General features: G+C 36.8%; 62 protein-coding genes and 1 other RNA gene (2 of these 63 only partly in view). 25 read left to right on the top strand and 38 right to left on the bottom strand.

All coding sequences use genetic code 11. The features are described 5' to 3' along the window. Positions 1 to 340, bottom strand: partial view of an RsmB/NOP family class I SAM-dependent RNA methyltransferase gene (locus APB85_RS16400; RefSeq protein WP_057480761.1) — the 5' end (the start) only. The gene continues 878 nt to the left of window position 1, outside the view; the window shows 340 of its 1218 coding nt (coding positions 1-340); its start codon is at positions 338 to 340; its stop codon lies off the left edge, out of view. Positions 341 to 521: 181 nt separating this feature from the next. On the opposite strand from APB85_RS16400, the gene APB85_RS16395 reads away from it, so the two are divergent. Next, positions 522 to 1586: a WD40/YVTN/BNR-like repeat-containing protein gene (locus APB85_RS16395; protein ID WP_057480762.1), complete on the top strand. Its 1065-nt coding sequence runs from the start codon at positions 522 to 524 to the stop codon at positions 1584 to 1586. 109 nt (positions 1587 to 1695) lie between these two features. Here APB85_RS16395 and APB85_RS16390 read toward each other — a convergent pair whose 3' ends face one another. The 3 genes from APB85_RS16390 to APB85_RS16380 are packed head-to-tail and all read right to left on the bottom strand — an operon-like array spanning position 1696 to position 3243. Then, positions 1696 to 2142: a hypothetical protein gene (locus tag APB85_RS16390; RefSeq protein WP_057480867.1), complete on the bottom strand. Its 447-nt coding sequence runs from the start codon at positions 2140 to 2142 to the stop codon at positions 1696 to 1698. A gap of 1 nt (position 2143) precedes the next feature. Beyond that, on the bottom strand, positions 2144 to 2665 hold the full coding sequence (locus APB85_RS16385) for a hypothetical protein (RefSeq protein ID WP_057480763.1): 522 nt from the start codon (positions 2663 to 2665) through the stop codon (positions 2144 to 2146). 32 nt (positions 2666 to 2697) lie between these two features. Beyond that, positions 2698 to 3243: an RNA polymerase sigma factor gene (locus tag APB85_RS16380; RefSeq protein WP_057480764.1), complete on the bottom strand. Its 546-nt coding sequence runs from the start codon at positions 3241 to 3243 to the stop codon at positions 2698 to 2700. A gap of 427 nt (positions 3244 to 3670) precedes the next feature. On the opposite strand from APB85_RS16380, the gene APB85_RS16375 reads away from it, so the two are divergent. Continuing rightward, complete coding sequence (locus APB85_RS16375) at positions 3671 to 4024, top strand: hypothetical protein (RefSeq protein WP_063870569.1); 354 nt, start codon at positions 3671 to 3673, stop codon at positions 4022 to 4024. A 68-nt stretch (positions 4025 to 4092) separates the two neighbouring features. Here the strand turns inward: APB85_RS16375 and APB85_RS16370 are convergent, their stop codons facing one another. Genes APB85_RS16370 through APB85_RS16355 form a run of 4 tightly spaced genes read right to left on the bottom strand, consistent with a single transcriptional unit; the run spans position 4093 to position 9208 of the window. After that, positions 4093 to 5922 carry an ABC transporter ATP-binding protein gene (locus tag APB85_RS16370; protein ID WP_057480766.1) on the bottom strand — a complete coding sequence of 610 codons (1830 nt, stop codon included), beginning with the start codon at positions 5920 to 5922 and terminating at the stop codon, positions 4093 to 4095. A 12-nt stretch (positions 5923 to 5934) separates the two neighbouring features. Next, on the bottom strand, positions 5935 to 7665 hold the full coding sequence (locus tag APB85_RS16365) for a phospho-sugar mutase (protein WP_057480767.1): 1731 nt from the start codon (positions 7663 to 7665) through the stop codon (positions 5935 to 5937). Between the two features lie 48 nt (positions 7666 to 7713). Next, positions 7714 to 8673, bottom strand: a complete 960-nt coding sequence (locus APB85_RS16360; RefSeq protein WP_057480768.1) for a glycosyltransferase family 2 protein — start codon at positions 8671 to 8673, stop codon at positions 7714 to 7716. A 4-nt stretch (positions 8674 to 8677) separates the two neighbouring features. After that, a complete protein-coding gene (locus tag APB85_RS16355; RefSeq protein ID WP_057480769.1) occupies positions 8678 to 9208 on the bottom strand; it encodes a DUF4199 domain-containing protein in 531 nt (176 codons plus the stop codon). Positions 9209 to 9356: 148 nt separating this feature from the next. Between APB85_RS16355 and APB85_RS16350 the strand changes: the two genes are divergently transcribed. Together APB85_RS16350 and APB85_RS16345 are read left to right on the top strand one after the other, a co-directional pair. Then, complete coding sequence (locus APB85_RS16350; RefSeq protein WP_037314972.1) at positions 9357 to 9608, top strand: type B 50S ribosomal protein L31; 252 nt, start codon at positions 9357 to 9359, stop codon at positions 9606 to 9608. 145 nt (positions 9609 to 9753) lie between these two features. Further along, positions 9754 to 10926 carry a GlmU family protein gene (locus APB85_RS16345; RefSeq protein WP_057480770.1) on the top strand — a complete coding sequence of 391 codons (1173 nt, stop codon included), beginning with the start codon at positions 9754 to 9756 and terminating at the stop codon, positions 10924 to 10926. 198 nt (positions 10927 to 11124) lie between these two features. Here APB85_RS16345 and APB85_RS16340 read toward each other — a convergent pair whose 3' ends face one another. Then, the gene (locus APB85_RS16340) at positions 11125 to 12819 is read right to left on the bottom strand and encodes a M23 family metallopeptidase (RefSeq protein ID WP_057480771.1); all 1695 of its coding nucleotides are present in this window, start codon (positions 12817 to 12819) and stop codon (positions 11125 to 11127) included. Between the two features lie 182 nt (positions 12820 to 13001). On the opposite strand from APB85_RS16340, the gene APB85_RS16335 reads away from it, so the two are divergent. The 4 genes from APB85_RS16335 (at position 13002) to rny (ending at position 15364) form a co-directional block, all read left to right on the top strand. Then, positions 13002 to 13292 carry a DUF4164 family protein gene (locus APB85_RS16335; RefSeq protein ID WP_057480772.1) on the top strand — a complete coding sequence of 97 codons (291 nt, stop codon included), beginning with the start codon at positions 13002 to 13004 and terminating at the stop codon, positions 13290 to 13292. Between the two features lie 5 nt (positions 13293 to 13297). Next, complete coding sequence (locus APB85_RS16330) at positions 13298 to 13591, top strand: cell division protein ZapA (protein WP_057480773.1); 294 nt, start codon at positions 13298 to 13300, stop codon at positions 13589 to 13591. A gap of 52 nt (positions 13592 to 13643) precedes the next feature. After that, positions 13644 to 13751, top strand: a non-coding RNA gene (gene ssrS / locus APB85_RS16325) — 6S RNA. 50 nt (positions 13752 to 13801) lie between these two features. Next, positions 13802 to 15364 (top strand): ribonuclease Y, encoded by a 1563-nt coding sequence (rny, locus tag APB85_RS16320; protein WP_057480774.1) that lies wholly within the window; start codon positions 13802 to 13804, stop codon positions 15362 to 15364. 135 nt (positions 15365 to 15499) lie between these two features. Here rny and APB85_RS16315 read toward each other — a convergent pair whose 3' ends face one another. Both APB85_RS16315 and xerD read right to left on the bottom strand, forming a co-directional pair. Next, on the bottom strand, positions 15500 to 16462 hold the full coding sequence (locus APB85_RS16315) for an aldo/keto reductase (protein ID WP_057480775.1): 963 nt from the start codon (positions 16460 to 16462) through the stop codon (positions 15500 to 15502). Positions 16463 to 16586: 124 nt separating this feature from the next. Next, positions 16587 to 17483 (bottom strand): site-specific tyrosine recombinase XerD, encoded by an 897-nt coding sequence (gene xerD / locus APB85_RS16310; protein WP_057480776.1) that lies wholly within the window; start codon positions 17481 to 17483, stop codon positions 16587 to 16589. A 116-nt stretch (positions 17484 to 17599) separates the two neighbouring features. Between xerD and APB85_RS16305 the strand changes: the two genes are divergently transcribed. From APB85_RS16305 to APB85_RS16290, 4 genes are all read left to right on the top strand, one after another. Then, positions 17600 to 18199, top strand: a complete 600-nt coding sequence (locus APB85_RS16305; RefSeq protein ID WP_057480777.1) for a porin family protein — start codon at positions 17600 to 17602, stop codon at positions 18197 to 18199. Positions 18200 to 18349: 150 nt separating this feature from the next. Further along, positions 18350 to 18844, top strand: coding sequence for a hypothetical protein (locus tag APB85_RS16300; RefSeq protein WP_057480778.1), 495 nt, complete (start codon positions 18350 to 18352; stop codon positions 18842 to 18844). A 138-nt stretch (positions 18845 to 18982) separates the two neighbouring features. Next, positions 18983 to 19405, top strand: coding sequence for a type II 3-dehydroquinate dehydratase (gene aroQ / locus APB85_RS16295; protein ID WP_057480779.1), 423 nt, complete (start codon positions 18983 to 18985; stop codon positions 19403 to 19405). Positions 19406 to 19485: 80 nt separating this feature from the next. Beyond that, positions 19486 to 20211: a Dph6-related ATP pyrophosphatase gene (locus APB85_RS16290; protein ID WP_057480780.1), complete on the top strand. Its 726-nt coding sequence runs from the start codon at positions 19486 to 19488 to the stop codon at positions 20209 to 20211. 188 nt (positions 20212 to 20399) lie between these two features. On the opposite strand, the gene lpdA is transcribed toward APB85_RS16290, so the two are convergent. The 5 genes from lpdA to APB85_RS16265 form a co-directional block, all read right to left on the bottom strand. After that, complete coding sequence (lpdA, locus tag APB85_RS16285) at positions 20400 to 21791, bottom strand: dihydrolipoyl dehydrogenase (RefSeq protein ID WP_057480781.1); 1392 nt, start codon at positions 21789 to 21791, stop codon at positions 20400 to 20402. 240 nt (positions 21792 to 22031) lie between these two features. Beyond that, positions 22032 to 22598 carry a hypothetical protein gene (locus APB85_RS16280; RefSeq protein ID WP_057480782.1) on the bottom strand — a complete coding sequence of 189 codons (567 nt, stop codon included), beginning with the start codon at positions 22596 to 22598 and terminating at the stop codon, positions 22032 to 22034. A 19-nt stretch (positions 22599 to 22617) separates the two neighbouring features. After that, positions 22618 to 23010 carry a peptide-methionine (R)-S-oxide reductase MsrB gene (msrB, locus tag APB85_RS16275; RefSeq protein ID WP_057480868.1) on the bottom strand — a complete coding sequence of 131 codons (393 nt, stop codon included), beginning with the start codon at positions 23008 to 23010 and terminating at the stop codon, positions 22618 to 22620. Positions 23011 to 23069: 59 nt separating this feature from the next. Continuing rightward, a complete protein-coding gene (gene msrB, locus APB85_RS16270; protein WP_057480783.1) occupies positions 23070 to 23564 on the bottom strand; it encodes a peptide-methionine (R)-S-oxide reductase MsrB in 495 nt (164 codons plus the stop codon). Between the two features lie 98 nt (positions 23565 to 23662). Further along, positions 23663 to 24532 carry an alpha/beta fold hydrolase gene (locus APB85_RS16265; RefSeq protein ID WP_057480784.1) on the bottom strand — a complete coding sequence of 290 codons (870 nt, stop codon included), beginning with the start codon at positions 24530 to 24532 and terminating at the stop codon, positions 23663 to 23665. 187 nt (positions 24533 to 24719) lie between these two features. Between APB85_RS16265 and APB85_RS16260 the strand changes: the two genes are divergently transcribed. Together APB85_RS16260 and APB85_RS16255 are read left to right on the top strand one after the other, a co-directional pair. Then, entirely contained in the window at positions 24720 to 25541 is an 822-nt protein-coding gene (locus tag APB85_RS16260; RefSeq protein ID WP_057480785.1) for a M48 family metallopeptidase, read from the top strand. 83 nt (positions 25542 to 25624) lie between these two features. Then, a complete protein-coding gene (locus APB85_RS16255) occupies positions 25625 to 26962 on the top strand; it encodes an MFS transporter (RefSeq protein WP_057480786.1) in 1338 nt (445 codons plus the stop codon). Positions 26963 to 27000: 38 nt separating this feature from the next. Here the strand turns inward: APB85_RS16255 and APB85_RS16250 are convergent, their stop codons facing one another. The 4 genes from APB85_RS16250 to APB85_RS16235 all read right to left on the bottom strand — a co-directional run bounded on the left by APB85_RS16250 (position 27001) and on the right by APB85_RS16235 (position 30047). Then, complete coding sequence (locus APB85_RS16250; protein WP_057480787.1) at positions 27001 to 27735, bottom strand: head GIN domain-containing protein; 735 nt, start codon at positions 27733 to 27735, stop codon at positions 27001 to 27003. A gap of 29 nt (positions 27736 to 27764) precedes the next feature. Next, positions 27765 to 28850 (bottom strand): hypothetical protein, encoded by a 1086-nt coding sequence (locus APB85_RS16245; protein ID WP_057480788.1) that lies wholly within the window; start codon positions 28848 to 28850, stop codon positions 27765 to 27767. Next, complete coding sequence (locus APB85_RS16240; protein WP_057480789.1) at positions 28834 to 29400, bottom strand: hypothetical protein; 567 nt, start codon at positions 29398 to 29400, stop codon at positions 28834 to 28836. Before APB85_RS16240 ends, APB85_RS16245 begins: the two co-directional genes overlap by 17 nt. Positions 29401 to 29483: 83 nt before the next feature. After that, positions 29484 to 30047, bottom strand: a complete 564-nt coding sequence (locus APB85_RS16235) for an RNA polymerase sigma factor (protein ID WP_057480790.1) — start codon at positions 30045 to 30047, stop codon at positions 29484 to 29486. A gap of 217 nt (positions 30048 to 30264) precedes the next feature. Here APB85_RS16235 and lon point away from each other — a divergent pair, with 217 nt between their 5' ends. From lon to hemG, 4 genes are all read left to right on the top strand, one after another. Then, positions 30265 to 32715 carry an endopeptidase La gene (lon, locus tag APB85_RS16230; protein WP_057480791.1) on the top strand — a complete coding sequence of 817 codons (2451 nt, stop codon included), beginning with the start codon at positions 30265 to 30267 and terminating at the stop codon, positions 32713 to 32715. Between the two features lie 224 nt (positions 32716 to 32939). Then, positions 32940 to 33632, top strand: coding sequence for a (d)CMP kinase (cmk, locus tag APB85_RS16225; protein WP_057480792.1), 693 nt, complete (start codon positions 32940 to 32942; stop codon positions 33630 to 33632). Between the two features lie 178 nt (positions 33633 to 33810). After that, on the top strand, positions 33811 to 35664 hold the full coding sequence (rpsA, locus tag APB85_RS16220) for a 30S ribosomal protein S1 (RefSeq protein WP_083482169.1): 1854 nt from the start codon (positions 33811 to 33813) through the stop codon (positions 35662 to 35664). A 103-nt stretch (positions 35665 to 35767) separates the two neighbouring features. Then, complete coding sequence (gene hemG / locus APB85_RS16215) at positions 35768 to 36343, top strand: menaquinone-dependent protoporphyrinogen IX dehydrogenase (protein WP_057480870.1); 576 nt, start codon at positions 35768 to 35770, stop codon at positions 36341 to 36343. 7 nt (positions 36344 to 36350) lie between these two features. Here hemG and APB85_RS16210 read toward each other — a convergent pair whose 3' ends face one another. The 8 genes from APB85_RS16210 to APB85_RS16180 form a co-directional block, all read right to left on the bottom strand. Then, on the bottom strand, positions 36351 to 37205 hold the full coding sequence (locus tag APB85_RS16210; RefSeq protein ID WP_057480793.1) for a pirin family protein: 855 nt from the start codon (positions 37203 to 37205) through the stop codon (positions 36351 to 36353). A gap of 15 nt (positions 37206 to 37220) precedes the next feature. Further along, positions 37221 to 37838: an alpha/beta hydrolase gene (locus APB85_RS16205; RefSeq protein ID WP_057480794.1), complete on the bottom strand. Its 618-nt coding sequence runs from the start codon at positions 37836 to 37838 to the stop codon at positions 37221 to 37223. Between the two features lie 82 nt (positions 37839 to 37920). Continuing rightward, positions 37921 to 38157, bottom strand: a complete 237-nt coding sequence (locus tag APB85_RS16200) for a hypothetical protein (protein WP_057480795.1) — start codon at positions 38155 to 38157, stop codon at positions 37921 to 37923. Between the two features lie 45 nt (positions 38158 to 38202). Beyond that, complete coding sequence (locus APB85_RS16195; RefSeq protein ID WP_057480796.1) at positions 38203 to 39021, bottom strand: GIN domain-containing protein; 819 nt, start codon at positions 39019 to 39021, stop codon at positions 38203 to 38205. A gap of 62 nt (positions 39022 to 39083) precedes the next feature. Further along, complete coding sequence (locus tag APB85_RS17385) at positions 39084 to 39227, bottom strand: hypothetical protein (RefSeq protein ID WP_160319230.1); 144 nt, start codon at positions 39225 to 39227, stop codon at positions 39084 to 39086. Further along, positions 39224 to 40960 (bottom strand): PspC domain-containing protein, encoded by a 1737-nt coding sequence (locus tag APB85_RS16190; RefSeq protein ID WP_057480797.1) that lies wholly within the window; start codon positions 40958 to 40960, stop codon positions 39224 to 39226. The genes APB85_RS17385 and APB85_RS16190 overlap by 4 nt, the downstream gene beginning before the upstream one ends. Further along, complete coding sequence (locus APB85_RS16185) at positions 40953 to 41297, bottom strand: PadR family transcriptional regulator (protein ID WP_057480798.1); 345 nt, start codon at positions 41295 to 41297, stop codon at positions 40953 to 40955. The genes APB85_RS16190 and APB85_RS16185 overlap by 8 nt, the downstream gene beginning before the upstream one ends. Then, positions 41294 to 41833 carry a DUF4870 domain-containing protein gene (locus APB85_RS16180; RefSeq protein ID WP_057480799.1) on the bottom strand — a complete coding sequence of 180 codons (540 nt, stop codon included), beginning with the start codon at positions 41831 to 41833 and terminating at the stop codon, positions 41294 to 41296. Before APB85_RS16180 ends, APB85_RS16185 begins: the two co-directional genes overlap by 4 nt. 145 nt (positions 41834 to 41978) lie before the next feature. Here APB85_RS16180 and APB85_RS16175 point away from each other — a divergent pair, with 145 nt between their 5' ends. The 3 genes from APB85_RS16175 (at position 41979) to APB85_RS16165 (ending at position 43567) form a co-directional block, all read left to right on the top strand. Continuing rightward, positions 41979 to 42431: a DUF4442 domain-containing protein gene (locus APB85_RS16175; protein ID WP_057480800.1), complete on the top strand. Its 453-nt coding sequence runs from the start codon at positions 41979 to 41981 to the stop codon at positions 42429 to 42431. 1 nt (position 42432) lies between these two features. Beyond that, a complete protein-coding gene (locus APB85_RS16170) occupies positions 42433 to 43233 on the top strand; it encodes a TIGR00266 family protein (RefSeq protein ID WP_057480801.1) in 801 nt (266 codons plus the stop codon). A 136-nt stretch (positions 43234 to 43369) separates the two neighbouring features. Beyond that, entirely contained in the window at positions 43370 to 43567 is a 198-nt protein-coding gene (locus tag APB85_RS16165; RefSeq protein ID WP_057480802.1) for a hypothetical protein, read from the top strand. A 63-nt stretch (positions 43568 to 43630) separates the two neighbouring features. On the opposite strand, the gene APB85_RS16160 is transcribed toward APB85_RS16165, so the two are convergent. The 8 genes from APB85_RS16160 to APB85_RS16125 all read right to left on the bottom strand — a co-directional run bounded on the left by APB85_RS16160 (position 43631) and on the right by APB85_RS16125 (position 51434). Beyond that, positions 43631 to 44587, bottom strand: coding sequence for a LysR family transcriptional regulator (locus tag APB85_RS16160; protein WP_057480803.1), 957 nt, complete (start codon positions 44585 to 44587; stop codon positions 43631 to 43633). 104 nt (positions 44588 to 44691) lie between these two features. Continuing rightward, positions 44692 to 45111 carry a DUF2141 domain-containing protein gene (locus tag APB85_RS16155; protein WP_057480804.1) on the bottom strand — a complete coding sequence of 140 codons (420 nt, stop codon included), beginning with the start codon at positions 45109 to 45111 and terminating at the stop codon, positions 44692 to 44694. Between the two features lie 229 nt (positions 45112 to 45340). Continuing rightward, the gene (locus APB85_RS16150; protein ID WP_057480805.1) at positions 45341 to 46672 is read right to left on the bottom strand and encodes a DUF58 domain-containing protein; all 1332 of its coding nucleotides are present in this window, start codon (positions 46670 to 46672) and stop codon (positions 45341 to 45343) included. Further along, a complete protein-coding gene (locus APB85_RS16145; protein WP_057480806.1) occupies positions 46672 to 47673 on the bottom strand; it encodes an AAA family ATPase in 1002 nt (333 codons plus the stop codon). The genes APB85_RS16150 and APB85_RS16145 overlap by 1 nt, the downstream gene beginning before the upstream one ends. After that, positions 47654 to 48868 carry a DUF4350 domain-containing protein gene (locus tag APB85_RS16140; RefSeq protein WP_057480807.1) on the bottom strand — a complete coding sequence of 405 codons (1215 nt, stop codon included), beginning with the start codon at positions 48866 to 48868 and terminating at the stop codon, positions 47654 to 47656. Before APB85_RS16140 ends, APB85_RS16145 begins: the two co-directional genes overlap by 20 nt. Beyond that, positions 48861 to 49619, bottom strand: coding sequence for a DUF4129 domain-containing protein (locus tag APB85_RS16135; RefSeq protein ID WP_057480808.1), 759 nt, complete (start codon positions 49617 to 49619; stop codon positions 48861 to 48863). The genes APB85_RS16140 and APB85_RS16135 overlap by 8 nt, the downstream gene beginning before the upstream one ends. Beyond that, on the bottom strand, positions 49619 to 50476 hold the full coding sequence (locus APB85_RS16130) for a hypothetical protein (protein WP_057480809.1): 858 nt from the start codon (positions 50474 to 50476) through the stop codon (positions 49619 to 49621). The genes APB85_RS16135 and APB85_RS16130 overlap by 1 nt, the downstream gene beginning before the upstream one ends. Further along, positions 50457 to 51434: a stage II sporulation protein M gene (locus tag APB85_RS16125; protein ID WP_057480810.1), complete on the bottom strand. Its 978-nt coding sequence runs from the start codon at positions 51432 to 51434 to the stop codon at positions 50457 to 50459. The genes APB85_RS16130 and APB85_RS16125 overlap by 20 nt, the downstream gene beginning before the upstream one ends. Before the next feature lie 34 nt (positions 51435 to 51468). Here APB85_RS16125 and APB85_RS16120 point away from each other — a divergent pair, with 34 nt between their 5' ends. Continuing rightward, entirely contained in the window at positions 51469 to 52185 is a 717-nt protein-coding gene (locus APB85_RS16120; protein WP_057480811.1) for an RDD family protein, read from the top strand. Here the strand turns inward: APB85_RS16120 and APB85_RS16115 are convergent, their stop codons facing one another. Further along, entirely contained in the window at positions 52186 to 52944 is a 759-nt protein-coding gene (locus tag APB85_RS16115; protein WP_057480812.1) for a peptidylprolyl isomerase, read from the bottom strand. On the opposite strand from APB85_RS16115, the gene APB85_RS16110 reads away from it, so the two are divergent. The 3 genes from APB85_RS16110 to APB85_RS16100 all read left to right on the top strand — a co-directional run bounded on the left by APB85_RS16110 (position 52943) and on the right by APB85_RS16100 (position 55373). Next, entirely contained in the window at positions 52943 to 53584 is a 642-nt protein-coding gene (locus APB85_RS16110; RefSeq protein WP_057480813.1) for an NUDIX hydrolase, read from the top strand. The two genes, APB85_RS16115 and APB85_RS16110, sit on opposite strands and share 2 nt — an antisense overlap. Positions 53585 to 53754: 170 nt before the next feature. Beyond that, positions 53755 to 54552 (top strand): lysophospholipid acyltransferase family protein, encoded by a 798-nt coding sequence (locus tag APB85_RS16105; protein WP_057480814.1) that lies wholly within the window; start codon positions 53755 to 53757, stop codon positions 54550 to 54552. A gap of 29 nt (positions 54553 to 54581) precedes the next feature. Further along, entirely contained in the window at positions 54582 to 55373 is a 792-nt protein-coding gene (locus APB85_RS16100; RefSeq protein ID WP_057480815.1) for a tRNA pseudouridine synthase A, read from the top strand. Here APB85_RS16100 and recQ read toward each other — a convergent pair. Next, positions 55370 to 56161: the 3' end of a DNA helicase RecQ gene (gene recQ / locus APB85_RS16095; RefSeq protein ID WP_057480816.1), read on the bottom strand. It continues 1326 nt past the right edge of the window; only the last 792 of its 2118 coding nucleotides appear in the window; its start codon lies off the right edge, out of view; the stop codon is at positions 55370 to 55372. The two genes, APB85_RS16100 and recQ, sit on opposite strands and share 4 nt — an antisense overlap.

Genomic DNA, 56161 nt, shown 5'->3' with positions numbered 1-56161 from the left:
TACTTAAACTATCAAATTTCCCTTTAATTCTTCGGGTAGGAGTGCCTTCAAATTGTGGCCAGTCTGGTAAGGTAATTCCTCGCAAGGTAGCCCATACCGTAAATAGTCGAAATAAATTTTCGCGATCAAACGGCTCTTTTACTTCAGCAATTTCGGCATAAAGTCTTTTCCAGCGAACAATATCGTAAACGGTTTCGGCAATAAAACTACGATCTCTCGAGCCCCAACGCTTATCACGTTTTAGGGTTTGCTCAATGACCTTGTCGGCATATTTACCATTATTAAAAATTTCATTTAAGGCATCCATGGTTGCGAAAACCAAATTCCTGTGTAACCGCATAATTAAATTTTGAATTTGCAAAGGTATGTTTTTTAGTCGATAATTGACATTTAAATGCTTCCAGGCTTAACTCGAATTTAAAATGACGTTTCTATGAGTACTTGGGAGATTACTATGCGTTGATTTACTTCGGAAAAATTTATCTTTGAATGGATTTTACAAAACGATTTAAACCCGACCTATGAATAGACTTGTTGTTTTTTGCCTGATTTTGATATTTAGTAGTTGTAAAAATGAAAAAGACGCTGAAAATAAAATGCAACAGAAAGGGACAAAGGATTTTTCTTCAGTAGAAATCCAAACTATTCTAGAAGAAGATTCATTAAGTATTAGGGCTATTGAAATAATAGGGAATAACCTTGCTTTTGCCGCCAATAAAGGAACTTTTGGGATGTATAGTTTTGGCGATAACACCTGGCGCACCAATACCCAGAAATATGACAGCCTGGTTCCTGAATACAGGGCTGTGGCTGCTACCGACGATGACTTTTTTATGCTGAGCGTTGGAAGTCCTGCATTGCTTTATAAAACTGGAGATTCTGGCGCTATGGAATTAGTTTATAAAGAAGAAAATGAAAAAGCCTTTTATGATGCGATGACTTTTTGGAATAATAAAGAGGGAATTGCAATAGGCGATCCTACCAATAATTGTATATCCATAATCATTACTCGTGATGGAGGTAGAACCTGGAAAAAATTAAGTTGTGATCTTTTACCTGAAGTTATCGAAGGTGAAGCAGCCTTTGCAGCGAGTAATTCTAATATTGCTATTAAGGGCGATAAAACCTGGATTTTATCGGGAGGGATGACTTCGCGTGTATATTTTTCACCTGATAAAGGAGCGACCTGGGAGGTTTTTGATACTCCATTGCTGGATGGAAAAGCAACCACCGGAGGATATACCATGGATTTTTATGATGAAAACTTTGGGATAATTTTAGGAGGTGATTATACCAATCCTGAAGGGAATACCGGGAATAAAGCTATTACCACAGATGGCGGTAAAACCTGGGAATTAATTGCAGAAGGCGAGGAGCCGGGTTACAAAAGTAGTGTGCGATTTATACCAAATACTGGAGGCGAAAAAATCATTGCTACCGGTTTTAGTGGAATTTCAATTTCTAAAGATTCAGGAGAAACATGGGAAGAACTTTCTAATGAAGGTTTTTATACGCTGAGGTTTAAAAACGATTCGGTTGCTTATGCTGCTGGAAAAGGACGAATTGCAAAACTCACTTTTAGGTAAAAAGAATCCCGGCAGACCTAAATCCACCGGGATACTAACTACTAACTAACCAAAAAACTAAACTTTACTCGATAATCGAGGTTTAAATGTTCGGATTCATTAAGGCATCCTATTCTTCCTGCTTTTCGCGCTCTTTACGGGCGCGGTATTCTTTAATTAATTTTTTATGGAATTCATCTTCCAGCTTATGAAGCTTAATGATTTCCTGGGCGGTCATTATTTCTTTTAGATCATTAAAAAGCTTTTGTTTTAGAATATAATCCTGTTTTTCTATCGCGACATATTCATCTAACATATTTTCAGCATCATCTTCGGTAATACATTCCAGGTTAGGAATATCTCTATGCTCTCGCTTTCTTAATTTGTGCAACTCAGATTCATATTCGTTATAAATTGGCCAGAACTGCTGTGCTTTTTTCTTGTCAAGATTTAATTCCTGAGTGAAAAATGCGGTTTTTAACTCTTTAATTTTCTCGCGATGTGAATCGTCTTTTTCCTGTGACTGCATTTGCCACAATCCAGAAAACATGAGTAATATTATAAGTAGGTTTTTCATATTAATCTTCATCTAATATATAAAGAGGTTCTTCTAAATTTTCATCAAGATAATTCATCATAGCTTCAGAGTCTACCTTATCTAAATCGGTATCATCTACGATATAACCTTGTTGAAAAATATAATTTGAAATTTCACCGGTAGAGAGATCTATGTTATTATTGTCTATATAACTCTCCATCACAGAAAGTTCTACGTTTTCCCAGCTTGTTTGGTTTTCGGGATTAATATAGAATGTACTGGCAAAAGCAATAACCATTGCTGCAATGCTCGCTGCATAAAGGAAAACCTCTTTGGTAACCAATTTGCGTACTTTAGGTTCAGTTTTAGTTACTTTTTCAAGCAACTCATCTTCCAGCCCATCAAAATATCCTTCTGGTGCCTTGAAACCTGTAGATTTTTTATCTCCCAGGCTTTCAGAAAGCTCCATTTTTTCCAGCAATTCCTGCTCAAAACCCTCAAAATAACCTGGTGGGGTTTTGAAACCTGACTTGGGATTATATGATATTTTTTCTTTCTTCATTTGTTTATTTGACTATAAAAAGTACAAAAGGTTTAATTCGTTTTTAAGTATTCCTCTATTTTTTTAGCAGCGTGGTGGTAAGAAGCTTTTAGCGCTCCTTCACTGGTTTCTAAAATTTCTGACATTTCCCGGTATTTTAACTCCTGAAAGTATTTCATATTAAAAACCTGTTGTTGTTTCGCCGGAAGACTGGCAATTGCTTTTTGTAATTTGAGCTGAATTTCATCACCTTCAAAATAAACATCACTTTCTAAATTAGCAATAAGCTGTTGTTGCAGATCTTCTGAAGAGATCTGATTGCGTTTAGCTCTTTTATTTAAAAAGCTAATCGCCTCGTTAGTAGCGATGCGATACATCCAGGAAAACAACTTACTTTCTCCTTTAAAATTATGAATATTTTTAAATACCTTAATAAAGGTATTTTGAAGAACATCATGAGAATCCTCATGGTCTTTGACCATGTTACGTATATGCCAGTATAGACGCTCTTTGTATAAAGATACCAGTTCTTTAAAAGCTTCTGAAGAAGTCTTTTTTTCCTGTAAGCGTTTAATAAGTAGATCTTCGGACGTTTTCAAAGGGATGCTAGTCTTAATAAATTTTGTGGAATCCCGTGTAACGGAAGCCAAAGGTAGTTAAAACTTTATTCTTCTTAAAGTCAGCTTATAAAAGTATTGAACTAAGAAATCCTTCTTTGCAGGAATGTACTTCATCGATAAAATGCATAAAAAGCGGATAAAGTGCATTTTTTATTTGGTAAATAGGTTTTTCTAATCTACATTTACAATATCAAAATGATTTAGTCTTTTTTTGCCCCAAACGAAAACGAATTAAATCTTTTATTCTTATTTGCCCCAAAATGAGAATAATTATAAAAAAGGATGGAGTATACTCTGTCCTTTTTTTATGCTTAAATGTTAAGCTGTGAAAATTTTCCTAAAAACCTTTTAAAATTGCATTTTGGTAAATTTCTATGTATATTTTTGTAAAATAAAAATTATGGTTATGAGAAATATACTGTTAATTCCGATTATGCTAATATTCGCCTTTCAAGTTGAGGCACAAAACCAAACCGAGTCGGTGAAGGTTGGAGATATTTTAGTAATAAATAAGGCTGAAAATCAAAATTTTAAATCCTTAGATTTACCAAGGGCTAATTTTATTATTAAAAAAGGTGGAATCGCAAACTACAAGAGTCTTGTAGGAAATAGGGTAGAAGTAGCTGAAATTAATACAAACGATGCCGGGGAAACGACCGTAATTTTAAAAAGAGAAGATGGAAGAAAATTCTTTCGAACTCACACTACTATTAGTGCTAATATAGATGAAGCACTTAAAAATGGAGAGCTGATTCTGTAGAAATAAGAATCTTTGAAATAATAAAAGCTGTCTGGGAAATTCTCAGACAGCTTTTTTTATTTTATCATCTAATCAAAAGATTGCATCTCTACCAGTTTTTGATAAGTGCCTTTCTGGGCAAGTAGTTCTAAGTGTTTTCCCTGTTCTACGATCTCGCCGCGATGTAAAACAATAATCTTATCGGCATTTTGAATTGTTGAAAGCCTATGCGCGATTACGATAGAAGTTCTATTTTTCATCATATTCTCCAGGGCTTTCTGTACCAGTTTCTCGCTTTCTGTATCCAGAGCAGAGGTTGCTTCATCGAGAATCATAATTGGTGGATTCTTAAGTACCGCACGGGCAATAGAAAGACGTTGTTTTTGCCCACCACTTAATTTATTACCACTGTCTCCAATATTAGTTTCAAGACCTTCAGGAAGCTCTTTAACGAAATCCCAGGCATTGGCTACTTTTAGAGCCTCAATAATTTCTTCTTTCGTGGCATTGTCTTTACCTAAAGCGATATTATTTTTTACCGTATCGTTAAAAAGTATAGAATCCTGGGTGACAAGTCCCATTAAATTTCGAAGCGATTTTTTGGTAATCCCTTTAATATTATGCCCGTCAAGCTTAATCACACCTTCGTTAACATCATAAAAACGGGTTATGAGGTTGGCTATGGTAGATTTTCCACTTCCAGACTGGCCAACAAGGGCAATCATCTTTCCTTTTTCAACCTGCATGGAGAAATTCTTCAGTACATTCTCTTTCTCATACCTAAAGTTGATATTTTCCACTTCAATATTCTCATCAAAACTTTCTTTCTTCACCGCATTTCTATCATCCTGTATGGTCGATTCGGTTTCCAGGATTTCCAGGATTCGCTCTGCACTGGCATTTCCTTTTTGGATAGAATATGTTGCTTTAGAGATGGCTTTTGCCGGGGTTAGAATATTGTAGGTTAATACAAGAAAGCCTATAAAGGTAGAGGCATCCATAGTATTATCAATAAGTACCATTCTTCCACCAAACCATAAAATTATAGTAATTACCACCACCCCTAAAAATTCACTCATAGGCGAAGCGAGGTTCTGGCGATGCAAAAGCGTATTTAAAATTTGATTTAAGCGGCCTGTACTGCTATAAAATTTTCTTTTGAATTTATCTTCAGCATTAAAGCCTTTAATAATTTTTAAACTTGAAAGTGATTCTTCAACTATAGTTAGAAAATTAGCGTTTTCCTGTTGCGCCTGGGTAGATTGTGATTTCAGTTTCTTCCCTATTGTGGAGATTAATAAACCTGCCAGGGGAAGAAAAACCAGTACAAAAAGCGTTAGTTTAGGACTAATCCCAATCATAAAAACTAACGTAAATATCAGCGTAAGCGGTTCCTTTACAAAAAGCTCTAACATGCTTAAAAATGAAGTCTGGATTTCCTGAACATCACTGGTGATCCTGGAAATAAAATCTCCTTTCCTTTTTTCAGAAAAGAAAGAAACCGGTAGTTCCACAATTTTGTCGTAGATACGGTTTCTTATATCTTTAAGCATCCCATTTCTAAGGTTGGCAATAAAATAAAGCGCCAGATAATTGAAGAGGTTTTTCAGAAAAAACAAGACAATTACCGTTATACAAATACTTACCAGCGCGGCAATCTCTCCATATTGTTCAACCTGTTGATTTAAAAAGTAATTAGAATAATCATTAGCAAAATCTTTAATATTCCCAAATTCTCCATTCCAAACCGGTTTGGTGCTAATAGGCTTTTCTTCCTGAAAAAGCACCCGAAGCATTGGAATAAAAGAAATAAACGCCAGGGTGCTAAATAGCGCATAAAAAACGTTACTAATAATATTAAGTATTGCAAAACGCTTATAAGGCTTTGCAAACTGAAGAATCTTCTTTAAATACGTCATAAATACGAGCGATTAGCCCAGTTGTAATTCATTTTTAATTCGCTGGATCTTATCGGCTAGTTTCGCATTTTCAGTATCAAAATCTTCAACTTTATCCAGTTGTGAATTCACGCTAAAATAGAATTTGATCTTTGGCTCTGTACCGCTAGGTCTCGCAGCGATCTTTGTTCCGTTCTCAGTATAGTAAATAAGCACGTTAGATTTTGGAATATTGATCTCTTCTTCAATGCGTTCCTGAAGGTTTTTTGCTTTGGAAGTGTGATAATCTTCAATTAGTACCACTTTCTCTCCATCTATCTCTTTCCATGGGTTTTCCCTAAGATCTACTAACATTTGCTTTATTTCTGCCTCACCTTCAATTCCTTTTTTCACTAAAGAAGTAAGTTCTTCGCGGTAAAGTCCGTGTTCGGTATAAAGTTGCAATAGTTGTTCGTAGAAAGAACTTACATTTGCTTTCATTTGTGCAGCTATTTCGCAGGCGAGTAGGGTAGCGGTTGCAGCGTCTTTATCGCGTACAAAATCACCAACCATATAGCCGAAGCTTTCTTCACCACCACCAACAAAATCGAGCTCAGGATTATCTTTAATCAATTTCGCGATCCATTTAAAGCCGGTTAAGACTTCGTGATATTGTGCGCCATAGCTTTCGGTAATATTTTTGAGCATTGGCGTAGAAACAATGGTGGAAGCCACAAAAGAGTTTTTAGAAAGTTTGTTTTGCTCTTTGTGTTTTTCCAGTAAAAACCACGTCATGATAAGCATAGTTTGGTTTCCATTAAGCAAAATCATTTTTCCATTTAAATCACGCACAGCAACTCCTAAACGATCACCGTCGGGATCAGTACCAATAACAATGTCGGCATTCTTTTCTTCCGCCAAGTCCAATGCTATTTTCAAGGCTTCTGGTTCTTCCGGGTTTGGAGATTTTACCGTTGGGAAGTTTCCGTTAGGTTCTTTTTGCTCCTCTACCAGAAAAACATTTTTATAACCTGCTTTTTCTAAAATTTGCGGATTGGTCTTACAAGCCGTCCCGTGCAGAGAGGTAAAAACTATTTTTAGATCGTCTTTAGCCGAAGCCGAAGTATTAAAACTTCCGTTTTCTACTGAAGCTTCTTGGAATGCTTTATCTACTTCACTATCTATCTTATGAATAAACTCTGGCTTTGCTTTAAAATTAACCTCGTTATACTCCAGCTTATTAATTATATCTACAAGCTTGGTGTCTTGCGGAGGAACCAATTGTCCACCATCTTGCCAATATACTTTGTAGCCGTTATATTCAGGCGGATTATGGCTAGCGGTTAATACGATCCCGGCGTGACAATCCAGGTGTTTAACTGCGAAAGAAAGCTCTGGTGTTGGCCTTAATTCTGAAAATAAATAAACTTCAATCTCGTTTGCCGAAAAAACTTCAGCTACCATTTGCGCCAATTCTTTAGAATTATTTCTACAATCGTAAGCGATGGCTACTTTTAATTTTTCACCTTTAAATTCGGTTTTCAATAAATTTGAAAGTCCCTGGGTGTTTTTTCCTAGAGTATATTTATTGATTCTGTTGGTGCCCACGCCCATAATGCCGCGCATACCACCGGTACCAAAAGCTGCATTTTTATAGAAAGACTCTTCCAGTTCTTTTGGATCGTTTTCTATAAGGTGGTTGATCTTTTTTTGAGTGTTTTCGTCAAATATATCGGTAAGCCAGGCTTTAGCCTTAGCCAGGATTTCTGGTTTATTTTGAGCCATAATTAAAAGTTTAGATAAACAAAAATAAGGATTAATGCCTTAATGGCATTATAAATTTGAAGTGGTTTTATTGATAAGGTAACGTTCTTTTTCCCGCTTAGAGCGTAAAATGAGCTCTCCAAGAAAACCGGCAAGGAATAATTGAGTTCCAATTATCATTACCGCCAGCGCGATATAAAACCAGGGGTTAGAAGTTACCAAAACATTGGGTAAACCGTGATAAAGTTTGTAGAGTTTGGAAATACCGATCCATCCGGCCGAGATAAAACCGAAAATAAACATGAGCACTCCCAGGGCGCCAAAAAGGTGCATAGGCCTTCTGCCAAATTTAGAAAGAAACCAAATGCTGATAAGATCTAAAAAGCCATTAAGAAAACGTTCGGCACCAAATTTTGTTTTTCCGAATTTCCTGGCCTGGTGTTGTACTTCTTTTTCGGTGATCTTTGAATAGCCGGCATTTTTCGCCAGCACCGGAATATAGCGATGCATCTCGCCGTAAACATCAATGTTTTTAATTACTTCTTTTCTATAAGCTTTAAGTCCGCAATTAAAATCATGCAGTTTGACTCCAGAAGTTTTCCTTGCAGCGGCATTAAAGATTTTTGAAGGAATATTTTTTGAAATTACCGAATCGTAGCGTTTCTTTTTCCAGCCAGAAACAAGGTCATAACCATCCTCCTTAATAAGTTTATATAGTTCAGGGATTTCTTCGGGATTATCTTGCAGATCGGCATCCATAGTGATAATCACGTCTCCCTGTGCCCTTAAGAAACCGGCGTGTAATGCCTGTGATTTTCCGTAGTTTCTGTTAAATTTAATTCCTTTAACCGCTTTATCGCTGTCTACAAGAGCTTCAATGGTTCTCCAGGAATCATCTGTACTGCCATCGTCAATAAAAATGATCTCGTGTGAAAAGGAATTGGACCGCATTACTTTTGCGATCCAATTATACAATTCAGTTAGAGATTGTTCTTCGTTTAAAAGAGGAATAACGACGGAAATCTGCATGTATTTATACGTCTTGTGGGTTCTTATATTTCATAATTAAGCCGGCTATAAGGGCTATTATAAAACCAAAAAACAAGTTACCAATAATTGCAAAAGCGGCAACGATCCACGGGGAAGAGAATTTTGCATTCATTTCCATAGCATCGTTAATTTGAGACTCGCTCATATTTGGAAAATTCTCTGTCATTTGAGTGCGCTGCACATCAGCCATTTGGCTCATATAATCAGGTTCAAGAACATTCATTAAAATTAACTGCCAAACTACGCTAATTAAAGCTCCAATTAATGCAATTCCCAAACCTAGTTTAAAAGCTTCTTTTAAAGATAAATAATTGTTGTTTTGAGATTTGTAAGCCTTTATTCCTAACACGATTGCCACAATAATAACTATAAAACCAATTGTGCCATATACCCACCCCGGGTTTAGATAATCATTGGTTACATACATGATTACGCCAAGAACTACAGATAAAATACCGAGTAGTACTCCATAATTAAGAATTACGCCTTTAGAGTTTGCTTTAGAATTTTCCATTATGTTTGATTGTTTAGTTACAACCGGTTAGTAAGCAAATATAATAAAACGTTACATTGCGTAAGAATTAAAAATAATTTTGTCTAACCCTTGTTTTTATAATTGAATTACTTAAATTTGCACCTCGAAAATTAAAAGAACTAAAGCGATGAAGCAGGGAATCCATCCGGAAAATTATAGATTGGTAGCATTTAAAGATATGTCTAACGAAGATGTATTCATTACCAAATCTACCGCAAACACTAAAGAAACTATAGAAGTAGAAGGTACAGAATATCCACTTATCAAGTTGGAGATCTCCAGAACTTCTCACCCATACTACACCGGGCAAACCAAATTGGTTGATAGCGCCGGGCGTATTGACAAGTTTAAAAACAAATACAAGAAATTTAAGAAATAAGTTTTTTGTTATATATAATTCCAAAAAGTCGTCCTTTTTAAGGCGACTTTTTTTATGCGCTAATTTTTGCTAATTCATAACTTATAGTTGCCGAAACTTGTGCCAAGGCAGTTTATTTGTATTTTTGAATCCTAAATTTGTGCGGATGAATTATATACTATTTGACGGTTCTGCCAGGAACCGCTTACTCCCTTTTACCTTTACCCGGCCTGTTGCCGATATTAGGGTAGGAATTCTTACTATTCGAGAAAAATGGGAATTACTTTTAAAATCTACTACTTCTACAATAACTGAAGATTATTTAGCCGAAAAATGGCCGATGGTGGAACTGGAGGAAAATGTGATGATTAATGCTTCCTTTTTACCAAATTCTGAGTTTTTGATGCAAATAAAAAACCTGAAGCCGAATCAGGCGATCTTTCATCAGGAAGATATTGTGGCTTTTCATGCCTACGAAGACCAGGAAGTAGCTTTAGGTGATTATGAACAAATAGAATTAGCCGGAGAGGTAATTCAAATAAATAATTCCTGGGATATTTTTTCGAAAAACGGGGAGGCTATTGAAGCTGATTTTGATCTTTTAACTAAAGACAGGAAATCTCAGCCTATCCACGAATCTAATTACGTTAAAAACCCTGAGCGAATTTTCCTTGAAGAAGGTGCCGAGGTAGAGAACTGTTCGCTTAACGCTTCTACCGGGCCAATTTATGTTGGTAAAAATGCTAAAATACTGGAAGGCAGTCTAATTAAGGGCGCATTAGCGGTGTGCGAAGGTGCATTAGTGAAGATGGGCGCCAAGATCTATGGTCCAACTACTTTAGGTCCCGGATGTCGCGGTGGAGGTGAAATAAATAATGCAGTACTTTTTGCGAATTCCAATAAAGGTCACGATGGGTATTTAGGGAATTCAGTTTTAGGAGAATGGTGTAATCTTGGTGCTGATACCAACAATTCTAATCTAAAGAATAATTACGCCGAAGTGCGCATATGGGATTATGAAACCGAAGGTTTTGCTAAAACCGGGTTACAATTTTGTGGATTAATGATGGCTGATCACAGTAAATGTGGCATCAATACAATGTTCAATACCGGAACGGTAGTAGGCGTTAGCGCGAATATTTTTGGAGCAGGATTTCCACGGAATTTTGTGCCTAGTTTTAGTTGGGGTGGCAGCGCCGGAACGACGGTTTACAAAACCGAAAAAGCTTTTGAAGTTGCTGAAATCGTTATGAAACGCCGAAGCATAGAATTTTCTGAAGAAGATAAAAAGATTTTGGAGCACGTTTTTGAGGAAACGAGTAAGTGGAGGAGAGGCTAGTTTATTAAAACATAACTTTCCAAAAGTTTAATAATAGAGGCTATCTGAAATATCTAATTTACGTCAAGCTGAACTTGTTTCAGCTTCTAACACGTTGCAATTTGCAACAACTTAGATCCTGAAATAAATTCAGGATGACGAATTAAAGATATTTCAAATAGCCTTTTATTTTCTTTCATTAAAAACTTACTTCTGTTTTTAAGAATTCTTCCTAAAAAATGTTGCTTCATAAATATTACTGTTTCCAACATTATCGGTTACAATAATTTTCAACTCATTTTCGGTTTCAGTGACTACGCCATCGCTAAAATCGTGAGTTAATGTATTGTTTTTATATTCATATTCCATCAATATGAATTTACCATTAACTGTAGCTCGATAACTCTTAATTCCCGATAGATCATCGCTTATCTTAACCTGTAGAGTGCTGTTGTTGGAGATCCACTGGCCATCATTAAAATTCGTGGGCCATATTTTTGGCGATGTAACATCTGAAGCCAGGGTGTATTCCCCAAAAGTTCTTGTCCTGGTCGTAAAGCGGTTTACTTTTTTGTAAGTGGAGGAATAATTTGGGCGATCATTATAGCCTAGCCTGGCAATAAACAGTTTTTCTTTTTCTTCAGCAGAATATCCACTTACATCAAAGCCTATGGTAATGTTTGTATGCAGTGGGGTGTGGTCGTTATGAACTTTCACTTTGTCCTCTCCAAATTCGATATCGAGGTAAGTGTCTTTGTAAAGACTTCCTTTTGGGATATAGATATCCATTCCGTTAGCTTCAGCAGCAAACGGCTGATTTGCCTGCGCAAAATAATCTGTTTTTTCTTCCTTTTTAGGCGGGATATCGTTGCGCTGCATTCCCTGGATAGGAACTCTTATTATTCGTTCGTTTCCGGCAAAATCGCTCACTTTTATAGTATAATTATAATTGAGACTATCCTGAATATATAATTCTCCTTTATTGACTACATCTTCATAAAGGCTTAGGGGATTTCCGTTTTCAACAAAAAGTTTCTGAATGCGTTTTTTGTTTTTGCTGTAGTATTCATAATCTATAAGTTGATTTAAATGTCGACTTTCAGCAAAAGAAAAACGTTTAAAGGGTAAAGTGAACACACGATCGCCATTTAACTCGGCTTCAATTTGATAGACTCCGTTTCGGTTAGGTGCTCCATCTTGCTGATCTACCGAAGAGACTCCGAATCCAATATTACCACAGGCATCAATTTCATTAGCAATATAACTACCGTCTTCCAGCGGAATAAGATTTATCTTTTGCCGCTCGCGGGAATTATTTATGTGCGCATCTGCATCTAAAGGATAAGCATATAAGCCATCTATTATCGGGGCGCGATTATCGTTGATTTCTATTCCGAAGAGTTTTGGATTCATGGGGCGTTGGCTACCATCACGAATTTCAAAATGCAAGTGAGGGCCGCCACTGCCACCGGTATTTCCGCTAAAAGCGATAAGCTCATTTGCTTCCACTTGCAATTCGTTCGCTTCAGGGAAAAGTTCTATTTCATAAGTTTCGTTAGCATATTGGCGCTTCTTTACATAAGCTTCAATTTCAGGCGAGAATTTCTTTAAATGGGCATACACTGTAGTGTAGCCGTTAGGATGCTGCACATAAAGCGCTTTTCCGTAGCCATAATGCTGAATATTGATTCGGCTAACGTATCCTTTGGCTGAAGCTACTACATCCAGTCCCTGTCTCTGTTGGGTTTTAATATCTAAACCGCTGTGAAAATGATTAGAGCGTAATTCTCCAAAAGTTCCTGATAAAACCAGGGGTACATCTAATGGGTTTTGAAAGTAATCTTTCGGGACATTTGGCTGTGCCAGGGCTATCGTACTAATTAATAAAAGAAAAACAGCTAAAATAGATTTCATATAAAATTCTTTAGGGGTCTAATGGGGCTGTAAAGTTAATTAAAGTTTAACCAAAAATTAAAGCCTTAGTGCTTAGAAACTTAGCAATAGTCTTGCTTATTTTTAAAAATAGACGAAAAAACAATTGGCATATTAGAGTGCGAATGTTAACTTTGTGGGGATAAGCATTACATTTGGCTTTTATGAGTGAATTGACAGAAATCGTTGATAGCCTTGAAAATAGGATTAGTAAACTGCTTCATAAGTATGAAAATTTAAAGCAGGTTCATAGTTCTTTAGAGGCAGAAATGACCACTGTAAAAGAAGAAAATCAAAGATTAGCCCAAAAATTGGAAGGATCTAATCTCGAAGTTCAAAACCTTAAAGCCGCCAATGCAATGCTGGGCAGTACCGAATTCAAAACAGAGACTAAGCTTAAATTAAACAGCTTAATAAGGGAAATTGATCAATGCATTGTTCAATTATCTGAATAAAATATATGGCCGATAAATTAAAAATAAAACTTTCTATTGCAGATCGTGTATATCCTTTAACTATTAATCCTCAACAGGAAGAAGGTTTACGCAAGGCTGCCAAGAAAATTGAGGCTATGATTAAGCAATTTGAGCAAAGTTATGCCGTAAGGGATAAGCAGGATGTATTGGCAATGTGTGCCTTGCAGTTTGCCGCCCAAACCGAGCAAAAAGATATAGATAGATCTACAGATACGCTTGAAGCAGAAAATAAACTAAAATCGCTTAATGATTTGCTGCAGAAGCATTTAGTATCGTAAACGTTCTTTAAATAAATAAAGGTTACTGCCTGTATTAGTGATATTTTGATAAACTCAACAGAGATTCTTTAAAAAGGGTGAGTCTAAGTTGTAAAAGCGCGCCGCCTTAGAGCGGATTCTTGATCAGCTTGTTAGCCCTAAACTTGTTTTTAAGGAGTTTAATCCAAAAACCTATCTAATACAGGCTTTTTTTATACATAAATTTTAAATATGGACATATTATTAAATATAGTTATTGGAGTAGTTGGTATAGCAATAGGGTTTGCAATAGCCAAACAATTGGAGCGGAAGAGAGCTTCACAAACCATTAAAAATGCTAAGAAAACGGCAGCCAACATTCTAAAAGAAGCAAAATCTGAAGGAGAAAGTATCAAGAAAGATAAAATTCTTCAGGCAAAAGAGAAGTTCATTGAGCTAAAATCGGAACATGAGAAAGTGATCATGAACCGCGATAAGAAGATGAATGATGCTGAAAAACGTATCAGGGATAAAGAATCTCAGGTTTCAGGAGAACTTTCCAAAAACAAAAAACTCAATAAGGAGTTCGATGAGAAGCTGGCAGATTATAATCATCGTATTGAATATCTTGAAAAGAAACAAGAGGAAATAGATAAACTTCACAACAGCCAAATTCAGCAATTAGAAGTGATCTCAGGCCTTTCTGCGGATGAAGCTAAAGCACAGCTTACAGAAGCTTTGAAGGATAGTGCAAGAACAGATGCAATGGCCTTGATTCAGGATACTGTAGAAGAAGCTAAGTTAACTGCACAGCAGGAAGCCAAGAAAATTATTATTACTACCATCCAAAGAATTGGAACTGAAGAAGCTGTAGAAAATTGCGTTTCGGTTTTCAACCTGGAAAGCGACGATGTAAAAGGTAGAATTATTGGCCGGGAAGGTAGAAATATTAGAGCTTTAGAAGCCGCTACCGGCGTTGAAATTATCGTAGATGATACTCCCGAAGCTATTATTCTTTCTTGTTTCGATTCAGTTAGAAGGGAAGTGGCTCGTTTATCGTTGCATAAACTGGTGACCGATGGTAGAATTCACCCGGCGAGAATTGAAGAAGTTGTTAAAAAGACCCGTAAACAAATTGACGAGGAGATTATAGATATTGGTAAGCGTACCGTAATTGATCTAGGAATTCACGGTTTAAACCCTGAATTAATCAAATTAGTAGGACGAATGAAATATCGTTCTTCTTATGGTCAAAACCTACTACAACACTCCAGGGAAGTTGCTAAACTTTGTGGTGTGATGGCATCGGAGCTGGGTATAAATCCTAAACTTGCCAAACGTGCCGGATTACTCCACGATATTGGTAAAGTGCCGGAAACCGAGACTGAGACGCCTCACGCTATTCTTGGAATGCAATGGGCAGAGAAGCACGGTGAAAAGCCAGAAGTTTGTAACGCTATTGGAGCTCACCACGACGAGATCGAGATGAATTCTTTATTGTCTCCTATTGTACAGGTTTGTGATGCGATTAGCGGTGCAAGACCGGGTGCTAGAAGACAGGTGTTAGATTCATATATTCAACGTTTAAAAGATCTTGAGGATATTGCTTTCGGTTTTGGTGGAGTGAAAAAAGCTTATGCTATACAGGCGGGACGTGAGCTACGTGTAATCGTAGAGAGCGAAAAAGTAAACGATGAGAAAGCCAATAATCTTTCTTTTGAAATTTCTCAAAAGATCCAGACCGATATGACTTATCCGGGACAGGTTAAAGTAACTGTAATTCGTGAAACCAGAGCGGTTAATATCGCGAAGTAGGTAATTTAAATTAATTCATAGGGCCTAATTTTATACACCTTATGATTTAATAGGAACTAAAAAAATGCCTTAGAAAATTTTCTAAGGCATTTTTTATTGGTGTTTGTTGAACAAGTCTTCGGTAGGTTTAACTACTTAAGATTTGTAATCGTCGTCGTCATAAATGTTCTCGTAGGAGTTACCTTTGGTAACAAAAAACTCCCCGGTTACATATCTAAAATGCTCATCTAATTCTGCAATTTCTTTTAAATCTGTTTCATCCAGATTAACCCCAGTGCTTTGCAGGTTTTCTCTAATACGACTCTCGTTCGTAGATTTAGGAATTACGGCAGTTCCACGGGTTTCGCTCCATTTGATTAAAACCTGGCCTGCGGTGGCTCCATGTTTCTTAGCGATTTTCTTTATCACAGGATTTTCCAGCAATGAAGGTTCGTCTTTCGCTTTCATGCCATCAGGTCTATCGCCGCTGCCAAGTGGAGAAAATGCAGTCACGTGAATTTTGTTCTTACTACAAAATTCTAATAATTCATTTTGCTGAAGATATGGGTGAAGTTCTACCTGGTTCATTTCAGGGCTTTCGGAGGCTTCTTCCATTAATTCTTCCAATTTCATTGTACTAAAATTAGAAACTCCAACGTGTTTTACCAGGCCTTGCTTTTTGGCCTCCAGCATCATATTCCAGGTTTCAATAAGTGGCGCTTCCTCTAAGGATAAGTAGTCTTCATCATTTTCAGGAAAACTCACATCGGGTTTAAAAGCTACCGGCCAGTGAATAAGATATAGGTCAAGATAATCTAATTGAAGGTCTTGTAAAGTTTTTTTAAGCGCAGGGATTACATCTTCTTTTTTATGTGCGTTATTCCATAATTTTGAAGTGATCCAAACTTCTTCCCGCTTTATTTTTCCTTCATTAAAAACTTCAGAAAAAGCTTCGCCAACGGCGTCTTCGTTCCCATAAGTGGCAGCACAATCTATATGTCTGTAACCATTATTTAAAGCAAATTTCACAGCTTCTTTTACTTCTTCTTTTCCAGATTTCCAGGTTCCTAAACCTATGGCTGGCATTTCATCGCCATTTTTAAATTTTAATGTTTTCATTTTTTAGGTTTTAAAGGAAACAGAGTTTCCACAGTAATTTTTTAAAATTGTTTTGCTTGAAATTACTAATAAATAAAGGCAATAAGAAGATTTAAAAGCGCTTTAACCCAACTTTAATAGCATTTTAGCGTCGTGGGTGAAATTGCTCTACAACTTCCCGAAGATGTTTGCGATCTACGTGCATATAGACTTCGGTAGTAGTGATACTCTCGTGACCTAACATTTGCTGAATTGCTCTTAGATCGGCGCCGTTTTCCAATAAATGGGTAGCAAAAGAATGACGGAAAGTATGCGGACTTATTTTCTTTTTAATTCCGGCTTTTTCGGCTAAGCGCTTAATAATGGTAAAGATCATTGCGCGCGTAAGTTTGCCTCCGCGCCGGTTTAAAAACAAGATATCTGAATCGTCCTTGTTTATTTTCTGATGAATTCTAACTTCATCTTTATAAATGTTGATAAACTTCATGGTATAGTCTGAAGTTGGAACCAGGCGCTGTTTGTTGCCTTTCCCTGTAATTTTGATAAAGCCTTCTTCAAAATAAAGGTCAGAGATCTTTAAATCGGTTAATTCGCTAACACGTAAGCCGCAGCCATATAAAGTCTCTAAAATAGCGCGATTGCGTTCACCTTCGGCTTTGCTTAGGTCTACCGTTTCAATAAGCAGGTCTATTTCTTCAGTAGAAATAGTATCTGGAAGTTTTCGACCTATTTTAGGAGATTCTATTAGGTCCAGGGGGTTATCTTTTCGGTAATCTTCAAAGATCAGGTAATTAAAAAATCCGCGTAAACCAGATATTATGCGTGATTGTGAGCGGGCATTGACTTCTTTAGCGATCTCATAAATAAATTGCTGAACAATTTCTTCGGAAATTTGGGTAGGAGAGACCTTATGTTTTTTAACGTCTAAAAAGTTGATAAGTTTTACAACATCCAGTCTGTAATTGGTAATTGAATTATCTGAAAGTCCGCGTTCTATGCGTAAATAGTTGCAATAGTCCTGTAGTGCTGAAGCCCATTTCATACGTTAAAGATATAAACAATTCGCTGTAATCTTAGTAATACTTTAGGTTTACATAACTTTTTTTTAAGAAGGCGGTTCCTACATTTGCGTCAGTTAAACAAACAAAAATAGAAGTTATGAAAAAGTCGATTTTAATTATCGCAATGGTGTTATTTGGAGCAACCACAGTTTCTGCTCAGGAATACTGGAATTTCGGGGTAAAAGGTGGTGTGAACTTTTCTACTGTAACCGGAGATTATTTTGATAGTCCAGATTCTCGTACTGGTTTTAATATTGGTGTATTAGCCGAAATACCAGTAGCTGATCGTTTTTCTATCCAACCTGAGGTATTATACTCAGCACAAGGATTTACAGAGGCTAGTATAGACCAGGCTAATTTTGCCGATGTAGACGATAATGTAGAATACCAACTAGACTATGTTCAGGTTCCGGTATTAGCTAAAATTTATCTAGTAGAAGGTCTAAGCTTACAGGCAGGACCGTCTTTTAATTTCCTGGTAAACGAAGAATTAGACTACCAACCTCTTGACGATGATGGGGAAGTAGCACTAAACAATGCTCAGGATTTTGAATTTGGTGGAGCCGCTGGACTTGAATATAAGTTCAATAACGGATTCTTTATTCAGGGTCGTTATACTTATGGTTTTACCGATGTTATTGAAGATACAGATATTAACAATTCTGCTATTCAAGCTGGAATTGGGTATTCTTTCTAGAATAACGAGTTAACAATACCTATGAAAATTAAAAGCGGAGGCCTTGGGTTCTCCGCTTTTTTTATACTTGAAATCCTGTATTTGTTTAATATAGTGATTGTTAATTGCTATTTGTAATATCTTTAGGTAAGTAACCAAAAATGTATAATTATGAAACGACTAGTACTTATTTTTTGTTTTACATTATTAGGAATCGCTGCCTCACAAGCTCAAAGCGGATTGCGGGTTGGTGCCAACATTGGTTTACCCGTAGGAGATATCGAAGAAGTTAGCAATTTCCAACTTGGTGCAGATCTAGCCTATATGGTGGGCGTGGCCGATATGCTCTATGTTGGACCTAAAGTGGGTTATACCCGGTTTTTTATAGAGGATATAGATAGTGAGTTTGGCGATTTTGAAATTGATGATCCATCATTTCTGCCAATCGCAGCTTCCGGGCGAGTTTCCTTAGTAAGAGGTTTCTTCTTTGGTGCCGATCTAGGATACGCCGTTGGGCTTAATGATGGTAATGATGGTGGATTCTATTACAAACCGCAAGCAGGATTCAACTTCGGAAAAATTGGTCTCATACTTTCTTATACGGGAATTAGTGTAGACGGCGGTAGCTTCGCTGCTATAAATGCGGGAATTGAATTTGGATTATAGATACAATTAGCCAACCAAAACGACCCTTCAGAGAATTTGAGCTTCCAAAAAGGAATGTTCGTTTTTCTGAAGGTTTTTTTATGCTTTAAGTATATCTTATTTTTACCTTTACAGGGACAACCAGCTAATCGGTATATAATGAAGATAATGATCATCAACGGCCCTAATCTTAATTTATTAGGAACCCGTGAGCCCGAAACCTACGGAAATAAAAGTTTTGAGACTTATTTTTCTGAACTTCAGTTTAAATTCAAAAATACAGAGCTTTCTTATTTTCAAAGTAATATAGAAGGCGAGCTCATTGACGAACTTCACAAAGCCGACCAGGATTTTGATGGAATTGTTTTAAACGCCGCAGCGTATACACACACCTCAATTGGTATGGCAGATGCCGTTAAAGGCATAAAAACTCCGGTAGTAGAAGTACATATTTCCAATACCCATGCCCGGGAAGAGTTTAGGCACAAATCTTATATCGCACCGAATGCTAAAGGAGTAATTCTTGGGTTTGGATTATTGGGATATGATCTTGCAATTCAGAGTTTTTTAAACGAAAAGTAAAGAAACCGCATGATGCTGGAAGCAAAAATTGGAACTTACAGGGAGTTGATTATAAACCTGTGATGCCTTAAATTCAAAACATGAAAAAAGCCTATCTAAATTGGAGTAGTGGTAAAGACGCAGCTATGTCCTTATATAAGCTTCAGCAGGATAGCGAGTATTCGGTAGAAAAAATAGTGACCACCGTTAATACCGTATTTAAGCGAATTTCTATGCACGGAATCAGAACTGAATTACTTATTAAACAAGCTGAAAATATTGGTTTACCGCTTCATCAAATTAGATTGCACGGGGAAGTTTCAATGGAGGAGTATAATAAGGTGATGGAGATGGAAACCAATAAACTTTTAAATGAAGGTTTTACCCATAGTGTTTTTGGTGATATTTTCCTGGAAGATTTGAAGCGTTACCGTGAAAAACACCTGGAGGGAATTGGTTTGAAAGCAGTTTTTCCACTTTGGAAACAAAGTACAGAAAAACTCTTAGAAGAATTTATAAGCGAAGGATTTAAAGCGATTGTGGTATGTGTAAATACCAATAAACTCGATAGATCTTTCTGTGGAAGAATGCTGGATAAAGATTTTTTAAACGATTTACCGGAAGACGTGGATCCTTGCGGCGAAAATGGAGAATTTCATACCTTCGTTTTCGATGGTCCAATCTTTAAAAAGCCCATAGATTTTAAAATAGGAGAGCTGGTAGAGAAATCGTATAAACCTGCTAAAGAATCAGAAGACAATTGTTTTAGTGACGATCAAAAATCATGGGATACCAGTTTTATGTACTGTGATTTGTTGTGGGAATAATTTGTTAAATAGTAAACATACAATTCGTGTCATTGCGAAATGGCGATAGCCCACTTGGCAATCTAAGCATGATCAGTGGATATTTTTTTAGAGATTACTTCACTACGTTCGTAACTAAAGGCTTAACGAATAAAAAATCCCCGAAACAATAATGCTTCGGGGATTTTAATTTTTAAAATATATGCTTCTTAAATATGAATTACTTCATCATATGCAGCAGCAACGGCTTCCATTACCGCTTCACTCATTGTTGGGTGAGGGTGAACCGCTTTTAATACTTCGTGTCCTGTAGTTTCCAACTTACGTCCAAGTACAGCTTCAGCGATCATATCGGTAACTCCGGCACCAATCATATGGCAACCTAACCATTCGCCATATTTGGCATCAAAGATCACTTTTACAAATCCTTCCGACTTTCCTGCGGCCTTTGCTTTACCTGAAGCAGAGAAGGGGAATTTACCTACTTTAATCTCATAACCAGCTTCTTTAGCTTGCTTTTCAGTCATTCCAACAGAAGCGATTTCAGGCGTAGCATAAGTACAACCAGGGATGTTTCCATAATCAAGTGGCTCTACATCCATTCCTTTTATTTTTTCTACACAAAGAATTCCTTCTGCAGAAGCAACGTGAGCAAGGGCTGGGCCGTGAACTACATCTCCAATGGCGTATATTCCGTCTACATTAGTTTTATAAAAATCGTCTACAACAATTTTATCCTTTTCGGTCTTGATCTTTAGATCTTCAAGTCCTATATTTTCAATATTGGTTTTAATTCCAACTGCAGAAAGTACCACATCTGCTTCAAGCGTTTCTTCGCCCTTTTTGGTTTTCACCTTAGCTTTAACAGTTTTCCCTGAAGTATCTACACTTTCTACCGATGAATTGGTCATTACCTTAATTCCGGCTTTTTTGATGCTGCGCTCAAATTGTTTGGAGATTTCTTCATCTTCCAAAGGCACTACATTTGGCAAAAATTCTACCACAGTAACATCTGTTCCCATGGCATTATAGAAATGAGCAAACTCAACTCCAATAGCACCAGAACCAACCACGATCATAGATTTTGGTTGTTTTTCTAGCGTCATTGCCTCACGGTAACCAATTACTTTTTTACCATCCTGCTTAAGGTTTGGTAATTCACGAGAACGAGCTCCGGTAGCCACAATAATATTGTCTGCCTCGTATTCTTTAGTTTTATCATTTTTATCGGTCACAGCGATTTTTTTGCCGGACTTTAATTTTCCGAAACCTTCAATGACATCAATTTTATTTTTCTTCATTAAGAATTGAACACCTTTGCTCATTCCAGCAGCAACATCGCGACTACGCTTAACGACTTTTGAAAAATCTTTATCAGCTTTTTCAAGGCTTAATCCATAATCTTCGGCATGTTTTAGGTAATCAAAAACCTCGGCACTTTTCAGCAGTGCTTTAGTTGGGATACATCCCCAGTTTAAACAAACACCCCCAAGGCTTTCTTTTTCCACAATTGCGGTTTTAAATCCTAATTGTGATGCTCTAATTGCGGTTACGTAACCTCCAGGGCCACTACCTAAAACAATGATATCGTATTTACTCATATTCGGAAATTTTTATTAGGCTTAATAAATCATATCTCGCTTAGCGAGTGAAGTTGCGAATTTAAGGAATAATCGCTTAAACTGAAAAGTTTTCGTTAGGAGTATGATAGCAGTGAAAATGTGAATAGAATAAAAGGCAAGAGGCGATTATTTATTTTGTTTTTTTGGAGTAAATAAAAAACCTCACAGGTTCAGAAATTCCTGTGAGGCCTTAAAAAATTATCCTTAGAGTAAAATGATTTATTTAGTCACTTTTACTTTTTTTACATCGCTTTCCTTTAAATCTAAAGCGTTCATTACCGCTTTGTAGCTTGCAACATCAACACCGGTAGTTTCGGCAAAACCGGCAGGAACAATTACTATTCTGATTACCTGATCTTCTGTGAAAGAAGAATCTAGATTAGAAAAGTCTGCTGTGCCATCCATAAAGATATTCACATCAAAAAAGGTGTAATCAAAATTATATTGAACTTCTCCGTCTTCTACGTAATAGGTTTGTGGTAGTTGTCTAAAAACTTCAACCGGTAAGCCATCGGCCGTACCATCTTCGCCAACTTTCAGATATACAAGCACCGCATCAGATTCAAAAACTTCAACACCATTCTCGTCGAAATTTATCAAAGCCATATAGTCATTTGCTTCTGTAAAATCTATCCCCTCAAACTCTATGGTGGTTCCAATTAGTCCGTCTTCACCGGCAGGGCCTTGTGGGCCTGGAGGCCCTTGTGGTCCACGTTCTCCATCATTGGAAGAACAAGCGGTGAATAAAAAGGTTGTCATAAATAAAATTGAAAATATTCTTTTCATAATTATAGGTGTTAGGTTGTTATTTATTAAAATTAATACTTGCGGAATTTACGCAATAGCGCTGGCCGGTATCGGTAGGACCATCATCAAAAACGTGGCCAAGATGGCCGCCGCAATTAGCGCAAAGAATTTCGGTTCTTATCATTCCAAAGGTTTTATCCTGTACATATTCTACTTTTCCTTCTATGGCTTTATCAAAACTTGGCCAGCCACAGCCACTGTCAAATTTTGCTACGCTCTCAAAAAGTTTTTCCCCACAACCAGCGCAAAAATATTCTCCATCTTCAAAATGCATATTGTATTTGCCGGTATGTGGTGCTTCAGTGCCTTTTTTTCTTAATACCCGAAATTGTTCTTCAGAAAGTTGTTCTTTCCATTCGGTTTCAGGTTTTTCTATACTGTATTTCTTCATTTTAAAATTTTTAGTCATTTCCGTCCCGTTTAAAATCGGGATAAACTCCGGCGAAAATCTTATTTTTCTTTTGGTTCAAAATCCATTGCTATTCCATTAATGCAATGTCTTTTTCCGGTGGTTTCTCTCGGCCCATCGTCAAAAACGTGACCCAAATGCCCGCCACAGCGTGCACAGTGTACTTCGTTTCTTTGATAGCCTAATTTAGAATCGGTACCATAAGCAACTCCGCCTTCAATGGCGCGGTCAAAACTTGGCCAGCCTGTACCGCTCATAAATTTGTGTTCGGTTTCGTATAATTCATTTCCGCAGGCAGCGCAAACAAAAGTTCCGGGTTCTTTTATATCATTTAAAGGACTAGAGAACGATGGTTCGGTGGCAGCTTTTCTCAAAACTCGGTATTCAGCATCGGTTAATTCTGCTTTCCACTCCTCTTCAGTTTTAGAAACTTCAAATTCTTCTTGTTTTTCCTTTCCTTCTTTTTGATCTTTTTGGGCATTACCCTGGCAGCTAATAATAAAAACGGCCAGTAAAAACGGTAGTATCTTTTTCATTGCTTTTAAAATTTAATTTTTCCAAACAGATTTTTTAATATGGTTGTATTGCCATTATTAAATATCTTTTATGGTTTTTTATTTTAAAAGTACAAAGATTATACCGCGATGAACGTTGTGATTTTGTTAATTACCTCAGGATCGCCTAAGATGCGACGATGTCCCAAACCTTTGGTAGTGTAAAGTTCACTGTTTTCAAGTGCCTCATCAATATCATAAGCAGAAGATATTTCAACATCTACATCATTTTTATCGTGGATAACCAGGGTAGGAGTTGAGACGTCTTTAGCTGAAATCGCCCCTGAATAACTATCCAGATCAATATCAAATTTCTTGTCAAAGTGCGCTTTCATTTTATCGGCCACTTTTCTATTCATTTTTAGGTTTTTTGCAAAATCACGGGTTATATGCGTGATGCTATTCGCAGTACCTATTATTACAAGTTTCTTTGCTTTTAAACCTTCTTTCGCCGCTCGCAGCGTCGCCATTCCACCTAAAGAATGCCCAATTACGGCTTCAAAAGGACCATATTTTTCGTCTAAAATTTGCACAGCGTCAATAAAATCGAGCATCATACTTTTTTGGCCCGGGGCTTTCCCATGTGCGGGTGCATCAAAACTAACAGTACTGTATCCCTTATCTTTGAGTGCCTCCGCAATTTTAGCTAATTGCGTTCCACGACCGCTCCAGCCGTGAACCAATAAGATCTTCTTGTTGCTTTTGCCAAATTCGTATACTACAATTTCCCGACTGGTTTTAGGAATGGTAAGACGATATTGTTTAGAAAGCTCGTCCATATTCTTCTCCCGCTCTGGAAGCTTGTATTTAAACGGAGTTAAGAAAAGCTGGGCGGCAAATCTGCTAGCCACGAAAGGGGAAAGTTTTGAAAGTACTTTTCCAGTATACCTTATATAATTAGGTACCAATAATCTTTGTACAGGGATTTGATCTTTTTTTTGCTGATTCATTTTTTCAAGGTAAGAACGTGCAATTTACGTATTTCCTGAATGCATACCACCCCTGAGTCGTCTCTTTCTAAAGGAGTTTTTGTTTTATGGTATCATTTTTGAAAACCTATTATTTGTTAAATGATGCTTAAAACAATAAGCAGGCTTTGAAGGCTTTTGTAATTTTAACAAAACTAAACCAATAAACATGAAACTTAAAAAATCAATTAGTATTGTGGCTGTTTTACTGCTCGTAGTGGCATGTAAAACCAATCCTTTTACTGGAGAAAAGAATTTAAATTTTGTTTCTAACGATCAATTATTTCCCAGCTCCTTTGAGCAATACGATCAGTTTTTATCTGAAAATGAAGTGGTAACCGGAACTGCTGAATCGCAAATGATTAAGCGAGTAGGTAATAAAATAGAAACTGCTGCCGAAAGATATTTAAACGCGAATGGTTACCAGGGTTTTCTAGAAGATTTTAGATGGGAATATAACCTGGTAAAAGACGATGCAGTAAATGCATTTGCAATGCCCGGCGGAAAAATAGTTTTCTACACCGGAATTTTACCCGTAGCTGAAACAGAAACTGGTGTAGCCGTAGTAATGGCTCACGAAATTGCGCACGCCCTTGCAGATCACGGTGCGCAAAGAATGAGTGCTGCACAATTGCAGCAACTTGGTGCTGTAGCCGGTTCTGTAGCCGTTAGCGGAAGAAGCCAGGAAACTCAACAAATTTTTGCACAAGCTTATGGTTTGGGAACGCAATTAGGAGTGATGTTACCTTTTAGCCGTAGCCACGAAACCGAGGCCGATAGGATAGGCTTAACTTTAATGGCAATTGCCGGTTACGATCCCGATGAAGCTGCCGATCTATGGAGAAGAATGGCTGCCCAAAGTGATGGCCAGGCTCCACCGGAGTTTTTGAGTACTCACCCGTCTAACCAAACAAGGATTAACAACTTGCAAAAATGGGCACCAGAAGCTAAGGCTGAAGCCAAGAAATATGGGGTTACAAGTTATAATTAGAATATAACCTAGAAATTATATGAAAAAGCTGTCTTTTAAGGCAGCTTTTTCTATTTTTAGGGCTCTACAAAAAACCGGTATAAATGAAGGTACTTCCCAAAGGGCATAAAAAATTAGTACGTGCCTGGGCTTTTTATGATTGGGCAAATTCGGTTTACAGCCTTGTTATTTCATCAGCTATTTTTCCTATTTTCTATGGCGCTCTTACTATAATAAAAGATGAAGACGGTACTATTCTGGATGATACTGTAGATTTTTTGGGAATAAGCTTCAATAACGATTCTTTGATAAGTTATGTCACGGCAGCCGCCTTTTTGGTGGTTTCTATTTTAAGTCCGTTTTTATCGGGAATTGCCGATTATGTAGGTAATAAGAAGAATTTCCTAAAGTTTTTCTGTTATTTAGGAGCATTATCCTGTATTGGTCTTTTTTGGTTCAACCTTGAATACCTGTGGTTTGGTTTACTCTGTTATTTTCTTGCCCTTATAGGTTTTTGGGCCAGTTTGGTTTTTTATAATTCCTATCTGCCCGATATTGCTTTTCCAGAACAACAGGATAAGGTTAGTGCGCAGGGATTTTCTTTGGGATATATTGGTAGTGTGATTTTGTTAATCATTTGCCTGGTAATGATCTTGAATTACGAGGCTTTTGGTTTTGAAAGTGAAGCCTTACCCACACGTTTATCTTTTGTTTTAACAGGAGTTTGGTGGATTGGTTTTAGCCAATACACTTATGCTTATTTACCTAAAGGAAATAAAAAAGCCGCATTTACTAAAAATGTGCTTTTCAATGGATTTAGAGAACTTCGTGGGATATGGATTACCCTTAAACATAACATTCAGCTTAAAAGATATTTAATTGCTTTTTTTGTTTATAGTATGGCGGTGCAAACCATAATGCTGATTGCTACTTATTTTGGAATTGAAGAGCTAGAGTGGGGGGAGCAGGATGCCACTACGGGATTAATTATTAGTATTTTATTAATTCAATTAGTTGCAGTAGCTGGTGCTACTTTAACTTCCAGGTTAGCAGTGAGGTTTGGAAACATTAAAATCCTGATCTTTATCAACCTTATTTGGATAGCTATCTGCGGTTATGCCTTTTTTATTGTTAGTCCGCAGCAGTTTTATGTAGCGGCCGCTTCAGTAGGTTTGGTAATGGGCGGGATACAATCCCTGTCCAGGTCTACCTATTCTAAAATGCTTCCTCAAAATGCTATAGATACTGCAAGTTATTTCAGCTTCTATGATGTAGCCGAAAAAATTGGAATCGTTATAGGAATGTTTCTTTATGGAGTGGTAGCGCAAATTACCGGAAGTGTACGAAATTCAATTTTATTCCTGGTGGTTTTCTTTATCGCGGGAGTAATTTTGCTGCTGCGGGTACCAATAAAAAATCCTGCCACAAAAGACAGGATTTAAGCAATTTTTCTTTTTCAATATTATTTCTTCGGAAGGGATTAATGTGATGAAACCGAACCTGATCCCGAAGTTTTAAAATCCTGATTCTTTGGGTTTCCTTTGTATTTAATATCTCCCGAGCCCATTACCTTAGCTTTTAAGCTTGAATTTGCTGAAATTTGAATATCTCCAGATCCCATTACGGTAGCTTCCACATTTTCAGCTCTTAGGTCGTAAGCTTTAAAATCTCCAGAACCGGTAACTTTGCAATCAAAATCCCTTGCTGTTCCAGATAACAGGATATCCCCAGACCCGGTAACTTGTCCTGAGAGATCTTCTACTTCCAGCTCTAATTTAATGTCGCCCGAGCCGGTTACCTTTGTGTTAAATCTTTTTGCAGTTATTTTTGATGTATTCCAAATATCGCCAGATCCGGTTACTTCCACAGCCGATAGATCCTTAAAGGGAACAGTGACTTTAATACCATTATTCCTGGAAGGTTTCAAATTATAACCTTTTTCTACTGAAATTTTCAATGTGCCTCCGTTTACTTCGGTAGTGATATATTCCTGCAGGTTGCTTTCGGCCTCTACAGTTAAATTACCTTCGGTACCAGAAACCAGTTCAACATCCATTGAGCCTACCAGCGATATTTCATCGTAATCTGCAGTGTTTCTTTTTTCTGAAGTCATATCGCCATTACCTCTTACGGTTTCGTTGCTTCCCCACCATTGGCTTTGTGCAGGAGTAGTAGCGATAAATGATACTGCTAATATTAAGAATAGATTTTTCATGATTTTGTGTTTTTTGATTGATAAATATTTTAGTTTTTATTAAAAGTTACATTTCCATAATTAGTGTTGATATAAATGGTATTTCCGCTATTTTCTTGCAGGTGATAGCCTTCAAAAAGTTTACTGGTATTTTTGTCGTGACGCTTTCTAATTTCCATATCTTCAAGGCCTTTCGCATTTCCATAAGAAGATTTTACGGTGAAATTGAATGGATGCTCACTATCGTAGCCCAATTTTATTCCGGCGTAATCAGTGTTTATTTCTACTTTAGAAACTCCTTTTATAAGTTTTTCAATACTTGCCGAGCCATAATCTAAATTTAAGTCTAAAGATTCGAACACACGACCTATTTTAGTACTTAAATAATCACCATTACCCACAATGCTTTTCGCTTTTTCAATAGTAATACTGCCATAATCGCAATTAAAATCAAGCTGAGCTACTTTTTTAATCCTGGAGTCGGTATAATCGGCGTTTACATATAGTTTTCCGGCTTCTTCAATTTCATATCCGCTGTAGTCGGCATTTATTTCAGCATTTTTCACATAACCAATATGGCTGTTTCTGGTATAGTCAAAATTTAGCTGATTCGAGTTTCCTCTTAATTCACCAATATCCACCTTCCCATAATCGCAGTTAATTTTAGCATTACCTAACAGTCGGTCTATATAAATTCCGCCGTAATCATTTCTAATATCAACGCTGTGTTTTTCAGGAGCTTTTATCACATAATTGATCTCCATATTTACATTGTTAGAACTATTAAAAAGCGAGCTCCACCAGGATTGTTCTTCTCTTTTAAAATGGGTTTTCGCGCTCACCCCAGAAGATGATTGATTAAATTCGATATTAATTTCGTCTAATTTCTTTTGTACTTTTTCCTCATCGTCACCATTGGTTTTTATATTCACTTCTATCACTATTTTATTTTGGTTCCAGGTAGAAATATCTACATTCCCGTAGCTGTTATCGATAGTTAGCATATCGGTAGCGCTTACATTGTAAGTTTTAGTGACTTTTTTGGTTTTGGTATGCCTGCCGTTTAAATCGCCATTGCAGTAACTTACTGCCGGAACTAATAGGGCTAGCATTATGATATTAAATATAGTTTTCATCGCTTTTATTTTTTAGGGATTTAATATTTTCTATTTGATCGAGTACTTGTTTTAAAAGATCTATTCTTTGCTGAAAATTGGAGATCATAGCATAAATCACACGTTCATCCTGCCCGCTATTTCGCAAGTCTTTTTGAAGTTTTTTGTATTCTGTTTCCAGCTTTTCTAGCTGGGTTAATGCATCTTCAACTATAGCTTCGGTACCCGGGGCATTTTCAGCTTTTAAGTTTTGCAGCTTGGTTTCAATAAGCTGGGTGTAAAACTGTTTCGTTTCTTTCATTTGTGGAGAAACACTGGCTAAATCACCTTGATTTTTATAGGAATTTTCTCCGAAAAATCCTGCAAAAACCATAAAAGCTATAGCAAGTATCGCAGCCACCGAAAGCATTGGCGCCCATATGCTGCTGCTATTTGAGCCCTTAGCCAAATTTTTGGAATGGCTATTTTGTTCTTCCAGCTTTTCCAGGAATCTTTGTTTATGCCCGGTTGCCGGTTCCTTATTATCGAAATCCAGCTTCTTAAAAAGCTCGTTTATATTATCGTTTTTCATAATTTTAAAAATTGAAATAATCCAGTAAGCTTATCACAGACTAATTATTTTCACCTGGTTTTCCTTCCAGTTTAGATCCGGCATCATGCCGTTTCATCTTTCAGTAATGTTTTTCTAAGGCTATCTTTGGCCCGGGAGATCGTTGTTCGGCAATTTGCATAGCTGAGATTTAAAATCTCCCCAATCTCTTCGTAATCGTAACCTTCAATTAAGTGCAGCGTTAAGGCAACACGGTAATTTTCTTTAAGACTATTAAGCGTTCTTAAAATCTTTTTTACTTTTTCATTTTTTGAATCATTTTCAAGGATAATTCCCTCGCTTTCATCTGCTTCGTTTTTCAACTCATCGTTATAGGTTACCTCATTTAATTTTACCTTATGGTTGAAGGAATTAATACTTAGATTCACAACTATTCTTTTTAACCAGGCACCAAAAGTGGAAACTTCCTGTAAAGTGTTTATTTTTGAAAAAGCCTTTAAAAAAGCTTCCTGCATAATATCTTCTGCTTCGGCGGAATCTTTTACAATACGTACCGAGGTATTGTACATTGCCCTATAATAGCGCTCATACACTTCCATTTGTGCGCGCTGATCACCTTTTTGGCAACGTGCAACAAGATCATTAATATGTGTGATGGTTGGTGTCAATTAAAAAACTATCTAGTTTCTATAATAAAGATAGCTTTGATTTTGATTTGTTACAGTTTTGAGAAAAAAAATATAAAAAAGATGGTGGCACAGGAATTGACTACTTCTTATAGAAATTGCATAAAAACCCGCTTAGAATACTAAGTTCAGGGCTTTGCCGAAAAAGAAAAGATTAAGAACCATAGACTGTTTGTGACAGTTTGACCTAAAATAAATTATGGCTAAAACGAAATTAACAAGTTTTGACAGTTTGTCATTGCAAGATATAGATCAGGACGCAGATTTAATTCCATTAATGACGCCGGAAGATGAAGAGGAAATAAACCGTGAAGAATTACCCGAAACTTTACCAATTCTTCCTTTAAGAAACACCGTATTGTTTCCGGGAGTGGTGATTCCTATTACCGCTGGAAGGGATACTTCTATTAAATTGATCAATGAAGCGAATAACGATTCTAAGATTATTGGGGTTGTTGCTCAAAAAGATGAAGAAGTAGAAAACCCTACAGCAAAAGATATTTATCGCACCGGTGTTGTGGCGCGCATTTTAAGAGTTTTAAAAATGCCTGATGGAAATACCACCGTGATTATCCAGGGTAAAAAACGTTTTGAAATAGACGAGATTGTAAAAGAGGAACCTTACCTAACAGCAAGTATCAAAGAAGTTCCGGAAGCAAGACCGGAAATTGATAATAAGGAATTTCCGGCAATTATAGATTCTATAAAAGAACTTGCGCTTCAAATAATTAAAGGGAGTCCAAATATTCCTAGTGAAGCTTCTTTCGCTATTAAGAATATAGAAAGTTCTTCTTTCCTTATCAATTTTGTTTCCTCTAATATGAATCTTGCTGTGGAAGACAAGCAAAATTTACTGGAAACAAACGATCTTAAAGAGCGCGCACTAGCCACTTTGCGACATATGAATGTTGAATATCAAAAATTGGAGCTTAAAAATGATATCCAGAGCAAGGTGCAAAGTGATATGAGCCAGCAGCAGCGTGAATATTTTCTTCATCAGCAAATGAAAACCATCCAGGAAGAACTTGGTGGGGTTTCTCAGGAAGATGAACTTGAAGAAATGAAGCAGCGCGCCAAAAAGAAAAAATGGGGCGAAAAAGTACAGAAGCATTTCAATAAGGAAATTTCTAAAATGCAACGAATGAATCCGCAGGTAGCTGAATATTCTATTCAGAGAAACTACCTGGATCTGTTTTTAGACCTTCCATGGAACGAATTCAGTAAGGATAAGTTCGATCTAAAAAGAGCGAAGAAAATACTTGATCGAGACCACTATGGCCTGGACGACGTAAAACGCCGAATTATAGAGTATCTGGCAGTGTTAAAACTGCGTAACGATATGAAGTCTCCAATTCTTTGTTTATACGGGCCTCCGGGAACCGGTAAAACTTCCCTTGGTAAATCTATGGCCGAAGCATTAGGTAGAGAATATGTGAGAGTTTCACTTGGTGGATTACGTGATGAAGCTGAAATACGGGGACATAGAAAAACCTATATTGGTGCGATGCCGGGTAGAATTATTCAGTCTCTTAAAAAAGCGGGAACAAGTAACCCTGTTTTTGTATTAGATGAAATTGATAAATTAAGTATAGGACATGCCGGCGATCCTTCTTCAGCTTTATTAGAAGTATTGGATCCTGAGCAAAATAGTGAATTCCACGACAACTTCCTGGAAATGGGATTTGACCTTTCTAAAGTAATGTTTGTGGCAACGGCAAATACTTTAAATACCATTCAGCCTGCTCTTAGGGATCGTATGGAGATTATAAATGTTACTGGTTATACAATAGAGGAGAAGGTAGAAATCGCCAAACAACACTTGCTTCCAAAGCAATTGGAAGAACACGGACTTACCAAAGAGCATATTAAAATTGCAAAACCTCAATTAGAGAAGATCGTTGAAGGTTATACCCGGGAATCTGGAGTGCGTGGATTGGAAAAACAGATCGCAAAAATGGTACGTCACGCGGCTAAAAATATTGCGATGGAAGAAGAATATAATGTTAAGGTTACTAATGAAGACATTATAGAAGTTCTTGGTAGTCCAAGACTGGAGCGCGATAAATATGAAAATAATGAAGTAGCAGGTGTGGTTACAGGATTAGCCTGGACCCAAGTTGGCGGAGATATTCTGTTTATTGAATCCATCCTTTCTAAAGGAAAAGGAAACCTGAATATTACCGGTAACCTTGGGAAGGTGATGAAAGAATCGGCTACCATTGCGATGGAGTATATGAAATCTAACGCCGAAGAACTTGGTATAGATCCTTCAATATTTGAAAAATATAATGTTCATATTCACGTGCCGGAAGGGGCAACTCCAAAAGATGGGCCAAGTGCAGGTATAACGATGCTAACCTCTTTAGTTTCTTTATTTACGCAACGAAAAGTGAAGAAAAGCATCGCGATGACCGGAGAAATCACCCTTAGAGGGAAAGTGCTTCCGGTAGGAGGGATCAAAGAAAAAATTCTTGCAGCCAAACGTGCTCGCATTAAAGAGATTATTCTTTGTAAGGAGAATGAACGTGATATAAAAGAGATCAAGGAGGATTATTTAAAAGGACTTACTTTTCATTATGTAAATGATATGAGTGAAGTTATTGATCTTGCAATTACCAAGCAAAAGGTGAAAAACGCCAAGACGCTTTAATACTTAAGCTGTCTAAAGAGCCCTGTTTTCGTCAACCTGAATTGGTTTCAGTTTCTAACTTGATATAGATTATCAACTTGTTAGATTCTGAAATAATCCCGAAACTTCGGGACAGAACGATGTTTACTTAAAAGGACTTTTTAGACAGCTTTTTTAATTTACAGCGAAAGTTTCAGGGAAAGTAAAGCTTTGCCTAATTTTGCCATCCATACAGAAAATAAATTATGAGTAAAAAAATAACGATTGCTATAGATGGATATTCTTCCACCGGAAAAAGTACGGTGGCCAAACAACTTGCAGCAGAGCTGGGCTATGTTTATGTAGATACCGGTGCGATGTATCGTGCAGTGACTTTGTATCTAATGCGTAAAATGTTGGTTAGTGATACTCATTTTGACGAGGAAGCCATCTTAAGGCATTTACCATTTATCAATATCAGCTTTGTATTTAATGAAGAGGTAGGTTATGGAGAAGTTCATTTAAATAATGAGAATGTTGAAAAGGAAATCAGGTTGATGGAGGTTTCTCAGCAGGTGAGTAAGGTTGCTGCTGTGCCAGATGTTAGAAAGATGCTGGTTAAAATTCAACAGGAAATTGGTAAAAATAAAGCAGTAGTGATGGATGGTCGTGATATTGGAACGGTTGTTTTTCCTGACGCCGACTTGAAGTTATTTATGACCGCTTCTACCGAAAAACGTGCAGAGCGCAGGTATGATGAATTAAAGGGTCGAGGAGATGAGGTTAAATATGAAGATGTACTTGCTAACGTTAAAGAACGTGATTACCTCGATACTACCCGAGAAGACTCTCCTTTAGTAAAAGCTGAAGATGCTATAGAGATTGATAATTCAGATATGAATCTGGAGGAACAGTTTGAAAAAGTATTGAAACTGGCCAAGGATAAAATTGAAGAATAAGCATGCTGCTTTTAAACTAATTAGGGTTTGAGAAAAGAAAAATAAGTTGTATTTTTGCAGCCCTTTTTGGCGAAGAATCGGAAAATCAAAAGGGGTTGAAAATCAAAACCATAACTACTTCTGTGTTTTATTTGCTTAATTTTTCCGAAGAATACAGGATACAAATTTTTTATCAGCAATGGCTGAAGACAAAAAAAACCAGGACGTTCAGGACGATAATCTTGAAGTTCAACCGGTAGCTGGAATGGCTACTTCATCGCAACCTGCTCCTTCTGAGCAACAGGAAAACCCTGAGAAATTTCTTGAAGAATTTAACTGGCACAATTATGAAGAGGGAATTGACCCTATTGATGATGAGAAGTTAGAAGAATTTGAGAAATTAGTTGCAGAAAATTTCGTAGACACTTTAAATGACGAAGTTGTAACAGGAAAAGTAATTAATATTACAGATCGTGATGCAATTATAGACATTAACGCAAAAAGTGAAGGCGTTATTTCTCTTAACGAATTTCGTTACAATCCAGATCTTAAAGTTGGAGACGACGTTGAGGTTTTGATCGATGTTCGTGAAGATTCTACAGGACAATTAATCCTTTCTCACCGTAAAGCTCGTGTAATTCAGGCTTGGGATCGTGTGAACAAAGCTCACGACGAAAGTCTTATCGTAAACGGTTTTGTGAAATGCAGAACTAAAGGTGGTATGATCGTAGATGTATTTGGAATTGAGGCATTCTTGCCAGGTTCTCAAATAGACGTGAAGCCTATCCGTGATTACGATGCTTACGTTGGAAAAACAATGGAATTCAAAGTTGTGAAAATCAACCACGAATTCAAAAACGTTGTGGTTTCTCACAAAGCGCTTATTGAAGCCGATATCGAAGAACAGAAGAAAGAAATTATCGGTCAGCTTGAAAAAGGTCAGGTACTTGAAGGTACTGTTAAAAACATCACTTCTTACGGAGTATTTGTTGACCTTGGAGGAGTTGATGGACTTGTTCACATTACCGACCTTAGCTGGTCTCGTATCAACCATCCAAATGAGATTGTTGAACTTGATCAAAAACTAAACGTGGTAATTCTTGACTTTGATGAAGCTAAAACAAGAATCCAACTTGGTCTTAAGCAATTAAGCAAACACCCATGGGAAGCTCTTGACGAAAACCTTAAGGTTGGAGACAAGGTAAAAGGTAAAGTAGTTGTAATCGCAGATTACGGTGCATTTATTGAAGTTGCCGATGGTGTTGAAGGTCTTATCCACGTTTCTGAAATGTCTTGGAGCACGCACTTGCGTTCAGCTCAGGATTTCGTAAATGTTGGAGATGAGGTTGAAGCTCAAATTTTAACTTTAGATCGTGAAGACCGTAAAATGTCTCTTGGAATTAAGCAATTAACTCCAGACCCATGGACAGATATTACTACTAAATATCCTGTTGGTTCTAAACACAAAGGAATTGTACGTAACTTCACTAACTTTGGTGTATTCGTAGAATTAGAAGAAGGAATTGACGGACTTATCTATATCTCTGATCTTTCATGGACTAAGAAAATCAAGCACCCATCAGAATTTACTAATGTAGGTGATGAGCTTGAGGTTGTAGTTCTTGAATTAGACGTAGATGGTCGTAAGTTAAGCCTTGGTCACAAGCAGGTTGAAGATAACCCTTGGGATAAATACGAAACTGAATTCGCTGTTGGTACTAAACACACCGCAGAGATTGCAGAGATCGTAGATAAAGGTGCGACTATAGACTTTAATGAAGATATCACTGCATTTGTTCCAACCAGACATCTTGAAAAAGAAGACGGTAACAAATTGACTAAAGGTGAATCTGCAGAATTCCAGATTATTGAATTCAATAAAGAATTCAAGAGAGTGGTAGCTTCACATATGGCTATTCACAAAGAAGAAGAGCAGCAAATCGTTAAGCAAGCCGCTAAAAAAGCAGCAGCTTCGCAAAGCAAAGACAAAACCACTATTGGTGATGTTAACGCCGATCTTCAAGCTTTAAAAGATAAAATGGAAGGGAAGTAATTTCCGGAATTTATCATAAATAAAAACCTCCTTAGTTCACGCTAAGGAGGTTTTTTTATTTAATTATGTATCGTGGGATATTGTCGTTTTTAATATGGAAAGTATGAAAGACCGAGATAACTTTACGAAGCGAAAAATTGGAATTATTTATTCTTCTGTAGATGGACAGACTCTTAAAATTTGCCAGGAATTAAATAGAGTTTTTGATAAGAACGAAATTGAAACAGAACTTTTCTCAATTGATTCTTTTTATGCCGATTTATCTGAATTTCACACATTGGTTATTGGGGCAAGTATTCGGTATGGAAAACATAATAAAAATGTTTCCGAATTTGTATTGAAAAACAAGGAATATTTAAATGAAATAAGAATTGCATTTTTCTCAGTTAATCTTGTAGCCCGAAACGAAGATAAAAACACCCCTGATACAAATCCTTACCTGATTAAATTCCTGAAAAAGACTGACTGGAATCCTAAATTCATAGATGTGTTTGCCGGAAAATTAGATTATAAATCTTACTCATTCCTTGATAGATTATTGATCAAACTCATTATGAAATTAACCAATGGGCCAACGAAATCAAAAAAGCCAATAGAATTTACAGATTGGAAAAGAGTAGAGGCTTTTGGTCTGCGTATAAGTAAGGACTATCTAAATTCAAAGAATTCGAATTCCTAAATAAAGATTAGCCATTCCAATTTCCAAATTCCCCATTTTGATAATCGAGAAAAGCTTGTTGAATTTCCTGTTGCGAGTTCATTACAAAAGGTCCCTGTGCTACTATAGGTTCGTTAAAAGGTGCGGCGTGTCCTAGAAGTAAAATACTTTCTTCCAAAGCTTCAATTTCCAGTTTTTCGCCATCATTATCAAACTCTACCAGGTTATGTATTTTGGCCTCATTGCCGTTTACTTTCAAATTTCCTTTAACTACGTAAAAGAAAATATTCCTTTCTGAAGAAATCTCTACAGAATATTTACCCCCTTCAGCAAAATGCATCGTGGCCAATTGAATATCATTTAAAGGTTGGAAAGCGCCATTTTTGTTTTCCCAATGTCCGGAAACTACGGCTAATTTTACTTTGCCGTTATCTAAACTTAACTGCGGAATATCTTCTTCCTGGAGTCCTTTATAATTAGGTTCGGTCATTTTATGCTTTGCGGGTAGGTTTACCCAAAGTTGAAGGAGTTCCAGTTCGCCACCGTTTCTTTTAAATTCATCTGAAGAAATTTCAGCATGAATAAGTCCTTTTCCGGCAGTCATCCATTGTACGCCCCCGGCTTTAATTACACTTTCCCAGCCACTACTATCTTTGTGGATTAGGTCACCTTTCAAAATAAAAGTTACCGTCTCGAAACCACGGTGTGGGTGTGGCCCAAAAGGCAGTCCATTATTATTTTCTGAATATTCTTGATAACCGTGGTGGTTTAAGAATAAGAACGGATCAATATGATCTATAGAATTTGTAGGTAAGGCACGATAAGTAATAAGATCTGCAATAGGAGAGCTTACGGCATCGTGAATTTTTTTTATGCTTCTCATAGCTCAAAAGGGATTTTAATTAAATACAAATTGATTGGCGAGTTTCAACTCATCCTCTGAAATGCTATGAGGCCTGTTTTTATAGATTTTCACTTCAACATTGGCATTCATTTCACGTAAAATTTCAGCTGAAGCTTCTACACGCTCTACCGGTACGTGAGGATCTGGATCTCCGGTGCCAATAAAAATAGGTGTGCCGTTAAAATCACCCGAATAATTTTCCGTATTAATTTTATCGCCAATAAGTCCGCCGGTGAAAGCAACTACGCCGCCAAATCTCTGCGCGTTTCGGGTTACAAATTCGAGTGTTAAACAGGCGCCTTGTGAAAAGCCTGCAACATAAATATTCTCAGAGGCAATGCCCGTTTCTTTTATATCTTCCAACAATTCTTTCAGCACTCTTAAAGCGGAAGAATAGGCGGGTTCGTTTTGAGCAACAGGAGCTAAGAACGAATCTGGGTACCAGGTAAAGTCTGAAGCCTGCGGGGCTAAAATTGCAAAATCTGGGGTGTTTAAGCGGTTGGCTAAAGAAAGGAATTCCTTTGCACTACCGCCACGGCCGTGAATTAAGATCAAAACTTTTTCTGCTTCCCGTAATTCTTTACCGGCGGTATATATCTCTTTTTTATGCATTTTAATAATTTTAATTTAAGATACTAAAACCCAATAAAAAAGTCCCGAAAAACGGGACTTTTAAAACAATTTTTAGATTTGCTTAGTTATCATCGTTATCGATCTTAACTTTCTTCTTTATCTCGCCATCATCTTCTTTGATCTTGATCTTTTTATCATCGGTCTTGACCTTTATCTTGTCTTCTTTCACCTTAACCTTGGCATCTTCTTCTTCGGCCAATTGTTCAATTTCTGATTTTTCTTCTTCCTGTTCTCTACAGGAAACTAAACTTAGGCTTAAAGCCAGGAGTAATAAGATAGGTTTTAGAGCAATTTTCATAGTTATTTCTTTAAAATTAGCAACATTAAATGTAGACTAAAAATCTTAATCTTTTTTAGCCAGTACTGCTTTTTCTGAAAACTCTAACAAATCTATCTCGGGGTTACCGTATAGCTCGATCTCACTTCGGTTTTTAGCAGTAAGCGTTAATTTATCTAATACCTCTATCTCGTTTTTAGATTTGCCTTCGGCAATAACCACGGCGGTTTTCGCGGTTAACCTTCTACCATCAAATTTGGTAGAATGCTCGGCGCGCAATTGCAAATCGTCTACTTCACCTTCAATTTTAGCTTTTGCTTTTTCATAAGTATCCACTTTAAATTTTGGTGCGTTTACCAGGGCTTCAATATCGCTGGAGCCGTTTAGCTGAAAATAAGCATCTTCTGCAGTGAGGTTCAATTCTATTTTAGAATCACCTTCATTAAAAAGATCGAATTTGGTAGCGGTAATAGTAAGATAGACTTCAACATCTTCGCTGCTGGTAATCTTAAGCTCTTCCGAATAAAGTTCTCCTTCAGCTTCTAATTCTACTTTTCCCGAAACATTTATTTTCTGAAGATTTTCTGGATAAGTTATTATAATTTCCTGGGATTTACTTTTTCCAATTTCTTTACTGGGCTTAAGGTATAAAGTGCGGTCTATAACCTCGCCTCTAATTATACTATGCAGGTTATCATCGGCCTCAACCTCCATCATCGCGGTACTGCCCTTCTTCAGTTCTACTTCAAAATCACCGGCTATTTCAATGCTATGAAAGTCTGGTAATCGATTTTTTTCAGTAGTAACGTTTCCGCTTCCTTTTATTTTTTGGGCGCCACAGCTAAAGAATAATACAGCGCTAAATAGTAATAATAGTTTTTTCATGAAAATTGTGTTTGAAACAAATATAATAAAAAAGCCTCCAGACGGAGGCTTTTAAGATTTGCTTAGCATTCGTAGAAAGCTACATTACATTTCCTGGTTAAGATTTTATGGCATTCTATATAATCTTTGACTATCTTTTCGTTTTCTACTACCGGTTCTCCTAAATTGAAGACCACCAATAGTATTTGGAAGATTAACTGTATCATAATTCCTCATTTTCATTGTTCTCTCTGTTATTCTCAACCGGTTTTTTATCTACCGTTACCCCTCGACTATTAATTTGAATATTCACTTCTTCTTCACCAGAGTTTATCCTTGCATTAAAATCACCTTCTTCATTCCATTCGTCTTCCCTATCAGACTCCCAATCTTCAACCGGGCAATCTTCGCAAATGGCTTCATCTTCGGTAATCTTTAAGAACTTCTCTTCATCTCCAGAGATCAATATATCTCCCCAGTAATCTGTATTTCTATGAAATGTACTGGTATTGTTGTCTGCAAAAAGAGTAGTGCCTTCCGGTAGATATAAGGTTACTTTCACTTCCTGGTCTCGATATTTAAATTCAGCCGGTGATGTAAAGAAACTGTTTAGCAATAATTCATTTCCGCTGAAACTCGTATTGTAATCGATATTCTGAGCGCGTTCTTTTGCTTCTTTGTAATCTTTACCTTCCGCAGATTTTACGACTTCCAGTTTTGCCAGCGAATCTTTGGTAGCTTTTACAATTAAGCGAACATCAGAGCTATACAGTACTTTCTCATCATTATCATTATACTTTATTTTGAAGTCTGTACTTCTATAAATACTTGATGAATAATTAGAATCGCTTTGCATTCCCAGGTAAAGCGTATCGTTTGCTGAAATAGGAAGTGTTTCAGAAACTACTTGTTCCCCATCAAAAGCCCTGTGAGTGGCTTGCTGAATTCCTATTACGGTGGCACCAACTAAAGCAAGTATCCAAAGGCCGAGTAGGACCAGTTTAGCCGGAGTTCCTATAGATCTTAATTTGCCTACAAGAATTTTTAATCCTAAAACGAACAGGAAGAAAAACGGAATCCCTACAATTAGAAAACCTAGTAACCATAACAACCAGAGTGGTGCGCCGCTAACGGCCATTTCTACATAACTACTCCAGGGAGCATCTATAATTCCAAAAGTTCCAACGGTAAATAAGCCTACAAATAGACTAATTAATACAGATCCCGCTAGAATTATTAAAACAATACCTATTAGTTTAACAAATACCTTTAAGATAAAAGTAATAATATCTCCTATTGCGGTAGCTGCAGAGTTAGCGCCATTTCTAGCCTGGTTTCCATATTTCTGGTAATCTACATCTTTTACTTTTCCGGTAACATTGTCAAAACCCTCCCGAATTTTTTTTTCAATATTACTAATGGTTACCTCTTCACCACGCATAGCCAGTTTATCGGCTGTGGTTTTAGCTTCTGGTACAAAGATCCAAAGGGCAATGTAAATAAGAATAAACGCACCACTGGAAAAGATGGTAAGTAATATCCAAAGTAAACGTACCCAGATAAAATCTATACCTAAATAATGTCCCAGTCCTGAAGAAACTCCACCAACATAAGAATGCTCGGTATCTCTAAATAACTGCTTTCCTGAAGATTTTGTGGTTTTGGTATAAACCGGTTCGTCTTCAAAGATCTCTTCATCTACCATATAATCTTCGGGTTGCCCCATTATGGCGATTACTTCTTCTACTTCTTTAATGCCGATAACCTGACGGTCTTCTTTTTTCTTCTCATTGAACAGTTCAGCAATACGTGCTTCAATATCAGCTATAATTTCATCTTTCCCTTGAGTATTGGTAAAAGAACGTTTTATGGCATCCAGATAATGCTGCAGTTTGGCATATGCATCTTCGTCAATGTGAAAGAATATACCGGCAAGATTTATATTTACTGTCTTATTCATGATTCTTGTTTTTTTGAGTGGTTACAATGTTAACAGCGGTTTGCAGTTCGTTCCACGTGCCGGTAAGCTCCTTTAGAAAGAGTTTTCCGGTATCGGTAAGGCCATAATATTTTCTTGGCGGTCCGCTGCTGGATTCTTCCCAGCGATAACTGAGCAATCCTGCATTTTTTAACCTGGTTAATAGAGGATAAATTGTGCCTTCAACCACCAGTAGTTTGGCGTCTTTAAGAGTGTCTAGAATTTCAGCTACATACGCATCTTCGTCTTTTAATACCGAAAGAATGCAGTATTCCAGCACACCTTTACGCATTTGAGCCTTGGTGTTCTCTATCTTCATAACGTTTGATTTTTAGGGTTTTTAAACTGTTCATTTTTTGATTGTTGATGGTTATTAAATTGATGATTATCTGAATCTCTTCCTATAAAATTGATGCTTAAAGGAAAAGAATAATTTTCTCCATTGCTGGCTTTTACACTTGCGCTTATCACCGCAAATATTTCTAAAATAAATAGTGCTGAAAGCAGGATAGCAAATACACTAATGGTGATAACTATAGAAATTGCCTGTCCCATTTCGTCTATATAAAATTGGTCTGGACCAATAACAAAGGGTACTTCGCCGCCTAACCTAATTGCCTGGAAAAGTACAATGGCTAATCCTACTGCTAATAGGAAAATGGTATAGAGAAAAAGACTAATTTGAAAATTGATGGCTTTCCTGCCGTGATCGTCTATAAAAGGCTTTTCTTTTTTTGTTAACCATAATATTAGGGGAAAAATAAAATTCCCAAATGGAATAATAAACTTTGAATAAACCGATAAATGCAAGATCGTGGCCAGTGTTTTTTCTTCTTTTGCTATATTTGAGTTCATAACCTAATAATTTATAATACAAATATATGTTTAAAAGAAGGTATTTTGCAAAACATAGTACTAAAACTTAACATAAATTTATGATTTATAAGGTCAACAGATATTGATTAATTTGAATACATTTAATAAAATTAAATACTTCATAATGACATTAAATAAAGGTAAACTCAATAAATTTTTAATGCTGAAACTGCCTAGTGCCTGGCTGTGCGGGGTTAGAGTAGATGAGATTGAGGAAAATACTTGTAAGGTAACTGTAAAACATAAGTGGATTAACCAAAACCCATTTAAGAGTATGTATTTTGCTGTACAGGCAATGGCTGCCGAATTAAGTACAGGCGCGTTGGTGATGGGGAAAATTCAGAAATCTAATACTAAGATTTCTATGTTGGTGGCTCAAAACCGTGCGCAGTTTACCAAAAAGGCTACAGGTAAAATAAGTTTTTATTGTTATGACGGTCATTTAATTGATGAAGCCATTGAAAAGACTTTAACTACGGGAGAAGGGCAAACCTTCTGGATGAAATCTACCGGTATTAACGACACCGGGCAACAGGTTGCCATATTTGAATTTGAATGGACCATTAAAGCAAAATAATATGAATGCACACGAAATAGACTACCAGATCTTTGGGGAAGAGATGCAGTATGTAGAACTGGAACTAGACCCACAGGAAGCCGTAATTGCTGAAGCCGGCAATTTTATGATGATGGATGACGGAATAAGAATGGATACCATTTTTGGTGATGGCTCTAAAGAAAATGAAGGTTTTCTAGGGAGAGTTTTAGGCGCCGGAAAACGTTTACTTACCGGCGAAAGTCTTTTTATGACCATTTTTAGTAACGAAATTCAGGGGAAAAAGCGTATTAGTTTTGCTTCCCCATATCCTGGTAAAATAATTCCAATAGATCTAACTCGTTACGGTAATAAGTTTATCTGCCAGAAAGATGCATTCTTATGCGCAGCGAAAGGTGTTGCTGTTGGAATTGAATTTAGTAAGAAACTCGGTAGAGGATTTTTTGGTGGTGAAGGCTTTATTATGCAAAAACTGGAAGGTGATGGGATGGCTTTTGTTCACGCCGGTGGCACTATGGCCCGAAAAGAATTATCTCCCGGTGAAAAGCTAAAAATTGATACCGGTTGTATTATTGGGTTTACCCAGGATATAAACTATGATATTGAATTTGTAGGAGGAATTAAAAATACCATTTTTGGTGGAGAAGGACTCTTTTTCGCTACGCTTACAGGTCCGGGGACCGTTTACGTACAATCCCTACCTTTTAGCCGTTTGGCTAACAGAATTTGGCAGGCTGCGCCACAAGGTGGTGGTAAAGATAAAGGAGAAGGCAGTATTCTTGGAGGCTTAGGAGATGTAATAGGTGGTGATCGCAGATTTTAGTTTGGTTAAACACTTGTGAAAATAAAAGGAATTGAGATATTTTTATTATATTTAGGTGATTCTAAAAAGCTACAGCCTATTATAAGATTTCTACTCTTTTTTAATTAACCTAACTCTAATCTAAATCTTTCAAATTATGGCGCGAGCGATGTTTGAATACACCAAAACTGTTCTTGACAAAGTTAGTTTTGACCCCACCCTTTTTTGCAGGGAAGTGAAAAAAGCACTGCAACGACTTTTACCTCATGAAATTGAGGAACTGAGAATCTGGATCATGGCTTTAACCAATAAAAATCCAGAACTTAATCAATGTCTAATTCTTTTAAATACATAAAAAAAAGCGGCTTTAAAGGCCGCTTTTTGATTTTTACTAAACTAGAGAATAGTTCTTCCTGATTTATTCCTGAAACTCGTTCTTCTTACTTAAAGGACTAATAATATTCACATTGTGAAAAGCGATAGCACCCTTTACAACACCTGCAATCGTACTTCTTATAGCTTCAATGATCTGCATTTTTAATTCGCTTCGGTTATAGATAAGACTCACTTCTCTTGCCGGAACAGGATCTTTAAACATTTTTAAATTTTTCTTCTCGCCATCTTTTAGGTCCAGGGTGTGTAAATAAGGCAGAAGCGTCATACCCAATCCTTCATTGGCAAGTTTTATTAAAGTTTCAAAACTTCCGCTTTCCAGCTGAAAATGGTCTTCGTCGTAATTTCGGGAAGACTTACATAAATTAATGATTCCGTCTTTAAAACAATGCCCATCTTCCAGAAGGAGCATGTCGTCTATATCAAGATCGTTTACTTCAATTTTTTCTTTATTATGCAGCCTGTGAGCATTTGGAATATAACCTACAAAGGGTTCGTAATAAAGTACATTTTCTTTAATTCCCGGCAATTCCAATGGAGTAGCGGCAATTGCAGCATCTAAATGTCCTTCCCTTAAGCGCTCAATTATAGCCTCTGTATTTAACTCTTCTATTTTGAGTTTTACTTTCGGATACTTTTTGATGAAATTGTTGATGAACATAGGCAATAAAGTGGGCATTATTGTGGGTATTACGCCCAGTTTAAAAATTCCACCTACAAAGCCTTTTTGCTGATCTACAATATCTTTGATCCGGTCACTTTCATTAACAATATTTCTTGCCTGCTGTACAATTTTTTGGCCCGTTTCGGTTAGTTGAATAGGCTTTTTGGTCCTATCAAATATTTGTACATCCAGTTCTTCTTCCAGTTTTTGAATTTGCATACTTAGCGTAGGCTGGGTTACAAAAACCTTTTGCGCTGCTTTAGTAAAATTCTTATGCTCGGCAACAGCCAATACATAATGCAGTTGTGTAATCGTCATAAAATTGAAGCCTTATTGTTACTGCAAATGTATTGGTTTTTTCTATTCTAAATTAGAATAAATATGATTTTGTCTATGTAAACTGATATTTGCCGAAGTTTTCTTTAGAACTGAAGCTGCAACGCTTTGTCAGATCCGTCAAATTCAAATTTAGCATCTTCCCAAAGTGGTGGCCCGTATAAATTCATTTGATTATTGGAAACTCCGTAATTTTCTTTCGGAATTCCATTACTTTCAAAATCCATCTGCTGATTTCCATTTTTATCGTGATAAGCGGTTACGGCATAGGTCCCGGAAGGAACTTCAGAAAAAGTGATTTGCGCGACTCCTTCTTTAATCTCACTTACTTCTCCCTGGATAGGGGCTTTTTTAAGAAAATTATCTTCATTGAAAAGGGCGAAATAAACCTTACCTTCTTCCGAAGAAAGATTCTCTACACTCACAACAATGTTTCCGGTAGTTTCAGTTTGCGCGAAGGCAATTTGACAAAGGAATAGACTGAATAAAATGGCAATTGTTTTCATAATAACTTAGTTTTTATTGATTTATATCTTCAAAACTAAATGGAATTATACTGCCGTATTAATAAATATAACCGAGTTGTAATTATTGAATGCTGAACCGTAAAATTCTTCAAAAGAAAAGAGAGAAAAGAATAAACGGAAAAGACTGAAAAATGTTTACCATCTTGAGTTGGTTAAGCATTAAGATTTCTTCTCGTAATCACTTCCAGGGGATGTTTAGATTTACGTATTAAAGTATTCCCCGCGCTTTAATTTCTAAATATTTATTAATGGCGTTAATGCTGAGATCTTCGGGTTTGGTGAGCAAAGTATTAATCCCATGTTTCCGTAACTCTGCCGCCATTAACTTTTTATCGTGTGTAAAACTTTCAGCGATTACCTGGTGAGCCATATCGGTAGTATTATCGGGTTTGCTGGTTATAATTTTATCCAGTTCTGTATTTTCAAAAAATATCACCACCAGCACGTGCTTTTTATTGATGGCCTGCAAATAAGGAAGCTGTCTTTTTAAGGCTGAAATATGTTCAAAATTGGTATATAACATCAACAGACTTCGCTGCGTGATCCTTTTGCGCAAATTGCTGTAGAGCATATTAAAATCTGAATCGGGGAACTGTGTATTGATGTTATACAAGCGTTCCATAATTTGCTGCAACTGGCTCAACTTTGCGTTTGCCTTAAGTATACTTTCAATTTTAGCTGAAAAGGAAATTAATCCTACTTTATCTTTTTTCTTAAGGGCAATATTAGAAAAAGCGAGGCTGCTGTTAATTGCATAATCCAGCAAACTCAAGCCATTAAAAGGCATTTTCATCACCCGCCCGGTATCTATTATAGAATAAATAGGTTGGGCCTTTTCATCCTGAAACTGGTTCACCATAAGATCGCCGTGTTTGGCGGTGGCTTTCCAGTTTATGGTCCTTATATCGTCTCCCGGCACATATTCTTTAATTTGCTCAAATTCCATGGTGTGCCCAATCCTTCTAATTTTCTTCAAACCAGCTTGAGATAAGCGATTATCTATAGCCAGGAAATCCAGTTTTTTCATTTGGATAAATGAAGGATAGACTTTAAGCATTTGTTGTTCTCCAAAAATACTTTTGCGTTTTGCAAGTCCTATTTTTGTGTAGCTATAAATATTAAGTTTTCCGAAGAAATATTCACCGCGTTCTACCGGTCGTAAAGAATAACTAAATTTCTCGGTAGCACCGGTCGCAATTTTTAGACGTTTAAAAAAATCGCGTTTTTGAAATTGCACCGGAATTTCATCTATAATTTCTACATAAATCGAAAAACCGTAATTGTTTTCAAGGATTACTTCTACATCATTTTCATCTGAGTTGGAGAATTTCTGCGGAAGAATTCTTTCGGCATTAATTTGGTTGTTTTTATAAAGACTTACCAGATCGGCAAGAAAGAATAATAGCAAAAGCAAACTTAAAACCCAGGTGAATCCAAATAAAAAGTCAAAGAAATAGGAAAACAGGAAGAGAAGTGCGATGACGAAGATCGCATAAAAAAAACGTTGATTTAGATATAAGGATTTAAAGAAGTTGAGCACTAACGTGGAATTTCTACAGATTGGGAAATCATTTCTATCACTTCTTTGGCGGTAATCCCTTCCATTTCTCTATCAGGACTAATTATAAGTCTATGAGCTAAGACAGGATTTAGCACTTTTTTAATGTCTTCCGGAATTACAAAATCCCTTCCATTAATTGCGGCAAAAGCTTTTGAAGCATTCATCACCGCGATAGAAGCTCGTGGAGAAGCACCAAGATAAATGTGCGAGTGATTACGGGTCTTTCCAACAATACTGGCAATATAATGCATCAGCTTTTCTTCAACGATTATTTCCTGGATCTGGTTTTTTAGCTCCTTTAGGTTCTTAGGATTCAAAACGGCTTCAATTTGAGAAATCGGTAGTGAACCCTTGCGGTCGTGATGGGTTTTTAGAATATTTATTTCGTCTTCAAGACTTGGATAATCTACTTCAATTTTAAATAAAAATCGATCTAATTGAGCCTCCGGTAAAGCGTAAGTTCCTTCCTGTTCTATAGGATTTTGCGTGGCCAATACCATAAAAGGTGCTTCCAAATCGTGTTGTACACCATCTATTGTAATTTGGCGCTCTTCCATTACCTCAAAGAGGGCAGCCTGGGTTTTTGCCGGGGCACGGTTAATCTCATCAATTAAAACGATATTCGAAAAGATAGGGCCGGGTTTAAATTCAAATTCGCCTTTTTGAGCATTTAATACCGAAGTTCCCAGTACATCACTAGGCATCAAATCTGGTGTAAATTGAATTCGGCTAAAATTAGTATCCAGGCTTTTTGCGAATAGTTTGGCGGTTAATGTTTTCGCAACCCCGGGAACACCTTCAATTAAAACGTGGCCGTTAGAAAGCAGGCCGGCGATTAATAATTCTACAAAATCATTTTGGCCAACAATAACTTTGGCCAGCTGGTTTTTTAAACTTGAAACAGCTTCTTTAAGATCGTCTAAAGGAATACGACTATCAAAATTTATCGATTCGGTTTCTTTATTTTCCTGATTTTCCATTGGAATGTGATTTAAAATTATTTATTGCTTCAGCAAGTTCGAAAAATTCACTTTTGCCGGCATTTTCGTTGTTAGAGATTCTTTCCATTTTTTCAAAAAGTTTCTTTCCTGAAGCGATACTGTTTCCAGATTTTGCCGCCAGTAAAGTATGGAATTCTTCATCTATATTTTTGGTTGAAATTTTATAATCCATCCGTATGTACTCTAAAAATAAATTGATCTTTTTCGAAATCAATTCTGCATATTCTTTTTCTTCTAAATAGAGATCACCAACGGTTTTAGCATATTCGTAACTCTGGTTCTTTGCAGGATTTACTAGCGGAATAGCTCGTTGTTTTCTTTTTCCTTCAAAAATAATGAACAAGATACTGCCGGCCAGTAAGAAATAATAAGCCCATTTAAGTCGGTTATCGCTAAGAAGAATATAGAGCGGAGAAGAGTAAAAGCTTTTACCTGCTTTATAATAATTGTCTAGAAATACCGGTTTTTCCTCATTTATATAAGCCAGAATTTTTTCTGCATATTCATAATTCTGCTGTGTTAAAAGAAAGTAATTACCAAATGCTTCAGGGGTGGTGTGTAGGTAAATTTTTCCTTTCCCAAATTCAGAACTTATAAAATTAGGCTGTTTGTTTTTATCATCTCCCTGAATATTTATTTGTCCCAGAACCTGAATAGAAGCACTATCTTTTTGCTGAAAGAAGAGCGGAGGAAATTCATTTTTAAATTTAAAACCAGTTTCACTTTTTAAAGACGAATTTTTAAAATTCAGTTCGGGTTTTGAGCTTAGATCGTTTTTTGGAATAAACACTTTAGTTTCCAGGTGAAGCGTATCCAGTAAAGCAGGGCTAATGCCCCTGGCAGAAATAAAAAGTTCGTTGCCCTTATTAACCCAATCCAATATTCTATTTAATTCATCTTGATCAAATGCTACAGCATTATTCAGGAAAAAATAAGTGCCATCTCCCAGGCTATCAGCAAGTTTTTCAAATGGTGGAATGCTAATTTCTTCCATTTCCCATTTGTTGGTATTCTTCCAGCTTTCGTGAAAAACCAGGGTTCCAAGCGGTATTTTATCATCACTCATATAACTGGGTGTCCAGTTTACGGGTTCAGGTTCTGAAGCCTCCAGGTAAGTTAGAAACACCACCAGGAGCAGGAAAAAACCGAAAAATAACTTTGCTGTTTTACCCATTGCTTCCAGGTTTTAAACTGTTTTCCATTTCCGTGAATTCCCTGTCAACTTTCTCAAAACGTTCTTTAGAAAGTGGAAAATCTCCATACCAGATAAAATCGTAGAGCCGGGTGATTTTTGTGAACTGCTCTTTTATTCCAGTTTCTTTAATCTCATTGATGTAGTCTTCGTTAGTTTTTTGAAATCTATAGGAAATATGTTCTGTTTGATCTAGCAAGCGAAGGCTTTTTAAATACAAATAACGCACCGCTAAACGATAATTCTCTTCGCTTATGGCTTGATTGATCAAAGAAGAAATATCAGCCCTTTTTACAAGCTCTTCTTCTTTTTGAAGGTTTACTTTCCCGGTAATAGGTTCTGCCATCACCGCGTTTCCAGGGTTTAAACGAATAAAAAGCCAGGTGATGACTCCCAGCACCAAAACAAGTAAAACGTATGGTAAAGCCTGGAGAACAGCACTCCAGAATGCGTTAGTTTGATAATCGCCAAAAAGCCATTGGAGAAAAGCATTCCATTTTAGGTTAACCCAACGTTTTAAGCGGGTCCACCAGGAATCCTCTTCAATTTTATCTAAATAATCAAAAGCTTTTTCCGATTTATAACGTTCAATTTTATCGCTGTCAAAATCAGCTTTTTCCAGTTTTTCATCAGTGATGTTCTCAGCTATTTCAGTAGAATCAGCAACTACTGGCTCCTGCGGAATAAAATTTCCGAAGAATAACAAATTGAAAAAAAGCAGGAATTTGATCATTATTCGTTTTTGCCCAGATTTTCGATGCTTTCGTAGGCGCCGGTGAAATATTTTTCTTCGTTTAAACTGTAATAAATGAATGCCACCCCAATTGGCGTAATCGCGTAAAGTATATACTGGATTGCGGAAGCTATAATGGTTAAGCTAAGGTAAACCCAATCGAACATATCGGCTACGTTTTCAGCTGAAGCTGAATTTTCTTCCATCATCGTAAACATTTTTATGAAGGTGTAGATAAGTACCGGGATTTGAAAAATAAAGCTAATCACATATACAATAAGCCAAATAAGAAAAAGACTTATAAAACTCGTCCACCAGTTGTTTTTCACCAGGTGAAAACCTTCAGAAATACTACCGCCAATACTTTCGTTTTTAAACACAAGAACCGCGGCTGCAATACTTAGCGGTACACTTAAATATATACCGGGAATAATAAAGATTATAAGTCCGGCGAAAATTAAGATCCAGGTAATTGCACCAAGACCAAACATTCCACCCAGGTCTTTTTTCACGCCCTGTTTAATTTCGTGGTGGTTTGTCTCCCCGTAGTTACTTACATAGGATTTAACGAACTGAAAGGCCGCCACATTCATCACCGCGAAATACAAAAGTAGACCAAGCATTAATAAACCAAAACTTATAAAGAAACCGCCATCCTGGCTGAACATAAGTGAATTGCCTACGGTAGAATAGGAATAATAAGTTACGGCGGCGATTAAAAGCAAATAAGCCGGCCAGGCAATTTTAGCAATGCTTTTAAAATAGGCCTTATAATTTTCGCGAATAAATTTAAAGGTGTAACTAATAATATCTCCAATCTCTCGCTGTTGCTTGAAATCAATGTAATCCTGCTTCATTAATTTGATGTTTTTTATTTAAAATATGGGGATAAAAAATATAGTAGAATAAAATAAGCGCTAAAGAACTGCCAATGATTAAAATCGCTAACCAATCGGGCATTTGAGTTTGCCTGGTGACAAAACCTTCCAGGAAACCGGCTATTATAAAAAATGGAATAGTACTAATCACAATCTTAAGTCCGTTTTTTACCCCTTTCGTAAAAGAAACCAGGCGAGTGTAAGTTCCCGGAAATAATATGCTTTTTCCAACCACGAGACCTGCACAACCCGCGATTATTATCACTGAAATTTCAATAGTTCCGTGAATCCAAATCGTCCTGGCAGATTCCCAAAGCAATCCCTGGTCGTAAAAGAAGTATTGAAACGATCCCAGCATAACCGCATTTTGCATTAAGATGAAGACCGTGCCTATTCCGGCAAGAATTCCCATGCTAAAAGCCAATAAAGAAACCCGAATGTTGTTAATGGTAATGCCAAGGAACATATCGGTTTCACTCATTTTTTTATAAACTGCCATAGGATCGCCTTCAGCAATATTTTGTAAAGTCATATTCACATAAGCATCGCCTAAAATACTTCTTACAAAAGTGTGATCTGAAGCTGCTGAAAAAGCTCCCGCTGCAGAAAAAAGAGCGAAAATTAAAAAGCTAAGCAGTAGTTGTTTCTGAAAATTATAGAAGAATAATGGAAATTCTTTAGTGAAAAACGTAATAAACCGGTTTCGTGATTCCTTTTTATTCTTATAGACTTTTTGATGCGCAGAAGCAGCTAATTGATTTAAGTAAGTAGTAGTGTTGCTTTTTGGATAAAAGGTTTTAGAGTAGCTTAAATGGTCGCTAACTTCAATATAAATATTGGAAAGCTGCTCTGGCCGCAGATTATTTTTATTTTGAAGCAGGCTTTCAAACTTCAGCCATTTATCCTTATTTTGCTTCACAAAAGCAGCCTCTCGCATGGTTTTTCTATTATGACTCAAAGAAACAGATTAAATGGATAATTTTCAAATTGAAACCGCTCAAAATATAAGTATTAATCAGAATGTTGCGAGTGTAGGCGATCGTATTCTTGCTTTTATCGTAGATGTATTCATAATTGGCCTATATATAGTGATTAGTTCGCTGGCATTGGCCGGTACAGGATTAGATGCGGCAGGGCAGTGGGTTTACTATCTTGTTATGGGCTTGCCCAGCCTTTTGTATTATTTACTATGGGAAAGTTTATATGATGGACGAACGCCGGGAAAGGCAGCTTTACAAATTAGAGTAGTGAAGTTAGATGGCAGCAGGCCTGCTTTTGCCGAATATTTAATTAGGTGGTTGCTTCGATTTATTGATATTTCTATTAGTAGCGGCGCTATTGCGGTAGTTACAATTTTATTAAATGGAAGAGGACAGCGCCTGGGAGATCTCGCCGCAAAAACTACGGTAATTTCTGAAAAGCCCAGAACAAGTTTAAACCGGAGTCTGGCAGTGGATATTCCTGAAGGCTATCAACCTAAATATCCACAGGTGAGTGTTTTAAAAGATGCCGATGTGCAGGATATTAAAAACCTTTATCAAACCGCCAGAAAAAACCATAATCACCGACTTATTTTATCGCTTTCAGAAAAATTATCAGAACTATTGGAAACCAAGCCTAAGGAATCCCCCATGGAATTTATTCAGCAGGTAATTACAGACTATAATTATTATACCCAGCGGGCATAATTAATCTATAATCTCAATATCCATTTCCACATTATCTATAGGCCATTCAGACTGGCCGGTTTTTACCCGCGCAATTTTTTCTGCAACCTGCATTCCTTTAGTGACGCGTCCAAAAACCGTATGATCGTTATTTAAATGTGGAGTTCCGTTTTCATCCATTACTATAAAAAATTCAAAAGGAGAAGAAGCTTTACTCACGTTCTGCTCGCTGTATTTCGCTGCTGAAAATGCGCCGTAGGTATGTTTATGCCCGGCATCAAATTCACTGGGAATAAGATAGTCGCCAATTTCAGAACGTTTTCTGGGAGTTGCTACATTATCTGAATTTCCGCCCTGAATCACGAATCCCGGTGCTACACGATGGAAAAAGGTATTGTTGAAATATCCCTTTTTTACAAGCATTATAAAATTAGCGCGGTGCAGGGGAGTATCGCGATAAAGCATTACTTCAATATTCCCAAAACTGGTTACGATGCGCACTTTGTTCTCGGGATTTTCTTTTCCATACTGCGTTAGAAATGGAATAAGTTGCTCCTGCGGAATTGGAAATCTATCATCGACCTCTTCTTCATTCTGTATTGCTATTTCTTCCTTTTTAGCATATTTCGCTTTCAGGGAATCTAATTTAGAGGTTTTTGTTCCAGAAACATTGTTTTCAGAAGTAGTTTCAGACTTATTTTTACTGGAAGATTCCTTATCTTCACAACTTGCGAAAAGCAGAATTAAAAAAAGATAAACGATAGAAAGCGAGGTTTTCATGGATTTTCAGGATTTTAAAGACAGGATACCAAAATTAAAAAAAATTGTCCTTCCGGGAGAAGAGGCGCATCATAAATTAGTGCCCGGTAATCGCCGTGAAGAGATGAAAAATCTCGATATTAATAGTCTTAAGCCTAATAAAGCCGGTGTTATGGCGGTATTTTACCCAAATAATTTTGGAAAAACCCATCTGGTATTAATTTTAAGAAAAACCTATAAAGGTGTTCACTCTAATCAAATTGGATTTCCCGGTGGCCGTGTAGAACCCGAAGATGAAAACCTGGAGCAAACCGCATTGCGCGAAACCGAAGAGGAAGTTGGAATTCCAAGAAACAGCATAGAAGTGATACGAGAGCTCACTCGCTTGTATATACCGCCAAGTAATTTTTGGGTACAACCTTATTTAGGTTTGCTGGAAAAAACACCAACTTTAATTCCGCAGGAAAGTGAAGTAGAGCGTATTTTAGAGGTAGATCTAGATCATTTTCTGGATCATTCTAATTTTGTAAATCAGGAACTTAGCACCAGTTATTCCAATAAAATGGTTGTACCCGCATTTAAATTAAACGAACAAATTGTATGGGGTGCCACTGGCATGATGCTGAGTGAAATACGAGAAATATTTAGAAAAAGCTTTTAAAATTTAAGAATTGTTATATTTGCCCGGCTTAATTTTTACTCGGTTAGCGAGATTTAATTAATGCCTGGCTTGTTTCAAAATTGAATTGTTTTTTCCTTAGGTTTTGTGGGCTGGTCTCCTAATCTAATCGAACTGCAATTTTAGAGGAAGTAAGAACTGAAATTTAAACTATGGGATTATTAAAAAGAAATCCGTTTGGACATATTTTATTTCTGAAAAAGTGGCTTATCCGTATTTTCGGACTATTGACCCATCGTCGTTATCGCGGTTATAATGAACTGAGTATTGAAGGGTCTGAAATCATTAAAAATCTTCCCGATACCAACGTACTTTTTGTTTCCAATCATCAAACTTATTTTGCCGATGTTACAGCGATGTTTCACGTTTTTAATGCCAGCTTAAGTGGTAGGGTAGATTCTATAAAGAATGTTGGCTACATCTGGCAGCCTAAACTCAATATCTATTATGTCGCTGCTAAAGAGACGATGAACGCAGGTTTACTTTCTAGAATCATGGCTTATGCTGGAGCCGTTAGTGTAGAGAGAACCTGGCGGGCTAAAGGGCAGGAAGTTGAACGTAAGGTAAATCCTAACGACACTAAAAATATAGGAACTGCTTTAAAGGATGGTTGGGTAATTACCTTCCCACAGGGAACTACAAAACCTTTTAAACCAATTAGAAAAGGAACCGCACACATTATTAAACAATACAAGCCCGTTGTAATCCCTATCGTGATCGATGGTTTTAGACGCTCTTTTGATAAAAAAGGAATCAGGATCAAGAAAAGAGGTATTCTGCAAACTATGCAAATAAAAGAACCGCTTCAAATAGATTATGAAAATGAATCTATTGAAGATATTGTAAGTAAACTGGAATATGCCATAGAGCAACATTCCTCTTTCCAAAAGGTTATTCCTGCCGAAACGGTAAAGGAGATGGAAGAGCTAAATAAGAAAAGGGAATATTAGTAATATTCTAAACCCGGAAAAACAAAAATTTGCAACCCAAGCGCTATTTTTACCTTATTAAAATTCAGTATTTAGGCTATCGTTTACACGGCTGGCAAAAACAGCCAGATGTAAAAACAGTAGAGGAATTAATCACAAAAACCCTGCGTTATGTGATGCCTGAACAAAAGTTTAAAATTTTGGGTACCAGTAGAACTGATGCTATGGTTTCTGCTCAGGAATCGGCATTTGAGTTGTTCTTAGATTACGAGCCACTATCTGATTTGAATGAGTTTTTAAAAGAATTCAACCAGAATTTGCCACAGGACATTCGGGCACTTGCCATTACCGAAGTAGATGCGAAATTTAATATCATTCAGCATCCAAAACTTAAGGAATATGCTTATTTATTTAGTTTTGGCGAGAAAAATCATCCTTTCTGTGCGCCATTAATGGCTAATTTTCAATTTGATTTGGATATCGAGTTGATGAAAAAAGGAGCAAAGCTCTTTGAAGGAAAACACCAGTTTAGAAACTATTGTGTGCGGGTTTCGGAGAACAGTACTTTTGAACGTGAGATTATAAAATCTGAATTAGTTGATAATACCGAAATCACCGCCAGCTTCTTTCCTAAAAAATCTTATATTTTTCATATTCACAGCGCCGGTTTTCTAAGGCACCAGGTAAGATTAATGATGGGTGCTTTGCTGCAACTTGGCAAAGGAGAATTGAGTCTCGAAGATTTGGAAAATAGTTTGAAACCGGGCGTAGAAATGCAAATGGATTACATAGTTCCGGCCTCGGGCTTGCTTTTAAATAAAATTGGGCTTGAAGATTTTTAAACTTCTGTTTCCTGTTTTTCTAAAACAGCCAGGGCTAACCTAATTGTTCCATAATCTATTGCTTCTTCAAAATGTTCAAAATATACTTTTAAACCTTCAGGATTTTCAAGTTCAGTTCTGGCTTTTTCAACCGCTTTAAAATCGACTTTAGAAATATATTTCATAGGATCTACCGCTTCATTTTCGGCATACAATTTTGCTAAATGCGAATAAACCGTAGTAATCGCCAGCTCTCGCTTTTTCGCAATTTCATCCAGGCTTAAACCTTCATTTAATAAATTTAGGGTTGCCTTATAGGTATTTGCTTTTTTACGTTTTTTTTTGCTGCGTTTTTGCTTACTAAAAGCGATGATCTCCTTTATGAATTCGTAGCCATAATCCTGCATCTTTTGTCTTCCCACACCATTGATTTGAAGAAATTCATCATCGGTCATAGGGCGGGATTTTTCCATTTCTTTTAGCGTAGCATCGTTAAAGATGAGGTAAGCAGGAATTTCTTCTTCGCGAGCAATTTTTAAACGTAGCTGTCTTAATTTTTCGAAAAGAGTATTATCTGAAGTTTTTTCTGAAACTTTTGTTTCTTCCCGGCGTTTTAGTTTTTTACGATCTGGAACTTCAGCCAACTGTACTTTTTCGCCTTCAAACAAGACATTTTTAGCCAATGCAGTAAGTTGTAAATTATTCCCCCGGTGAAAAGCGATCTCTACGTATCCAAGGTTGATAAGCTGAATAATATACTGCTGCCAGTGGTGCCAGGAAATATCTTTTCCTATTCCAAAAGTTTTAAT

Origin of the sequence: Salegentibacter mishustinae (assembly GCF_002900095.1) — a bacterium.
Classification (GTDB): domain Bacteria; phylum Bacteroidota; class Bacteroidia; order Flavobacteriales; family Flavobacteriaceae; genus Salegentibacter; species Salegentibacter mishustinae.
Note: the sequence above shows the minus strand (reverse complement) of the source record. Positions and strands in the feature narration are given on the sequence as shown.

Excerpts from the sequence above, each read along its gene's own strand:
- APB85_RS16395 (WP_057480762.1), top strand. The coding sequence starts at position 522 with ATGAATAGACTTGTTGTTTTTTGCCTGATTTTGATATTTAGTAGTTGT.
- APB85_RS16390 (WP_057480867.1), bottom strand. The coding sequence starts at position 2,142 with ATGAAAAACCTACTTATAATATTACTCATGTTTTCTGGATTGTGGCAA.
- APB85_RS16385 (WP_057480763.1), bottom strand. The coding sequence starts at position 2,665 with ATGAAGAAAGAAAAAATATCATATAATCCCAAGTCAGGTTTCAAAACC.
- APB85_RS16375 (WP_063870569.1), top strand. The coding sequence starts at position 3,671 with ATGAGAAATATACTGTTAATTCCGATTATGCTAATATTCGCCTTTCAA.
- APB85_RS16370 (WP_057480766.1), bottom strand. The coding sequence starts at position 5,922 with ATGACGTATTTAAAGAAGATTCTTCAGTTTGCAAAGCCTTATAAGCGT.
- APB85_RS16365 (WP_057480767.1), bottom strand. The coding sequence starts at position 7,665 with ATGGCTCAAAATAAACCAGAAATCCTGGCTAAGGCTAAAGCCTGGCTT.
- APB85_RS16360 (WP_057480768.1), bottom strand. The coding sequence starts at position 8,673 with ATGCAGATTTCCGTCGTTATTCCTCTTTTAAACGAAGAACAATCTCTA.
- APB85_RS16355 (WP_057480769.1), bottom strand. The coding sequence starts at position 9,208 with ATGGAAAATTCTAAAGCAAACTCTAAAGGCGTAATTCTTAATTATGGA.
- APB85_RS16350 (WP_037314972.1), top strand. The coding sequence starts at position 9,357 with ATGAAGCAGGGAATCCATCCGGAAAATTATAGATTGGTAGCATTTAAA.
- APB85_RS16345 (WP_057480770.1), top strand. The coding sequence starts at position 9,754 with ATGAATTATATACTATTTGACGGTTCTGCCAGGAACCGCTTACTCCCT.
- APB85_RS16340 (WP_057480771.1), bottom strand. The coding sequence starts at position 12,819 with ATGAAATCTATTTTAGCTGTTTTTCTTTTATTAATTAGTACGATAGCC.
- APB85_RS16335 (WP_057480772.1), top strand. The coding sequence starts at position 13,002 with ATGAGTGAATTGACAGAAATCGTTGATAGCCTTGAAAATAGGATTAGT.
- APB85_RS16330 (WP_057480773.1), top strand. The coding sequence starts at position 13,298 with ATGGCCGATAAATTAAAAATAAAACTTTCTATTGCAGATCGTGTATAT.
- rny (WP_057480774.1), top strand. The coding sequence starts at position 13,802 with ATGGACATATTATTAAATATAGTTATTGGAGTAGTTGGTATAGCAATA.
- APB85_RS16315 (WP_057480775.1), bottom strand. The coding sequence starts at position 16,462 with ATGAAAACATTAAAATTTAAAAATGGCGATGAAATGCCAGCCATAGGT.
- xerD (WP_057480776.1), bottom strand. The coding sequence starts at position 17,483 with ATGAAATGGGCTTCAGCACTACAGGACTATTGCAACTATTTACGCATA.
- APB85_RS16305 (WP_057480777.1), top strand. The coding sequence starts at position 17,600 with ATGAAAAAGTCGATTTTAATTATCGCAATGGTGTTATTTGGAGCAACC.
- APB85_RS16300 (WP_057480778.1), top strand. The coding sequence starts at position 18,350 with ATGAAACGACTAGTACTTATTTTTTGTTTTACATTATTAGGAATCGCT.
- aroQ (WP_057480779.1), top strand. The coding sequence starts at position 18,983 with ATGAAGATAATGATCATCAACGGCCCTAATCTTAATTTATTAGGAACC.
- APB85_RS16290 (WP_057480780.1), top strand. The coding sequence starts at position 19,486 with ATGAAAAAAGCCTATCTAAATTGGAGTAGTGGTAAAGACGCAGCTATG.
- lpdA (WP_057480781.1), bottom strand. The coding sequence starts at position 21,791 with ATGAGTAAATACGATATCATTGTTTTAGGTAGTGGCCCTGGAGGTTAC.
- APB85_RS16280 (WP_057480782.1), bottom strand. The coding sequence starts at position 22,598 with ATGAAAAGAATATTTTCAATTTTATTTATGACAACCTTTTTATTCACC.
- msrB (WP_057480868.1), bottom strand. The coding sequence starts at position 23,010 with ATGAAGAAATACAGTATAGAAAAACCTGAAACCGAATGGAAAGAACAA.
- msrB (WP_057480783.1), bottom strand. The coding sequence starts at position 23,564 with ATGAAAAAGATACTACCGTTTTTACTGGCCGTTTTTATTATTAGCTGC.
- APB85_RS16265 (WP_057480784.1), bottom strand. The coding sequence starts at position 24,532 with ATGAATCAGCAAAAAAAAGATCAAATCCCTGTACAAAGATTATTGGTA.
- APB85_RS16260 (WP_057480785.1), top strand. The coding sequence starts at position 24,720 with ATGAAACTTAAAAAATCAATTAGTATTGTGGCTGTTTTACTGCTCGTA.
- APB85_RS16255 (WP_057480786.1), top strand. The coding sequence starts at position 25,625 with ATGAAGGTACTTCCCAAAGGGCATAAAAAATTAGTACGTGCCTGGGCT.
- APB85_RS16250 (WP_057480787.1), bottom strand. The coding sequence starts at position 27,735 with ATGAAAAATCTATTCTTAATATTAGCAGTATCATTTATCGCTACTACT.
- APB85_RS16245 (WP_057480788.1), bottom strand. The coding sequence starts at position 28,850 with ATGAAAACTATATTTAATATCATAATGCTAGCCCTATTAGTTCCGGCA.
- APB85_RS16240 (WP_057480789.1), bottom strand. The coding sequence starts at position 29,400 with ATGAAAAACGATAATATAAACGAGCTTTTTAAGAAGCTGGATTTCGAT.
- lon (WP_057480791.1), top strand. The coding sequence starts at position 30,265 with ATGGCTAAAACGAAATTAACAAGTTTTGACAGTTTGTCATTGCAAGAT.
- cmk (WP_057480792.1), top strand. The coding sequence starts at position 32,940 with ATGAGTAAAAAAATAACGATTGCTATAGATGGATATTCTTCCACCGGA.
- rpsA (WP_083482169.1), top strand. The coding sequence starts at position 33,811 with ATGGCTGAAGACAAAAAAAACCAGGACGTTCAGGACGATAATCTTGAA.
- hemG (WP_057480870.1), top strand. The coding sequence starts at position 35,768 with ATGAAAGACCGAGATAACTTTACGAAGCGAAAAATTGGAATTATTTAT.
- APB85_RS16210 (WP_057480793.1), bottom strand. The coding sequence starts at position 37,205 with ATGAGAAGCATAAAAAAAATTCACGATGCCGTAAGCTCTCCTATTGCA.
- APB85_RS16205 (WP_057480794.1), bottom strand. The coding sequence starts at position 37,838 with ATGCATAAAAAAGAGATATATACCGCCGGTAAAGAATTACGGGAAGCA.
- APB85_RS16200 (WP_057480795.1), bottom strand. The coding sequence starts at position 38,157 with ATGAAAATTGCTCTAAAACCTATCTTATTACTCCTGGCTTTAAGCCTA.
- APB85_RS16195 (WP_057480796.1), bottom strand. The coding sequence starts at position 39,021 with ATGAAAAAACTATTATTACTATTTAGCGCTGTATTATTCTTTAGCTGT.
- APB85_RS17385 (WP_160319230.1), bottom strand. The coding sequence starts at position 39,227 with ATGATACAGTTAATCTTCCAAATACTATTGGTGGTCTTCAATTTAGGA.
- APB85_RS16190 (WP_057480797.1), bottom strand. The coding sequence starts at position 40,960 with ATGAATAAGACAGTAAATATAAATCTTGCCGGTATATTCTTTCACATT.
- APB85_RS16185 (WP_057480798.1), bottom strand. The coding sequence starts at position 41,297 with ATGAAGATAGAGAACACCAAGGCTCAAATGCGTAAAGGTGTGCTGGAA.
- APB85_RS16180 (WP_057480799.1), bottom strand. The coding sequence starts at position 41,833 with ATGAACTCAAATATAGCAAAAGAAGAAAAAACACTGGCCACGATCTTG.
- APB85_RS16175 (WP_057480800.1), top strand. The coding sequence starts at position 41,979 with ATGACATTAAATAAAGGTAAACTCAATAAATTTTTAATGCTGAAACTG.
- APB85_RS16170 (WP_057480801.1), top strand. The coding sequence starts at position 42,433 with ATGAATGCACACGAAATAGACTACCAGATCTTTGGGGAAGAGATGCAG.
- APB85_RS16165 (WP_057480802.1), top strand. The coding sequence starts at position 43,370 with ATGGCGCGAGCGATGTTTGAATACACCAAAACTGTTCTTGACAAAGTT.
- APB85_RS16160 (WP_057480803.1), bottom strand. The coding sequence starts at position 44,587 with ATGACGATTACACAACTGCATTATGTATTGGCTGTTGCCGAGCATAAG.
- APB85_RS16155 (WP_057480804.1), bottom strand. The coding sequence starts at position 45,111 with ATGAAAACAATTGCCATTTTATTCAGTCTATTCCTTTGTCAAATTGCC.
- APB85_RS16145 (WP_057480806.1), bottom strand. The coding sequence starts at position 47,673 with ATGGAAAATCAGGAAAATAAAGAAACCGAATCGATAAATTTTGATAGT.
- APB85_RS16140 (WP_057480807.1), bottom strand. The coding sequence starts at position 48,868 with ATGGGTAAAACAGCAAAGTTATTTTTCGGTTTTTTCCTGCTCCTGGTG.
- APB85_RS16135 (WP_057480808.1), bottom strand. The coding sequence starts at position 49,619 with ATGATCAAATTCCTGCTTTTTTTCAATTTGTTATTCTTCGGAAATTTT.
- APB85_RS16130 (WP_057480809.1), bottom strand. The coding sequence starts at position 50,476 with ATGAAGCAGGATTACATTGATTTCAAGCAACAGCGAGAGATTGGAGAT.
- APB85_RS16125 (WP_057480810.1), bottom strand. The coding sequence starts at position 51,434 with ATGCGAGAGGCTGCTTTTGTGAAGCAAAATAAGGATAAATGGCTGAAG.
- APB85_RS16120 (WP_057480811.1), top strand. The coding sequence starts at position 51,469 with ATGGATAATTTTCAAATTGAAACCGCTCAAAATATAAGTATTAATCAG.
- APB85_RS16110 (WP_057480813.1), top strand. The coding sequence starts at position 52,943 with ATGGATTTTCAGGATTTTAAAGACAGGATACCAAAATTAAAAAAAATT.
- APB85_RS16115 (WP_057480812.1), bottom strand. The coding sequence starts at position 52,944 with ATGAAAACCTCGCTTTCTATCGTTTATCTTTTTTTAATTCTGCTTTTC.
- APB85_RS16105 (WP_057480814.1), top strand. The coding sequence starts at position 53,755 with ATGGGATTATTAAAAAGAAATCCGTTTGGACATATTTTATTTCTGAAA.